This window comes from Streptomyces sp. NPDC058375, from assembly GCF_042723425.1.
Lineage (GTDB): Bacteria > Actinomycetota > Actinomycetes > Streptomycetales > Streptomycetaceae > Streptomyces > Streptomyces durocortorensis.
In genome coordinates this window covers 1-53,114 of the sequence record NZ_JBHXJG010000003.1, presented here as the reverse complement: position 1 = coordinate 53,114, position 53,114 = coordinate 1, and the positions used below count along the sequence as shown (strand labels likewise).

Annotated in this window: 55 protein-coding genes and 5 tRNA genes (1 of these 60 running past the window's edge); 10 read left to right on the top strand and 50 right to left on the bottom strand. The window is 68.8% G+C overall.

The window, feature by feature from the left end; translation table 11 throughout:
• From ACFWM7_RS01335 to ACFWM7_RS01175, 33 genes are all read right to left on the bottom strand, one after another.
• A protein-coding gene (locus ACFWM7_RS01335; RefSeq protein WP_383253653.1) for a hypothetical protein crosses the window boundary here: on the bottom strand, positions 1-231 show its 5' portion. It extends 207 nt beyond the left edge of the window; only the first 231 of its 438 coding nucleotides appear in the window; it begins with the start codon at positions 229-231; the stop codon falls past the left edge of the window.
• 35 nt (positions 232-266) lie between these two features.
• Positions 267-1,070: a PD-(D/E)XK nuclease family protein gene (locus tag ACFWM7_RS01330; protein ID WP_383253651.1), complete on the bottom strand. Its 804-nt coding sequence runs from the start codon at positions 1,068-1,070 to the stop codon at positions 267-269.
• Positions 1,071-1,325: 255 nt separating this feature from the next.
• The gene (locus tag ACFWM7_RS01325) at positions 1,326-2,033 is read right to left on the bottom strand and encodes a hypothetical protein (protein WP_383253648.1); all 708 of its coding nucleotides are present in this window, start codon (positions 2,031-2,033) and stop codon (positions 1,326-1,328) included.
• A gap of 95 nt (positions 2,034-2,128) precedes the next feature.
• The gene (locus tag ACFWM7_RS01320; protein WP_383253646.1) at positions 2,129-2,755 is read right to left on the bottom strand and encodes a hypothetical protein; all 627 of its coding nucleotides are present in this window, start codon (positions 2,753-2,755) and stop codon (positions 2,129-2,131) included.
• A 177-nt stretch (positions 2,756-2,932) separates the two neighbouring features.
• Positions 2,933-3,193 (bottom strand): HNH endonuclease, encoded by a 261-nt coding sequence (locus ACFWM7_RS01315; protein ID WP_383253644.1) that lies wholly within the window; start codon positions 3,191-3,193, stop codon positions 2,933-2,935.
• Positions 3,194-3,575: 382 nt separating this feature from the next.
• The gene (locus ACFWM7_RS01310) at positions 3,576-3,830 is read right to left on the bottom strand and encodes a hypothetical protein (RefSeq protein WP_383253642.1); all 255 of its coding nucleotides are present in this window, start codon (positions 3,828-3,830) and stop codon (positions 3,576-3,578) included.
• Between the two features lie 13 nt (positions 3,831-3,843).
• Positions 3,844-4,449 carry a hypothetical protein gene (locus ACFWM7_RS01305; RefSeq protein ID WP_383253640.1) on the bottom strand — a complete coding sequence of 202 codons (606 nt, stop codon included), beginning with the start codon at positions 4,447-4,449 and terminating at the stop codon, positions 3,844-3,846.
• A gap of 83 nt (positions 4,450-4,532) precedes the next feature.
• The gene (locus ACFWM7_RS01300) at positions 4,533-6,491 is read right to left on the bottom strand and encodes a glycerophosphodiester phosphodiesterase (RefSeq protein ID WP_383253638.1); all 1,959 of its coding nucleotides are present in this window, start codon (positions 6,489-6,491) and stop codon (positions 4,533-4,535) included.
• Entirely contained in the window at positions 6,488-6,835 is a 348-nt protein-coding gene (locus ACFWM7_RS01295) for a hypothetical protein (RefSeq protein WP_383253636.1), read from the bottom strand. The genes ACFWM7_RS01300 and ACFWM7_RS01295 overlap by 4 nt, the downstream gene beginning before the upstream one ends.
• 6 nt (positions 6,836-6,841) lie before the next feature.
• Positions 6,842-7,801, bottom strand: coding sequence for an N-acetylmuramoyl-L-alanine amidase (locus tag ACFWM7_RS01290; RefSeq protein ID WP_383253635.1), 960 nt, complete (start codon positions 7,799-7,801; stop codon positions 6,842-6,844).
• A gap of 78 nt (positions 7,802-7,879) precedes the next feature.
• Positions 7,880-8,482 (bottom strand): hypothetical protein, encoded by a 603-nt coding sequence (locus ACFWM7_RS01285; RefSeq protein ID WP_383253633.1) that lies wholly within the window; start codon positions 8,480-8,482, stop codon positions 7,880-7,882.
• Between the two features lie 11 nt (positions 8,483-8,493).
• Positions 8,494-8,751 (bottom strand): hypothetical protein, encoded by a 258-nt coding sequence (locus ACFWM7_RS01280; protein WP_383253631.1) that lies wholly within the window; start codon positions 8,749-8,751, stop codon positions 8,494-8,496.
• Positions 8,748-9,857, bottom strand: coding sequence for a DUF5047 domain-containing protein (locus ACFWM7_RS01275; protein ID WP_383253629.1), 1,110 nt, complete (start codon positions 9,855-9,857; stop codon positions 8,748-8,750). The genes ACFWM7_RS01280 and ACFWM7_RS01275 overlap by 4 nt, the downstream gene beginning before the upstream one ends.
• Entirely contained in the window at positions 9,858-12,101 is a 2,244-nt protein-coding gene (locus ACFWM7_RS01270; RefSeq protein ID WP_383253627.1) for a hypothetical protein, read from the bottom strand. It abuts the gene before it with no gap.
• Positions 12,098-12,295 (bottom strand): hypothetical protein, encoded by a 198-nt coding sequence (locus ACFWM7_RS01265; RefSeq protein ID WP_383253625.1) that lies wholly within the window; start codon positions 12,293-12,295, stop codon positions 12,098-12,100. The genes ACFWM7_RS01270 and ACFWM7_RS01265 overlap by 4 nt, the downstream gene beginning before the upstream one ends.
• The gene (locus tag ACFWM7_RS01260; RefSeq protein WP_383253623.1) at positions 12,295-17,391 is read right to left on the bottom strand and encodes a peptidoglycan DD-metalloendopeptidase family protein; all 5,097 of its coding nucleotides are present in this window, start codon (positions 17,389-17,391) and stop codon (positions 12,295-12,297) included. Before ACFWM7_RS01260 ends, ACFWM7_RS01265 begins: the two co-directional genes overlap by 1 nt.
• Positions 17,391-17,723: a hypothetical protein gene (locus ACFWM7_RS01255; RefSeq protein ID WP_383253621.1), complete on the bottom strand. Its 333-nt coding sequence runs from the start codon at positions 17,721-17,723 to the stop codon at positions 17,391-17,393. The genes ACFWM7_RS01260 and ACFWM7_RS01255 overlap by 1 nt, the downstream gene beginning before the upstream one ends.
• Before the next feature lie 74 nt (positions 17,724-17,797).
• The gene (locus ACFWM7_RS01250; RefSeq protein WP_383253619.1) at positions 17,798-18,118 is read right to left on the bottom strand and encodes a hypothetical protein; all 321 of its coding nucleotides are present in this window, start codon (positions 18,116-18,118) and stop codon (positions 17,798-17,800) included.
• 109 nt (positions 18,119-18,227) lie between these two features.
• Positions 18,228-18,821, bottom strand: coding sequence for a phage tail protein (locus ACFWM7_RS01245; RefSeq protein ID WP_383253617.1), 594 nt, complete (start codon positions 18,819-18,821; stop codon positions 18,228-18,230).
• Positions 18,822-18,886: 65 nt separating this feature from the next.
• Positions 18,887-19,252 (bottom strand): hypothetical protein, encoded by a 366-nt coding sequence (locus tag ACFWM7_RS01240; RefSeq protein ID WP_383253615.1) that lies wholly within the window; start codon positions 19,250-19,252, stop codon positions 18,887-18,889.
• On the bottom strand, positions 19,245-19,604 hold the full coding sequence (locus ACFWM7_RS01235) for a hypothetical protein (RefSeq protein ID WP_383253612.1): 360 nt from the start codon (positions 19,602-19,604) through the stop codon (positions 19,245-19,247). Before ACFWM7_RS01235 ends, ACFWM7_RS01240 begins: the two co-directional genes overlap by 8 nt.
• Positions 19,604-19,819 carry a hypothetical protein gene (locus ACFWM7_RS01230; protein ID WP_383253610.1) on the bottom strand — a complete coding sequence of 72 codons (216 nt, stop codon included), beginning with the start codon at positions 19,817-19,819 and terminating at the stop codon, positions 19,604-19,606. Before ACFWM7_RS01230 ends, ACFWM7_RS01235 begins: the two co-directional genes overlap by 1 nt.
• A gap of 140 nt (positions 19,820-19,959) precedes the next feature.
• The gene (locus ACFWM7_RS01225) at positions 19,960-20,340 is read right to left on the bottom strand and encodes a hypothetical protein (protein ID WP_383253609.1); all 381 of its coding nucleotides are present in this window, start codon (positions 20,338-20,340) and stop codon (positions 19,960-19,962) included.
• A complete protein-coding gene (locus ACFWM7_RS01220; protein ID WP_383253607.1) occupies positions 20,318-20,563 on the bottom strand; it encodes a hypothetical protein in 246 nt (81 codons plus the stop codon). Before ACFWM7_RS01220 ends, ACFWM7_RS01225 begins: the two co-directional genes overlap by 23 nt.
• Before the next feature lie 23 nt (positions 20,564-20,586).
• On the bottom strand, positions 20,587-21,606 hold the full coding sequence (locus tag ACFWM7_RS01215; RefSeq protein WP_383253606.1) for a major capsid protein: 1,020 nt from the start codon (positions 21,604-21,606) through the stop codon (positions 20,587-20,589).
• Positions 21,607-21,619: 13 nt separating this feature from the next.
• The gene (locus tag ACFWM7_RS01210) at positions 21,620-22,015 is read right to left on the bottom strand and encodes a head decoration protein (protein WP_383253603.1); all 396 of its coding nucleotides are present in this window, start codon (positions 22,013-22,015) and stop codon (positions 21,620-21,622) included.
• A gap of 21 nt (positions 22,016-22,036) precedes the next feature.
• On the bottom strand, positions 22,037-22,660 hold the full coding sequence (locus ACFWM7_RS01205) for a hypothetical protein (protein ID WP_383253599.1): 624 nt from the start codon (positions 22,658-22,660) through the stop codon (positions 22,037-22,039).
• Between the two features lie 41 nt (positions 22,661-22,701).
• Positions 22,702-23,511, bottom strand: coding sequence for a hypothetical protein (locus tag ACFWM7_RS01200; protein WP_383253597.1), 810 nt, complete (start codon positions 23,509-23,511; stop codon positions 22,702-22,704).
• Complete coding sequence (locus tag ACFWM7_RS01195; protein ID WP_383253595.1) at positions 23,492-25,006, bottom strand: phage portal protein; 1,515 nt, start codon at positions 25,004-25,006, stop codon at positions 23,492-23,494. Before ACFWM7_RS01195 ends, ACFWM7_RS01200 begins: the two co-directional genes overlap by 20 nt.
• A 12-nt stretch (positions 25,007-25,018) precedes the next feature.
• Positions 25,019-26,743, bottom strand: a complete 1,725-nt coding sequence (locus ACFWM7_RS01190; protein WP_383253593.1) for a terminase — start codon at positions 26,741-26,743, stop codon at positions 25,019-25,021.
• Between the two features lie 18 nt (positions 26,744-26,761).
• Entirely contained in the window at positions 26,762-27,229 is a 468-nt protein-coding gene (locus tag ACFWM7_RS01185; protein ID WP_383253591.1) for a hypothetical protein, read from the bottom strand.
• A 191-nt stretch (positions 27,230-27,420) separates the two neighbouring features.
• Entirely contained in the window at positions 27,421-27,996 is a 576-nt protein-coding gene (locus tag ACFWM7_RS01180) for a DNA primase (protein ID WP_383253770.1), read from the bottom strand.
• A 321-nt stretch (positions 27,997-28,317) separates the two neighbouring features.
• Positions 28,318-28,575 (bottom strand): hypothetical protein, encoded by a 258-nt coding sequence (locus ACFWM7_RS01175; RefSeq protein WP_364966386.1) that lies wholly within the window; start codon positions 28,573-28,575, stop codon positions 28,318-28,320.
• A 491-nt stretch (positions 28,576-29,066) separates the two neighbouring features.
• On the opposite strand from ACFWM7_RS01175, the gene ACFWM7_RS01170 reads away from it, so the two are divergent.
• Entirely contained in the window at positions 29,067-29,312 is a 246-nt protein-coding gene (locus ACFWM7_RS01170; RefSeq protein ID WP_383253589.1) for a hypothetical protein, read from the top strand.
• A 67-nt stretch (positions 29,313-29,379) separates the two neighbouring features.
• Here the strand turns inward: ACFWM7_RS01170 and ACFWM7_RS01165 are convergent.
• The 6 genes from ACFWM7_RS01165 to ACFWM7_RS01140 form a co-directional block, all read right to left on the bottom strand.
• Positions 29,380-29,454 (bottom strand) — tRNA-Pro (locus tag ACFWM7_RS01165).
• Positions 29,455-29,530: transfer RNA gene (locus ACFWM7_RS01160), tRNA-Thr, on the bottom strand.
• A gap of 201 nt (positions 29,531-29,731) precedes the next feature.
• Positions 29,732-29,814 (bottom strand) — tRNA-Ser (locus ACFWM7_RS01155).
• Positions 29,815-29,945: 131 nt separating this feature from the next.
• Positions 29,946-30,017, bottom strand: a tRNA-Met gene (locus ACFWM7_RS01150).
• 117 nt (positions 30,018-30,134) lie between these two features.
• Positions 30,135-30,213: transfer RNA gene (locus ACFWM7_RS01145), tRNA-OTHER, on the bottom strand.
• A 438-nt stretch (positions 30,214-30,651) separates the two neighbouring features.
• Positions 30,652-32,274 (bottom strand): recombinase family protein, encoded by a 1,623-nt coding sequence (locus ACFWM7_RS01140; protein WP_383253587.1) that lies wholly within the window; start codon positions 32,272-32,274, stop codon positions 30,652-30,654.
• Between the two features lie 151 nt (positions 32,275-32,425).
• Here ACFWM7_RS01140 and ACFWM7_RS01135 point away from each other — a divergent pair, with 151 nt between their 5' ends.
• Entirely contained in the window at positions 32,426-33,241 is an 816-nt protein-coding gene (locus ACFWM7_RS01135) for an aminoglycoside N(3)-acetyltransferase (RefSeq protein WP_383253583.1), read from the top strand.
• Between the two features lie 21 nt (positions 33,242-33,262).
• Here the strand turns inward: ACFWM7_RS01135 and ACFWM7_RS01130 are convergent, their stop codons facing one another.
• From ACFWM7_RS01130 to ACFWM7_RS01120, 3 genes are all read right to left on the bottom strand, one after another.
• Entirely contained in the window at positions 33,263-33,817 is a 555-nt protein-coding gene (locus tag ACFWM7_RS01130; RefSeq protein WP_032778545.1) for a YbaK/EbsC family protein, read from the bottom strand.
• Between the two features lie 44 nt (positions 33,818-33,861).
• Positions 33,862-34,434, bottom strand: a complete 573-nt coding sequence (locus ACFWM7_RS01125) for a helix-turn-helix domain-containing protein (protein ID WP_383253581.1) — start codon at positions 34,432-34,434, stop codon at positions 33,862-33,864.
• Positions 34,435-34,589: 155 nt separating this feature from the next.
• On the bottom strand, positions 34,590-35,339 hold the full coding sequence (locus tag ACFWM7_RS01120; RefSeq protein WP_383253579.1) for an acyltransferase: 750 nt from the start codon (positions 35,337-35,339) through the stop codon (positions 34,590-34,592).
• A gap of 160 nt (positions 35,340-35,499) precedes the next feature.
• Between ACFWM7_RS01120 and ACFWM7_RS01115 the strand changes: the two genes are divergently transcribed.
• Complete coding sequence (locus ACFWM7_RS01115; protein WP_383253768.1) at positions 35,500-36,030, top strand: gamma carbonic anhydrase family protein; 531 nt, start codon at positions 35,500-35,502, stop codon at positions 36,028-36,030.
• 143 nt (positions 36,031-36,173) lie between these two features.
• Here the strand turns inward: ACFWM7_RS01115 and ACFWM7_RS01110 are convergent, their stop codons facing one another.
• Positions 36,174-36,611: a DUF4442 domain-containing protein gene (locus ACFWM7_RS01110; RefSeq protein WP_006122944.1), complete on the bottom strand. Its 438-nt coding sequence runs from the start codon at positions 36,609-36,611 to the stop codon at positions 36,174-36,176.
• A 121-nt stretch (positions 36,612-36,732) separates the two neighbouring features.
• Here ACFWM7_RS01110 and ACFWM7_RS01105 point away from each other — a divergent pair, with 121 nt between their 5' ends.
• Complete coding sequence (locus ACFWM7_RS01105) at positions 36,733-37,821, top strand: hypothetical protein (protein ID WP_383253577.1); 1,089 nt, start codon at positions 36,733-36,735, stop codon at positions 37,819-37,821.
• Positions 37,822-37,890: 69 nt separating this feature from the next.
• Here the strand turns inward: ACFWM7_RS01105 and ACFWM7_RS01100 are convergent, their stop codons facing one another.
• The 4 genes from ACFWM7_RS01100 to ACFWM7_RS01085 form a co-directional block, all read right to left on the bottom strand.
• A complete protein-coding gene (locus ACFWM7_RS01100; RefSeq protein ID WP_383253575.1) occupies positions 37,891-38,736 on the bottom strand; it encodes a spermidine synthase in 846 nt (281 codons plus the stop codon).
• 63 nt (positions 38,737-38,799) lie between these two features.
• Positions 38,800-39,975: an elongation factor Tu gene (gene tuf / locus ACFWM7_RS01095; RefSeq protein ID WP_383253573.1), complete on the bottom strand. Its 1,176-nt coding sequence runs from the start codon at positions 39,973-39,975 to the stop codon at positions 38,800-38,802.
• Positions 39,976-40,075: 100 nt separating this feature from the next.
• Positions 40,076-40,249: a hypothetical protein gene (locus tag ACFWM7_RS01090; protein WP_382937652.1), complete on the bottom strand. Its 174-nt coding sequence runs from the start codon at positions 40,247-40,249 to the stop codon at positions 40,076-40,078.
• Between the two features lie 66 nt (positions 40,250-40,315).
• The gene (locus ACFWM7_RS01085) at positions 40,316-41,041 is read right to left on the bottom strand and encodes a DNA alkylation repair protein (RefSeq protein ID WP_383253571.1); all 726 of its coding nucleotides are present in this window, start codon (positions 41,039-41,041) and stop codon (positions 40,316-40,318) included.
• A gap of 49 nt (positions 41,042-41,090) precedes the next feature.
• Here ACFWM7_RS01085 and ACFWM7_RS01080 point away from each other — a divergent pair, with 49 nt between their 5' ends.
• Positions 41,091-41,813 carry a TVP38/TMEM64 family protein gene (locus tag ACFWM7_RS01080; RefSeq protein ID WP_383253570.1) on the top strand — a complete coding sequence of 241 codons (723 nt, stop codon included), beginning with the start codon at positions 41,091-41,093 and terminating at the stop codon, positions 41,811-41,813.
• Positions 41,814-41,982: 169 nt separating this feature from the next.
• Positions 41,983-42,855, top strand: coding sequence for an undecaprenyl-diphosphate phosphatase (locus ACFWM7_RS01075; RefSeq protein ID WP_383253568.1), 873 nt, complete (start codon positions 41,983-41,985; stop codon positions 42,853-42,855).
• A gap of 197 nt (positions 42,856-43,052) precedes the next feature.
• Here the strand turns inward: ACFWM7_RS01075 and ACFWM7_RS01070 are convergent, their stop codons facing one another.
• The 3 genes from ACFWM7_RS01070 to ACFWM7_RS01060 all read right to left on the bottom strand — a co-directional run bounded on the left by ACFWM7_RS01070 (position 43,053) and on the right by ACFWM7_RS01060 (position 48,291).
• Positions 43,053-43,220 carry a hypothetical protein gene (locus ACFWM7_RS01070; RefSeq protein WP_383253566.1) on the bottom strand — a complete coding sequence of 56 codons (168 nt, stop codon included), beginning with the start codon at positions 43,218-43,220 and terminating at the stop codon, positions 43,053-43,055.
• 121 nt (positions 43,221-43,341) lie between these two features.
• Entirely contained in the window at positions 43,342-43,908 is a 567-nt protein-coding gene (locus ACFWM7_RS01065) for an AAA family ATPase (RefSeq protein ID WP_383253564.1), read from the bottom strand.
• A gap of 24 nt (positions 43,909-43,932) precedes the next feature.
• Positions 43,933-48,291: a molybdopterin-dependent oxidoreductase gene (locus ACFWM7_RS01060; RefSeq protein WP_383253562.1), complete on the bottom strand. Its 4,359-nt coding sequence runs from the start codon at positions 48,289-48,291 to the stop codon at positions 43,933-43,935.
• Between the two features lie 382 nt (positions 48,292-48,673).
• Here ACFWM7_RS01060 and ACFWM7_RS01055 point away from each other — a divergent pair, with 382 nt between their 5' ends.
• The 4 genes from ACFWM7_RS01055 to ACFWM7_RS01040 all read left to right on the top strand — a co-directional run.
• Entirely contained in the window at positions 48,674-49,414 is a 741-nt protein-coding gene (locus tag ACFWM7_RS01055; RefSeq protein WP_383253560.1) for a class I SAM-dependent methyltransferase, read from the top strand.
• Positions 49,411-50,547 (top strand): pyridoxal-phosphate dependent enzyme, encoded by a 1,137-nt coding sequence (locus ACFWM7_RS01050; protein ID WP_383253558.1) that lies wholly within the window; start codon positions 49,411-49,413, stop codon positions 50,545-50,547. Before ACFWM7_RS01055 ends, ACFWM7_RS01050 begins: the two co-directional genes overlap by 4 nt.
• Positions 50,544-51,770, top strand: coding sequence for an ATP-grasp domain-containing protein (locus ACFWM7_RS01045; RefSeq protein WP_383253556.1), 1,227 nt, complete (start codon positions 50,544-50,546; stop codon positions 51,768-51,770). The genes ACFWM7_RS01050 and ACFWM7_RS01045 overlap by 4 nt, the downstream gene beginning before the upstream one ends.
• Positions 51,771-51,919: 149 nt before the next feature.
• A partial coding sequence (locus tag ACFWM7_RS01040) for an MFS transporter (RefSeq protein WP_383253554.1) occupies positions 51,920-53,114 on the top strand: 1,195 nt, incomplete at its 3' end.

Below are 53,114 nucleotides of genomic sequence, written 5' to 3'. Positions count from 1 at the left end.
GTTCGCCGGATCCCAGACCGACATGCGCGGCCCGGTGTCGCCTAGAACGACGCCCATAGCCACGGCGACATCGCCAACGACCCGGCGAGCCTCGCCCCCAATCTCGTTCTCCTTGTTGAGACGCTTGATGTGCTCCTCGTCGGCGGCGTTCAACATGTCCGCCACTGCGGCAGCGGGAAAGCTGTGCACGATGCTCGCACGGCGCACACTTTCAGGCGTGTAGCCGCCCACAGTCCGCCAGTTCAGCGGCCCTGCACCTCTCGTACTCACGCCGCCCGCCTCTCGGTCCCGGTGAGGCGCACCCCGCCCTGGACGATCGGCTTGCCGACGACGCCCCGCTTCCCTTCGCGGTCCCACTCGAACACCGCCCGCAGCGCCTTGAAGACCTCGTGTACGTCCGGGCCGCACTTGATCGGGTGGAACGCCCACGCGTCAGGGCGGACGTGCAGGACGGCCCCGCCGGCGATCTCAGGCATCGGGATGGACTCGCCCGTGTCCGCCAGGATGATGCGCGTGGCGTAGCGGTAGGCGGCGAGCTGGAGGGCCACCGACTCGTAGACCGCCTTGGAAGTCTTCCAGTCAATGATCACCACCTCCCCGTCGATCTTGGCGATGGCGTCGAACGAGCCAGCCACCTGGAGGTCGTCGTCCCAGACGGTCTCCTCCAGGTGCAGGAACTCCGGCTGGACCTCGTCCAGGAACTCACGGAAGTGCTTCACGTGGGGCTGCACGTCAGCGTGCACGTGCCGCAGGTTGATGCTCTCCCCACGAGCCAGCTTCTCGAAGTAGGTGTGTGCGGAGGAACCGAGGTCCGACGCAGCCTTGGAGGTCCGTCGGTGCGCGCTCTTCAGGTAGTCAGTGGCGCCCGCGGGATCCCGCTCCACGAGCTTGCTCACGACGTCCCAGTTCTTGACGGCCGCCTCCGCCGACTCCTTCGCCGCCCAATACACCAGGAACGGCTTGGGCTCCATCCCCACCACGCTCGTCACGCCCGGGACCTTGATCGCTCCGTCACTCGGGTCCACATAGAAGCGGCTTCCGCCGCGCTTGATCGTGCTGACTCCGGCCATGTGGCCTCCTCGTCGTCGCTGCCGTTCTCCCTTACGCCTTATATATGGAGGGGTGAGCGGCGGATGTGACGCGGAGGGGGCAAGATCTTTCGGGTTCTTCGTCCCTGGGTCAGTCTGGCCAAAAAGACAGACTAGACCCCTATTTTCCTTTCTCTCTAACGCGCGTTAGTAGAGATAGAAAATAGGGGTTAGTTTGACCAGTCTGGCCAGATTGGCCACGGGGCGGAGGAGGCGTCGGCTGACGAGGTGCGACGATCAGCCCTTTGACCTGGGCTTTTTCGTGACCGTCCGCAGGGAGGCAATCCGCCGCTCCATCTTCGCCAGGTCGGCGTCGAGCGCGGCTCGCTGTCCGGCGGTCATGTGCTTCGTGATCACTCCCTTGTCGAGCTGCCCCAGGATGTCGACCACGACGGACGCCAGCCGTAGGTTGTCGGCCGTGGCCTTGATCTCCGGCCCGGTCGACAGCTCATCGTCTGCGGCCTTGCGGCGGGTGGTTTTGGGCTTGGACTCTGCGACGTCCTTCGAGACCTTGGCGGCCTTAACGATCGCAGAGTTCGTCTTCCGGCTGTCCTGGAGGCGCTCCAGCGGTGATGTCAGTTGGAGGTTGTTCGCCTCCAACTGTCGCGGGGTCAGCGTGGTGCGAAGCAGGTTACCGACGTGCCACCGGACAGTGTTCTGTAGCGCGCCCTGGCTGTCGGCCGGAAGGCCGGCTTGGCGGTACATGTCCGCCACGGTCTGGCGGTACTCGTGGCTGGAGCCCCTCATGTCGTCGTGCTGTACTCGCAGAGCGACGACGACGACCGCCAGGTTCTTAGCCAGCGTGGTGGAGACGCCCTGGATCCGTCCGTACTCCTTGGCGTATGCCGCTCCGCGGGCGACGAGAGCCGCCTCCCCCTCCTGCGCCAGGTCGTCCAGCTCAAGGACAGGGAGGGTGTCCACGTGGACGGCGACTTCTCGGCTCATCGGGACCTCTCATGCAGCAGCGTGGGGGCGGGCATACCGTACCGCAAGTCACTGCGGTTAGGTAGACCGTACCCCCGTGCCGTCCGATCAGTCGGTCAGGGCGTCGTGAAGTCCTTCTTGCAGACGCCGCAGGTGATGGGCCCCAGCTCCGACGTGGTGCGGGCTACCTGGATCTTCCGCGGCGTGGGGCATCCGCATTCGAGTGTCAGCCGGTTGGGGGTGCGAGCTCTCGTGGACGATGTGGGGACCGTCAGGTGGGGCAATACGTGCGGGATGGCCGACGTCAGGGCGTCCAGGTGGGCGGCGTAGGCGGCGCGGGCGGTGTCGCCTAGGGGCGGCTCGTAGCCTCGCCCGTTGGGGTTCGCGACGCGATCGATGGGCCACGTCAGCCCCACTTCCTCCGCAGCTGCTAGGTAGTCCCGGTTGTGGTACGTCCCCCGCCGGCTCGTGTCCGGCGTTCCACGAATCCAGTTCAGTACGTGCGCCGCCTCGTGGAGGATGGCCTCCAGCACGGCGTCGGCGCCGTCGCGCATGGTGTCTGCGCTGACGACGAGGCCCGTCACGACCTCACCGTCCCTATGCCAGCGGTCCGACAGATGCTTGTTCGGTGGTGGCGTCGGTACGACGGCCATCCGCACCAGGGGTAGATCTGGATGCTCTGACCGTAGCTGCTCCCACAGGCCATCCAGTGCCTGAAGGAGCGGTCCGGGTGAGGTCGACATACCGTGAACGGTAGCGGCATGTGTCGGCCGACACAACGTCGGGATCCCTCTCCGCGAGTCGACTCGCGGAGAGGGATGTACAGACCAATGAAACGCAAAAAGCCCCGCACCCTGGGAGTTACCCAAAGTACGGGGCTGGTCGCCGTTAAGAAAGCTTTGCCTAGAGCTAAGGCGCGCTTAAGGTGCGGGGTCGACGTCGAAGACTGCCAGACAGGCGTCAAGATCGATCCCCCGGGCGGCCAGGTGCTCCGCCAGGATGCCCCACTCCTCCTTCGTCCCCTTGCTCAGATTGCACTCAGCGCAGGAGGGGACGAGGTTGTGGAGCGCGTGGGGTCCACCGTTCTCCAGCGCCTCGAAGTGCTCGATGTGGAGGTTGTCCAGCGGGCCGCAGCAGTAGAAGCACTGGTATAGGTCGTGATCTTCCCAGTCGGCGTACATGTCGCGAGCGGTGAAGGACTCGATGGTTGCAGCGGCTTTGATGGCGCGCCGTTTAGCACCCTGCGTACGATGGATCTCGGGATGTTGCTTCCGATGTTCCCGCCTCCGCGCCTCGACAGCTTGCCGGTTCACCTTCGAGTAGTTACACGAACTTGCAATAGCAGCCTCGCGATTTTTGTAGTAGTAGTTCTTCCGGTATTGCTTGGCGCAACTCTTGCACCTTGACTGCCGCCCCGCCCTGTTGGTGCTTTGGCGGTAAAAGTCCCCCAACAGCTTCAGCTCGTTGCACGACGTGCACGTCTTGTGCGTGATCACAAGACCTCCTCTCCATACGCCGAAAGCCCCCTGGCTCCGGAGAACCAGGGGGCGGGTACAGCGGGCCTTACTCCTCGTCCGCCGGGTCGGCCGGCGTGACCTTGCTTCGTGCGCTCTCCCCTACCAGGATCGGCAGGGCGACGGCACCGACGTAGCCGATGCGCTCTGCGACGGTCGCCGTGATCGACGGGAACGCGAAGGCGGCGACCATGACAATCGACGTGAGTGACGCGCGGAGTCGGACGGGCTCGGTGGCTGCGAAGATCTGGAGCTTCACGTAAGCGCGGAGGGTGAGGTCGTGGAGGTAGTCGAAGATCGGCATGGTGTCCTCTCGGTCAGTGGGATCGGGCGTAGTGACGGCGGGACTCGATGTGCGCAACGTTGTCGGCGACGAACTCCACGTCCTCCAGGAAGCCGGAGAGGTCGCCGCTCTTGTTCCGGATGTAGTACGTGGCGTCGGCGGACGTCAGCGCCCCTTCGCTCTCGTGGACGAGCTGCTCCACGTCGGGTCGCTCGATGTAGACCAGGTGGAAACCCGCGCGCTTGAGGGAGGCCGCCTCGTTCGGGTAGCGGACGTCGGTGACGACGGCCGGGACGCTCGCTTCGTTCGCCGCCATCACGCGCGCCATGGCGGCTCGGAGCCAGAAGTCCTCGTCGATGGCGCGGACGGCGGCGCCGAGTTCCTGGAGGATGCGGCGGGTGTCGCCTGTTTCCTTCGCCCGCTCCCAACCGATCTTCTTCACAACCTCCGACAGGCGGAAGTCGTCAACCCCCTGCCCGCTGGGCCACGCGATGGGGTGCACGATCGGGTCCAGCTTCAGCGCCGCTTCCTTCAGCGGATCCGCGAAGCCGATCCGTCGGTACCCCCGATGGTCGACGAGCCACTGGCCGGCGGTGTCCTTACCGACGCGCGCCCGCCCGATGATGCCGATGTTCCCCATGTGCGTCCTCTCCTCGCTACCTGTCCCTACGCCTTAGATATGGACGGGCAACGAGGAGATGTGACGCTAGTGCTTCATGATTTTTACGCCGTGATGGAGAACGACTTCCAGTGCGGCTTGTTCGCCAGTGACGAGACGGAGCCGGTGGACAGGTGGGTGTACCCACCCCGGTACGCGGTGTTCGCCACGGTGATGGACGCCGGAGTGCCGTCCGTCCTCGTCAAGACGATCTGCGTCGGGGAGATCTGGACCGTGAAGGTCATCCACCCGCCGGCCGTCGGCGGTGCCGTGGCGACCGTACTCCCGATTTGCGTACCAGCGGCGACGGCCGGGGCGTGCGTGTAGAGCTGCATGTCCCCGTTGCCGCGGATCGCCATGTGGTAGCCGCCGCTGGCGTTGGCGATGCTGAACCGATACGGGTCGTCGCTGTCCTTGCAGAACGCGATGCCCGCGTGTTCCGTCGAACCGGGGGCGCCCTCGAACATCATGGAGAACGCGATCGTGTACGTCCCCGGAGGCGTGGGGTTGCTCAGGGAGCCGAGCAGGACGGAGCGGGAGGGCGTCGCGTTGATGAAGCAACTGCCGCCCTCGTCGTCGAACTTCAGCGCCACCGACTGGTCGTAGTTGATCGTCCCCATGTCGCCCGGGGCTCGTACCTGCGTCGCCCAGTCGTCGGACGTGCGCGAGGCTCCCGTGCGGCGGACGTAGACGATCTGAGAGCACATCATGCCCCTGACACCCAGGGCCGCTAGCCTGTTGCGCTCCGACCGCCGGTGCACCTCCCAGCAGATGACGGGCTTCCCGCGGGCGACAACGTCGGCAATCCGCGCGTCGCTCATGGCGATCGGAACGCCCCACATGTCGACGTGGGCAGCGACGGCGTTCATCTGCTCGTCCGTGGTGTTGGCGTCGACGTAACCCCAGGTGGTGAAGCCGTTCGTCTTGGCCCACGGGAAGGAGTTGGCCGTGTAGTAGTTCTTCCACACGACGGAGTCCTTGGCGTGCGGGTAGAAGTCGGTGAGGAGCTGCTGAACGGCGGGGACCGAGGGGTTGCTCTTCGGCTCCAGGAAGATCACGACCTTGCCCAGGAACCTGTCGAGCACCTCCCTCAACGTCGGTACCGGGACGTCGACGGTGCCCTGGCCGAAGTGGAGCCGGCCGTTCGTGAGCACCTTGTGCTTCAGCGCGTTGTAGTTCCAGTCAGAGAAGTTGCCCGTGCTGTAGGTCGTCCGCTCCAGGCTTTCGTCGTGGCCGCAGACCAGTACGCCGTCGGCCGTCATCCTGACGGACACCTCGATCGCCTGAGCGCCAGCAGCTACCGCCGCTTCGTAGGCTTCGAGGGTGTGCTCCCCCGCCAGCTCCGCCCCGCTTCCGCGGTGGGCGATGTAGAAGAGGCTCTGCGACGTCAGGGCGGAGACGGTCTGGATGGCGCGAGGCAGAGCGCCGACGTCAGTGGCGGTCAGTGCAACCGTTCCGGTCTGCCCGTTGACGGAGGAGATCAGGCCGCCCCCGCCCAGTGCCACGCCTTCCGCAGGCCAGGCGCCGGACGCCTTCGGGCCGTAGAGCGTGACGCTGCCCTCCGTCTGGTCGACGAAGAGGTCTCCGTTCGCACCGAGGAGAGGGCTCGGTGTGCCGGTGCCCGTCAGGATGCTCGTCCCCGACGGCCCGGTGGGTCCGGGGACGAGGACGTACTGACCGGTCGACGGGTCGGACGGCGCGATGTCGGCAATGGAGACGACCGGGACCGAGGCCGGGAGCTGTATGGCATAGCTCCGGGTGGCGATGTCCTGGAACTTCTCGGTGATCTGGTACGCCCAGCCCGTGGGCTGCATGTCCATCTGGTCCGTGGAGATCAGTAAGACGCTGAAAGCACCCGTCGTGTCCAGCGTCACCGTCGCAGCGCCGGCGCTGATGGTGTCGGCACCGGGCAGGGTGACGAGGCTTGGGGCTGCGATCGTCACCGTCCCCTTGAGTGGCGTTCCGTCGGGACGGAGGTAGCGGCCGGTGAGCGTGACGGTAGCGATGCCTGCGGGCATACTCATGCGGCGTCTCCTCCGGTTCGGGGGCGGGCGATAATGTGCTCTGCGTCGTGGCCTGCCTGCCATTCGCGGACGCGAGTGATGTCCTCGCGGACGTCGTCGATGTCGTCGCGCAGGTCGTCGATACGGGCGTTGAAGCGCGCCTCCAGGCGGCTCCCTACAGCGTCCAGAGCGTCGATGGTGGCCGCGCGGGTCTCGGCACCTTGAGCCTGGACGGTCTCCTCCACGGTGCCGACGGCGTTACGGGTCCGTCGGAGGGAGTTGAGGAGCGCGGGAAGGGCGGCCACCACCGCCGCACCCAGAACGGATGCAGCGGTGATGACGGCGATGACGATCTCAGGTGCCATCAGCCATCACGCCTTGACCTTGAAACCGCGCTTGGTACCCAGCTTCTCCAGCGATGCCTTGCCCGGGATGCCGTCGGCCGCGGATCCGGTGTAGCCACAGCGGCGCTGCCAGGCGGCGTACGCAGTGCGGGTCAGGGTGCCGAAGCTGCCGTCCTTGGCGTACGCCGCGGAGAGCAGGCCCTCCTTCTGGAGTGCCGCCTCGACGAGCTTGACGTCAGCAGGGTGCGTGGTGCCGCCCTGCTTGAGACCCGGGTCGCGACGAGCGGCGGCGATGAGGTTCGACAGGTCGACGGTGGGCTTCGCGGGAGCTGCGGGCTTCGGCTTCGGCTTCGGCGCGGGGGTCGGCTTCGACGGTGCCTCGTCCTTCTTCAGCCGAGCGGCCACGTCCTTGCGGAACTGGTTCATGTCGAACTGCGGGCCGCCTGCGTTGCCAATCGGACCCTTGGGGTCGATCTTCCGGGTCGTCCCCTCCTTGTGGCCGATCACGGAGTGTTCCGTCCAGCCATGGAACCGGCAGATAGCGGCTGCCCAGCGGACAGCAGCGTCGTACTGCTTCTGCGGGTAGAAGTCACGCCCGTTGCCCAGGTTCTCGATCTCAATGCCGTAGGTGCGGGCATTGGCGTCGACGGTCTCCGCACCCGAAGGCCGAGGGTGCGTGGACGACTCGTTCAGCATGGCGTTGAATGCGTTCGCCGGGAACGTGCCAGCGTGGTTCGCGCGCCCGTGACCGACCATCGTCGCCAGGCCGCTCTTCGCCAGATGCGTGTGACAGAGCGGACCAGGGAGTCCGGCCATACCGTCGTAGCAGAGGGCGAGGCTGTTAACGCCGGCGGTGTGGTGGATGACGACGCCGTTGACGTTGCCCCACGCCCCCTTGTGGTTCCGGTTGTGCGTCCGCCAGCTCCTGTACTCCTTGACGTCGACGCCTTCGTCCTCCAGCGCCTTGACGAACTGACTGGCAGTCATCGGTGTTGCCATGAGATCCCCCTCCAGGGCATAGAAAAGCCCCGACTGGCGGGGCGTGAATGGCTTGTGGTGCGCAGGTCAGTCGAGCGGAATACGGATTCCGTCCAGGTAGACGAAGGACGACGTCATTCCCTCGGGGAGGCGGAAAGAACACACGCCCCCACTGCTGATCGTGATACGAGCCGAGAACCGGCTTACGCCCCCGCTGGTGGAAAAGTTCGCGCTGACGACAAACGACCGAGTCGACGTCGGGCGCGCCTCCGATGGCAGCGTCAGGAACGTCGTTTCGACGTTGGCAACGAGGTCCGCACCGTTTGTCCGCTGGAATGCTCCGCGGAGTTGGGATTCTCCGTTGATGATGCGGTATCCGGGGCTTCCGCCACCTGCGGTGTACCCCGATGCGAACGTGATCGGCTTCCACGGACCTGGAGACATCGGCCGCCACACCTTGTCGCCGTCGTATCGATCCCAGCGGTCTTCGGCGATTAGGTACGAGATCATGCCGGGAACGGGCTTAAACGCTCCGGTCATCGTCGCGGAACGCTCGTTGGCGTTGGCGAACTTCATGACACCGATTGCTGCCAGGGCGTTTACCGCCCCCTGGAAGGCAAGTTCGATGTTCGGGGCGTCGCTCAGTACCGGATAGGGGACCTTCTGGCCCCATCCGTCAGTGGTAGGCATTCAGTTGCTCCTCACGACGCCAGGGCGTCTACTACGATCCAGTTGCCGTCGGGCTTGAAATCCACCTTCACCCGGTCCCCGACGGCCGGAGCGGAGTAGGATTTGAGCCGGCGTACTGCTGCGACGGGTCCACGGGCGGTGGTGATATCGACGGTGCCACCGCTGTTGACAGCCGTCACCGTGGCGATCAGCCACCCGCCGACCTGTTGCTGGAGCGCCCGGCCTACGGCCCGCTGTACGGCCTCTGAGAGGCGCCCATCAGGCGTCATGGGGTTTCCTCCTTCCCGCCCCGCAGCGTCAGCGAGGACGAGCCCTCTGCCGTCAGGGGGATGGTGAAGGACTGCGCGATGGCTAGCTCCTTGCGCCCCGTGTGCGAGATGCGGAGGCAGTCGCCGGCTTCCAGTGCGGGGTTCGGGATTGCCGAAATGGAGAGCTGCACATTCCTAGCCACGGCGTCGAATAGGGCGTAGTCCGCAGCCGCCTGACATGCTCCCGTGGTCGTTAGCAGGGCGGACGAAATGTACTTCGGAACTCGCCCGAAGGGGCCGCCCCATCGCGTCGGGCTCGACGGATTCGTGTCGTACGCAACGGCGCTCACCGGAGTTCCTCCGGCGGCCACATTTTCACCGCTTGCCACAACGGCGTTGAAAACGGCGGTACGGGACATTGACCGGGCGGCAGACATGAGTGTTCCGCCCTCACCCTCCGCGATGCTCCAGACAACGGATGATGTCGCGACGTTGGGGATGTCGGCGATAACGAATCGGTCCAGAGCGTCGACGTAGACTTCCGCCTGCATGGAAAGGGCGATCTGTTGCACGGCGTCCCACCGGTCAGAACCGCTGTCCCACGTCGCAACGGCGCAGGACGGGTCTCGTGATCCTGCCGTTGTGTTGACGATTACGGCATCCGGGAGTGTTTGGCGGATGAGGTATTCCATCGCTGGCACGCACGTCGTGTATCCGCGTGTCGATGTGGGGACAATGAACTTGTCGTCGATGATGTAGCACTCCGACGACTGACCCGTCAGCGTGACCGGGCCGTATAGGGTGTCGCCCTGCGGTTCGTTGATCCGGAACGTGCCGAGCGGAACGGATTCACTCTGCCCGCCGGCGTAGCGGATTCCGCGGGACACGACGAGCTTCTGGCCGTAGACGGCGAGCGGATCCAGCTCTCCCCAGGGGAGGTATTTCGGGTCCGCCACCGTCAACGAGAGCGTCCGCCGGACCTTGCTTCCGCGGTCCACCGTCACCGCCCCATCCGTCACAGGAACGTCCGGGATGGTGACGAGGGAGCCGAGCATGGCACTCACGCTGACCGTCATGGAGTGGCTGGTCGTCAGGGCTGTGAGGAACTTCGCGCCTACAGGCTGCACTTACGTCCCCTCCAGTCCGGTGTAGACCCCGAGCCAGGAGGCGTACGAGGTGAGCAGATCCATAGCGTCGGTGTGGTCGGAGAGGACCGTCGCCCAGGTGCGGCCGGCGGATCCGGTGACGCCCCCGATGGGGCGGTCCACCTCTGTCAGAGGGATCGTCCACGTGCGGTCGGTGTACTCCGCGTACTCGATGACCGGGGCCTCCACGACGTCGCCGATGGAGACGTATACGTCACGCTCGCCCCACAGAGAGGGCCACTGGATCAGCAGGACGTTGCCGGTTTCCAGGAGCCACCACATCGAGGCGAGATCCTCCGCCGTCTCCGTGACGAGCGTCATCGTGCCCTCGCGGGACGTGCGGACGTCGGAGATGACGATGGGCCGGGACCGCCCGCGAACCGGATTGACGCCCTGCCGGGCTCGCCTTGTCCACTGGGGTTGCCCGCCCTTGGACACGACGGCCGTCGTCTGGCGTGCCGGGAGGCCCGGATCTTTAATGACGATCTCGGTCGATGGCGGCTCGGGGATGGTGACCGGATCGGAGAGCACCGAGCGGTAGCTACTGCCGGTCCAGATCTTCAGGTAGTAGCGAACCTGCATACCGAGCGGCGCCTCGTAGTCCTCCACCACGACGGTGTCGCCGACGATGGAGACCTGAGTTAGGTCTGACTGCGGTCCGCGTATCGGAACGAGTGCTCCGTCTGCTCCCTGCCTCCACAGACCCCAGTACGTGTACCCGCCGCTGGTCAGGCCCTGGAGGGCGACGGACGCGCTGAAGCTCGTCGGTACCGGGTCCGCGATGGCGGCTAGGCCGCCTGGGATGATCTGTACGTCGTCCAGGTAAGCAGGCTGTCCTACCAGCGGTGACACGATGCGGAAACTGACGATCAGCGTCGCAGCCTCCGACGGGGCCACGGCACTGGTCGTGGTGGCGTACCACCCCGTACCGGCCGACGGTCCGAGTGACCACGTCACTGACGCTGACCGGATCAGCTCGTCTACAGCGTTGAACCAGCTGTACGTCGTTGTGAACAGCCGACCATCGTCTCCAGCGCCCAGCTTGAGCAGCGGAGCAACCTGATACGCCTGGCGGGGACTTACCGGCACGGCTGTGCTCAGGGCGACCGTCGCGTCCATTCCGGTCGTTCCAACCTCGTCGACCCGGAGTGACGCCGTACCATCCCACGCCGTTTCGGTGGTGCGGCTGATAGTGCATCCGGAGACGGCGGTCCAGCCGGAGACGTCAAGCTCCATCGACTGCGTGTTGTAGTCGATAACCGACCCTGCGGGAGTCGGCGCCGGCATCAGGTTCACCTGGTCCAGGAGAACCGTTTGCCCCACCGTGGTGGATACAGCCCACACATAGGTGCGGGCGTGGGTAGCTCCTTCCGGAACCCGCCCGGTTACTGCCATTCGTTTCCACGTTGCTGGCGCATCGGCGTACCACGTGCGTGAGCTGCGAGCCCCGACCTGCCCGTCTGCGTCGAAGTAGAGCATCTGGAGCCGGACTTCGGTGCCCACGGTGGGCGTCTGGAACCACGCCGTGGAGAGGAATTCAGCCCCAGCCGTCACAGGCGTCAGGGGGCCGGTGCGGATGATCGCGTCCCCCACCACTGTCGTGGTGAGCTGAAGGGAGTGCCACCCCTCGTAGCTGGCCGACGACGTGCGGGCCAGGGTGCATCCCGCGCTCGCCACCCAGCCCGAGGCGTCTACCTCGAAGCCTTGCGTGTTGTACGGCAGGAGGTTGCCTGCGATGAGCGCCGGAGGCCCGAACTGCACCTGGTCTGTCACGACCGTCGCCCCGGCGCTCAGGCCGGTGCACGTTACCGTCACGGAGGCATACTGCGCGCCGACCGGAGCGGTTCCGATGAGGATAGGCGGGGGCGTGGCCCAGCTCGTCGCGTTGGGCAGCGAGCTGGCGGCAGACGTGACGGAGCTGATGGCGCTCCCGCCGGATACGGCCGCGTACCAGTCGACGCGGACAGTCGCCGAACGGCCGGCCGCAGCAACGGCGTTTGCCCAGTAGCTGTACGCCGTGTATTCCTGCCCCGCTACCACCGCCACGCGGGCGGAGGTGGTAGCCGTGACCGTGCCGCCTGCCGTGGCGGTGAGGCCCAAAGAGGCGGTTCCGTTGTAGAAGCGGGTGGACTTCGAAAGCGAGGTGTTCGCCCCCGCCGTCCACCCGCTGGTGTCCGTCTCGATGCCCGATGTATTCGCTGGCAAGAGGTTGGACGCTACGCTCATCCGCCGTCACCGCCCCCGTCTCCCCCGCCGTCGCCGATGCCGCCGTTGGCACCGTCGTTGCTGCCGGGGCTGTATCCGTCACCAGGCGGCCGGGGAGGAGCCTCCACCGGATCCGGTGCGGAGTAGACCGGGGACGGGCCCGGATCCGGGTCGGGCTCCGGGTACGGTCCGATCTCGGGAGGGGCCTCACTCATCAGTAGTACCGTCCTGTTCCTAGTGCGGTGGCTACCGCGTCCTGACGGGCGTCGACCTCCACCCGCACGATGTCCGTGATTTCCCGGTCGCCGATCCAGACGTGGACGTCCGCGTTGACGACTGGCGCTGCTCCGCCCTGCGCCGGGATGCTCTGCGTTGCGCGGGCGATGGCCATGGAATCCGCGTTGGAGTGGACCCTCGTCGGGGTGAGAAACTCCAGCAGCTCCGGGCCTTGCTCGCCGACCCACGCCATCTCGCCGATCTGCGGGAAGCCGCCCTTGGCGTAGCCGCCTGGGCGGTTGTAGGCCGTCGGGAGAGATCCGTAGCGCGACTTGGCGTAGCGCATGGAGGAGAACACATTCGCCATCGGGTCCACAGAGACGCCGTGCTTGAACGGCCCCTGCTTGCGGAACATGCCGGCGAACGCCTCGAAGGTCGGCTTGATGACCTGCATCAGGCCTACCGACGGGGTGCCGTTCTTGGCATTTACGTCCCAGTTGTTGACTGCGTTGGGGTTGCCGCCCGACTCCTGGTTCATCCGGCGCAGCGTCAGGTCCGCGTAGCTCGCAGGGTTGCCGGTTGCTGCCAAGGCCGCCTTGACGACGGGCCTCCAACGCTCGACACCCTTGCCGCCCGCTCCCCCGCCTCCGGAGAGGTAGGTCATCGGGTCGACAGCCTTGCCGTTGACCCGCGCCTCCAGGTGGAGGTGAGGGCCGGAGGAGTTGCCGGTCGACCCCACGGTGCCGATCTTCTGGCCCCGCTTCACGTTGTCGCCCACCGTCGCCAGGATGCTGTTCAGGTGCGCGTACAACGACGTCAGACCGCCACCATGGTTGAGGAGGATGTGGTTGCCGTACGGGCCGCCCGACTTGGCCATGGCGACTCGGCCGTCAGCGACGGCCTTGACGGCTGTGCCGACTGCTGCCGGGAAGTCCAGACCGGTGTGCCGGCCGGACGACCACATGGACCCGGCCTTGCCGAACGGTGTGCCATAGCCAGCGTTGACCGGCTTGGCCCACGGGCCGCTCCCTCCGCCTCCAAAGCCGAAGACACCAAGGGCGGTGTCCTTCAGGCTGGAAAGCATCTTGAGCGGCATCTTCGCCACCTGGCGGGCCCAGGGGTTCTCACGGATCGAGTCCATCTTGCCGGACAGGTAGTTCTTGGCCTTGTCGAAGAGCTTCGACGGGTTCACGAAGTCCGCGGCCCCCGAGAGGAAGTCGCCGACGTCACCGGCCTTGTCCTTGAACCATCCGACGATTCCGCCGTCCTTGAAGGCAGGCAAACCGTTCGAGATCGCTCGCTGAACGCCGCCAACGCCGCCGGACCGGGCTGCCGCATTCCACGAGTTGATCGTGTCTGCACCGACTGCGCGCGTCCACTCGGGGCGCATGATCGCCTCACCACCGCCAACGGCGATGACACGGTCGTCACGGCCCGGGGAGTAGCCGGACATGATGCCGCCGGTGTGGAATCCCTTGAACTTCTTCAGGGGGTCGGCGCCGGTGATTCCGGCAACGCGGTTCCACAGGGGGACGATGCCGTCGTTGTAGACCTTGTCGATCACGAACTCTACGGGCTTTTTCGCGATGCCCGCTATCTGATCCCACGCCTTCTTGATGTCGCCCTTCGCCTTACCGAAGGAATCCGCGACGAGGCGCATGGCGGATTTGATGTTGTCGAAGTGCGGCTTGATGCCCTTCTCGTAGAGCCAAGTCGCTTTGTCGCCGATCCAGTTGAAGATCGGCCGGATTGCCTCGTCCCACAACCATTTCGCTCCGTCGCCGACCAGCTTGAGGCGATCCCAAATCCACTTGAAGGCGGGCTTGATACACTTCTCGTAAAGCCAAACCGCCTTGTCCCCGATCCACTGGAAGACCGGTCCGAGCACCTCCCGCCAGAGCCACTTGCCGACAGCTCCGAGCACCTTGAAAGCAACCACCGCAGGCGCAAGAAAAACCACGACCAGCGCCGTGAACAGGATCTTCCCCCATTTATAGAGGAATCCGAACACGGGCTTCAGGATGACGTCCCACACCCACGTAGCAGCAGTGCCAATCGCCTGGAGACCGATCCAAATCCCGTCGAAGGCGGGCTTCAGTCCGTTATCCCAGATCCACAGGGCTGCTTTCTTGATGGCGCCCGCCACGGTGTCGACGGTGACTCGGAACCAGTCCCAGTTCTTGTACGCGTAGATGACGGCTGCGATCAAGAGGCCGACCACTAGCACGATGGCCCGGATGATCGGGACAATTCCCGTCGCGTTCAGTGCCACAGCCCAGCCGGCCGTCGCGATGGTCGCGATGATCATCACGGACTGATACAGGATCATGGCACCGGCAAAGGCGGCCATTCCGAGCGTTATCAGCTTCTGAGCTGCGTACATCGCGAAGAGGGCGATGACGAGTTCAGGGATGTTCGTCAGCAGCCAGCGGACGACCGTGAAAACCGGGTCAGCGGCCTCGAACAGGGCTGCGCTAAGGGGCTGGAGGGCCTTCGTTACGTCGACGATAGTTCCGAAGACGTCGCCTATGAATTCAGCCAGCTTGGGGGCGGTGTCCTTGACGTACTTCAGGAAGTTCTCAAACTCGGGACTTCCCTTCAGGCTCGTCCCCCACTTGGCGAACTTGCCGGTGATGCTTTCCGACTTATCGGCTATGCCGTCCATCTTCGGGAGGAAGGCGTCGACGACTCCGGCAACGCCCTTCAGGATGTTTCCGAAGCTGACGCCGAATCCCTCGACTGCGGGCGTGACGTTTTCGTCCAGGTCTTTCTTGAAGGACTGCCAGAACGGCTCCTTCAGATCGGCCGATGCGCGGTCCATGATTTTTTCGATACCGGCTGCGGCACCCTCGGCCAGAGGCGTAAGGCCCGGAAGCGACCGCTTCATTCCTTCGACTGCACGAGTGAAAAGAGGTAGTACCTCCGGCTGAAGCTCTCGGCTCCACTCCTTGAACGCCCCGACGAGCCCCTTCGGCCCCGCGATGGCGTCGAAAAGGGCTCGCCCCTCCGGTGTCAATTTCGCGAGTGCCTTGCGGTACTCGTCCGACTTCGTGACGGCCTTCGTCGTGGTATCGATTCCCGACAGGCGAGCCGACTCAACACCCCGCTCAGCCGCAGCGATCGAATCTGCTGCGGACACCTGAGCGTCGGCCGCAGCTTGAACGGCGTCCGCAACGCCACGCTGAGCGTCGGCAACAGCCTGCGCAGAGTCACGCTGGGACCGCGCAGCGTCCGACTGCGCGTCGGCCACGGCGATAGCGGCTTCACGGACCGAGCGCTGAGCGTCGGCGACGGCCTCTGTCTGGTCTCGGACTCGTCGCTGAGCGTCGGCCAGGCGGTCGGCAGCGTCCTTGACGGCATCGTTGCCGTCGACTCCGGCCTTGGCCTGCTCACGGGCCTGCCGCTGGAGTTCCTTGTAACCCTGCTCCTGCTTCTTCTGACCTTGGATGGCCTTGTCGTAAGCGAGCTGGGCGCGCTCGTAGTCGATCTGACTGACGGTGCCGACGTTGTAGCCGGCGGTTGCTCGCTCCAGCTCTTCGCGAGCCTCGCGGACTCGAAGAGCAGCCTCGCGCTGGTCCAGAGAGCCTTCAGCAAGACGATCCTGGAGGTCCTTCAGCGCCCTCTCTGCATCCTGCCGGGCCCGGGTGAGATCCTGCTCCGCTTCCAGGGCCGTGCGCTGGGAGTCGGCGAGACCTTCCTGAGCGTTGCGTACCCGGCGGTGCGAGTCGGCAAGAGCTGTCTGCGCCCGCTGGATTTGTTCCGCGGAGCGCTGACGCTGATCGGCGGCCCGCTGGACAGCGTCACGAACGGCTCGCTCGGAGTCCTCCACGGCTCGGTTGGCCGACGCGATGGACCGCGCGGCGTTGCGGTGGGCGGAGGCAAGGGACGCCTGTGCACCAGCCATCTGAAGGGCACGCTGCGCGGCTTGGACGGAGCGCTTCGCGCTGTCGTCGGTGGCCTGGGACGCCTCCTTCTCGGCTGCTGTCTTGGCCTTGATCGCCTCCATGACGCCCTTGACGGCGGGGATGGCGACGAGGCCTACGGCTCCGAGACCAGCACCCGCAGCAGCAGCCATCGACACCACGGCTCCGAGACCGGCCGCTAGAACGGGGCCGATCGGGATCGCCACGAGTGCGGCAGCCTGAAGGGTCAGGGCAAGCAACGCTCGGGTAGCCCCCGACGTGTCAGACACAGCGTCAATGCGAAACGTCTTGGTGTCGTCCGCCATCGCCTGGATAGTCGCGAGCTGCGCGGCAGCGGCTCCGGCGTCCACCCGTACGTCGACGTCGGCCGTCGTCAGGGAGAGGACGAGTAGCCGCTCCTGCACAGCGCTGATTTGCGCCATGGCTTCCGCGGCGTCGATGTCGATACCTATACGCGCGTCGGACAGGGCCGCCAGTCGCTCACGGAGCTGCTGAATTTCGGCGCGGGCCGGGCTCGTGTCGGCGTCGACGTTGATCTCAGGAAGGGACGCCTGCGCCTCCGCGACGGCTGCCCGCAGCTTCGCACCGAAGGCACCGTCAACTTCCAGGGCGATCGTGCGTCGACCGCCGATGGAGGCGATCTCTGCCCGGATCTCCGCGAGCGCCGCTCGGGCGGTAGCGGTGTCGGCGCGCACGGCGACGTTGGGGTGGGATGCCCCTAGCTCCCGGAGCTGCGCCTCCAGGCGCGTGATCTGCGCTTCGGCCGCCTCCGCGCTGACGTCGATCCCGATGCGCTTGTTGGAGAGCTGCTCCAGCTTGGCCCGGATGCGCGCCAGTTCGGCGTCGACACCGGAATCACCCAGCTTGACGTCAAGCTTCGGCATGGCCTTGAACGCTGCTTCGAGCTTGCGCCGGATCGAGCGCGAGAACGCCCCACCTGCGTCATCACCCTGCTTGCCCGCAGCCCGGACACCAGCCTTACCACCCTGGTTGATGGCGTTGGGGATGGCGATGACGATGTTCTTGCTGATCGCCTCGCCCATCTTCCGGCCCGCCTCTTCGCCGACCTTGTCAGCGATGGGGAGAACCAGAGCCTTCAGCTTGGCGTGGAACTGCGGGATCACGGGAACGACGTCGACCGCCGCACCACCCACAATATCGAGATCAGGCATCACGCCTCCTTCGGCTGGTTTCTCAGCCGCGGGTCAAGTGCGCGGCGCTGCTCGTCAGACATGCGCGGAGCGGATGCCGACTTCGGGGGAATCCCGGGTCGTGAGGTGGGGATGAACTCGGGAGGAGTAGCCCCCGCTGCTGCGAGCGTCGCGTTCCGGAGCCGAATGACCTCGTCCTTCAGCTCTACGAGGAGAATCTCCTCGCGGCTCCACGCCGCCTTGTCCGGGCGGTAGTCGGCGCTGGCCTGCGCCATGACATCGTCAGGGACGTCGTTCCGCATTGCGGTCTTCGTCGCCGACTCGGGCGGGAGATGCTCGATCCAGATCCGCATCGTGCGGAGGGAGGCCCTCCCGCAGTACACGTCCAGGAGCCGGGCTCCGGGGTAGTACCGCGGGATGTCGGCCTCTAGCGCTTCCGCGTGCTCCGAGAGGACCGCGCACGTCCAGAGGACTTTCCCGCCGTGTCGCCCGTGGTCTCCATGGCGGCCGACGTGAACTCGTTGATCTCGTCGAAGGTCGGATCCAGGTCGATGAAGGTCTGGACGTCGTCCGCGTGCAGGACGCCGGCCGCCCACGCGTCGTAGTCGCCTTCGCGGAGAGCGCGAATGTACGAGGGCCGCCACTGGTTGGCGGGCTTGACGCGGAGTTCGACATCGCACACGGTGGCGGTGCCGTACGTTCCGGTCGCCTCGTTCTCCTGGGCGTCGGTGATGTTGGAGTCAGTCATGGGCGCGGGTCTCCTATGTCAGGGGGTTGTAGCTCTGCGCGGGTCGTTGTATGTCTGCGTGTAGATGAAGCGGGGCCCCGGACCCGCTCGGTACAGGGCCCCGCTGGTCTCACGGGGTCTCGTCAGGGAAGAAGCCCGAGACGTCAACGCCGCCGTAGTCGATCGAGCGCTTGACCGCCGCTGACGTCGCGCCCTTGTAGAACTTGAAGGTCATCTGGAGCGCCATCTCGCCCGTGGTCTGGGGCTGCTCGTCGCCTCGCTCGGTGACCTTGCCGTTCGGCATGTAGAGCCGCATGCGCTTGTCGCCGTCGAGCGTGTCGAACACGAACGCGTAGCGCAGGTCGTTGGGCTTGTCGGGGAGGTCGTACGACGCGACATCGGTCGTCGGCTCCAGAGAAGACACCGGCACGTTGTCGTACAGCGACCGGACGTACGGGTTGAGCGCCTCCAGGAAGGTGACCTGGAGAGACTTGACACTCTTGGTCATCAGGGTCCGGATCGGCTCCAGAGCGCCGGCCGCTTCGACGTCCTTGCTCTCTTCCTCGATCTTGAAGAGGCCACCCTCGGTGGTGACCCAACCGAGGTTGATCCACGCGTCGGCGGGGTCCTCGAAGGAACCGGGAGCCACGGTGTTGAGCGGCGCGGCGTAGACAAGATAGTCACTCGCGCCGAAGGTCAGATCCGCATTGCGGGTGTCCGCCATGAATGCCTCCAGGGCATACGTAGGGGCCCCGCGAGTCGACTCACGGAGCTAAGGGAGTTCGGGGGTTACGCGGCCCGGAGGCTCACGGTGTACGTCGCGCCACGTCGGTGGATTGCCTCGCTGGCCCAAGGCTGTCGCGATGGGCCGGAGTCACAGCGGACGCCGCGGATGACGGCGCCGGGGACAGATCCGCTGAGCAGTACAAGGGCGTCGCGCACCCGGCCCGCCAAGTCACGCGCCTCGTCGGCCGTGGCCGCGAAGACGTCGACGTACACCCTGGGGTTCATCGAGAAGCGCCCGTCGGAGCCGCCTCCGCGCTCCACTCGGATCATGGGGAGTGAGTCCTCCAGATCGGCGGGCGTTCCCGCAGCGCTGAAGACGTCGAAGCGGGACTCCAGCCATGGGGCCAAGATCTCTTCGATGTCAGCCACCGTGCGCCGCCTTGACGGCATCCACGGCCTTTTGGAGAACGGCGTATCGCGGGACTCTTCCGTCGCCCTTCTCCACGCGCCAGGCGTGCGGAGCGGTGTTGACCACGGCGGCGCCAAAGCGCTGTCGGGGCTTACCACGGAACGGCACGTTCTTGAGGACTGGCACGACGTCGAAGGACGCCTTGTAGAGCCCCGGGTGCTTGTCTTCCGCCGGATTGCCGACAGGGGCAGACGCCTGCGCTACCTGCATGATCTTCACGGCAGCGTCCCGGCAGGGCTTCGCCAGCCACGGGCGACTGACCATGCGGCCAAGGCCGTTGTACTTGCCGGTGTACGTGGAGCGGTACGCCATCAGCCGGTCACCTCCTTAAGTGCGGCTTCGACGCGAGCCAGGGACGTCAGCGGGAAGACCAGCGGGCGGCCGATGACTTCCCATTTCTCGGAGCCGTCCAGGCTGACGATGCGATCCGAGGGCCGGACGTCGGTGCCGAGCGGGGCCGCGAAAACCCTGCGGGTTGTGACGGTCTCGCTGGCGTCGTGGTCCTCGGAGGAGGATCCGACGGTCACGCCGTACGGGCTCATGACCGCGCAGTGGTCGACCCGGATCTGTATCGGCGGGCCAGCGACCCAGGTCCCCGCGGAGTCCCGAACGCGGGGTCCAGGGCGCTCGATGACCCAGGACTGCGACATGACGGAGGAGATCAGGCTCATACCGGCCGCCAGACCGACGTCGGGTACGCCGCCTCTTCCGGGGCGATGTTGAGCATCCCGGCGCCCGCGCTCATGCCGACGGCTCGTCGCAGCCGACGCAGCTCGTCGTCAGAGAGGACCACGCCGGTCTGTGCGTCGGTGTAGCTGACCAGCATGCCGCCCGCCTGCTCCGACCGGACCCCTTGGGGGTTCGTCAGGATGCGAGCGGCGACGGACAGCGCCACCGTCTTGATGCCACGTTGTGGAGGGGTGGTGATCCGCTCCCCCACTTCGCCCATGATGGCGTCCTCCGCCAGGTCGTGGGCGAGCTGGGCTCGCTCATCGCTGATCGGAGTGCCAAGGAGGGCGCGCAGCTCAGCCGTCTGAAACAGCAGCATCGTTGCCGCCTGCCTTCCGGCGTGGAGCCGCGCGCTTGGCGGGGGCCGCCTTCTTCGCCGGGGGCGCCGCAGGAGTCGACTCACGCGGAGTCGGCGGAACCTGCCACGCCTTCGGGTTGGTGATGAGCGCCTGTGCCCACTCCGGGACCTCGTCCGCGGGGCCGAACACGTGGCTCACTCCCGCGGAGTCCGTCACGTGGACGTTCGTCTTCAGGGTTGCCATGCGTAAATGCCTCGCGTTTCGGGTCAGAGAACGTCGGCCTGGAAGGTCAGGTCCGGAGCCGCCACGACGGGCAGCGCAATGGCGGTAGCGCGGGTCCACACGGTCTGCGGGTCCTCGCTCTTGTACCCACCGACGGCCACGCCGGCAGAGTCACCCGCCAGCCCGTAACGCGGGTCGTTCGCCTCCACCGGAACACCCCAGAGGGTCTTGCCGGCTGCGTCACCCTGCTCGGGCAGGAAGAGAAGCTTGTCTTCCGGAGTCACCCGGGTGGCGACACCAGCGACGGACACCTTGGCGTCGTAGATCTCGATCGGCGGGATGTCGTACTCACCCAGCACGGCGTTCAGGCCCTCGCGAGTCAAAATGCCCGGAGCACCGCTCTGCCCCGCAAAGGCAAGGGCGATGATCTGCGTGTTCTTCCGCATGGCGTTGTAGATCTTGCGCGACATCAGCATGGACGCCGGAAGCACGCCGTTGGTGTCGTTGTAGACCTCCAGCCACGCCATGAGGTGGTCGTACGCGGGGGCCGCGATGTTCGACCACAGGGTACCCGCCGTGACGGAGTGGGAAGCCGATCGGCCGAAGTCGACAGACGCCTGAACACCATTCTCGTTCAGGTTGACGGCACCGGAGAAGAGGGCCTCGCCGCGTGCCAGCTCCAGACGAGCCGCGATGGCGTTCACGAGCTTCACGGAGTCGGACTCCATGGCGTCGCGGATCTCCGCGGCCTGGGTGTCGACGTTCCGCATCCGGATCTGCTCGTACTCGCCGACAGGGATCTTCCGGGAGATGGGCGGCAGTTCGCCGCTCACCCGGGCCCCACCGGACCGAGTCCCGATGTCCGACTCAGCGTCGTACGCCCGGAAGACGGCGGCCTCGGTCAGCCCGCCTCCGCCCCGGTTGAACCGGAACGTCAGGTCGTTGATGGTCTCGTTCGGGAGCCACCGGTTCAGGTTTAGCGTGTTCTCCTCGCGGAACCGGAGTGCCTCACGGGCGTAGCCGGTGAGTTCCGCGGGAGTCGCGTACTCAGTGATGAGCTGCATGTATCAGGGCCTCTCAGACGAAGATGACGCGGCCGGCGACATCGGTCTTGCCGTTGGCGTCGACGGCGATGGGGAGCTTCGCCTCACGGATGAAGCAGTGGATGAGCATCGAGCCCACGACCGAGGTGGACGCAACCTTGCGGGCGTCGACGTCGACGGCGGTGAAGAGGAAACCAACGAGGGTCTCCCGGCCGTCCTCCGCGGCACCGTCGTACGGGCCGTACTTGCCGCCGGTCGTCACCTTGCCGAGCGGCAGGCCGCTCTTCAGGTAGCCGTCCGGGTAGTGGGTGTTCTTCGTGAACTTCGAGACGTCCAGGGTGATCGAGACAGGGGCGTCAGTGCCGTGGGCGCTGCCGAGCCAGTCACGGCGGTCCTGGGTGAAGCTCTCAACCTTGAGGTTGAGGTCCATGGGTCCTCCAAGAGGTGGTAGTTACTTGCCGTGCTTCTGCCGGAAGCGCTCAGCTCCGGTTGCGACCGACGAGCCTCCGCCGACGTCGGGTCCGCGGTTTCCGCCGACCCGGTGCGCCCCGCCGTTGCCAGCCGGAGCGAAGTCCTTCAGCAGTGCTTCCGCGTCCGCCTCCAGCTCCTCCTTCGTGGAGCCCTGGAGACGAGCGGCCTGCGCGGGGGTGAGGCTCTTCGACATGGCGACTTCGAGCAGCAGTGCCTTGCGCACGGCTGCATTGGCTTCCGCGCGGGCGGTAGCCGCTGCGGCCTCCGCGGTCGCCTTCTCCGCGGTGATGCGCTCGGTCTCCGTCAGCTCTGCGGCCTGGCGCTTCTTCAGCTCCTCGTCGGCCTGACGGAGACGTTCCAGCTCCGCAGCGTCGGGGCCAGCCTTCGAGGCGGCCTCGTGCTTGCGGGCGTGGTGCTTCCAGTAGGCCACCTGGTGCTCCGTGGACATGTCCGCGGTCGGCGTGTTGTCCGGGTAGCCGTGCTCGTTGACAACCGGAGCACCGCCTCCACCGCCCCCGCCGGTACCCGGCTCTCCCTCCATGAGGGTCCAGGGCTCTGCGGAGAAGGTCAGGAGGTTACGGCGTGCGAGAGTGCGACGAGGCATAGGTGTTTCCCCTGTCGGGAGTCGTCAGCCCGTGTCGGGCATCAGGTCGGAAGGTTGATGTCGTCAGGGCCGGTAAAGCGCTGACCGGCGAAGCCCAGGACAGGGCCGATTTCGCCGTGGTCGTTGGCGACGATGATCTTGCGATAGTCGACCGCTCGTCCTCCGCGGTCGCTCTTCCCCAGCGCCTCTTCGACGAGGTCGTGGATGCGCTCCAGCTTCTCTTCGTCGATGACCTGACCTGGGTCCTCGTCAGCCGTGACGAGCTTTACGAGGCAGTCACAGCCCGGATGGATCGGCGCCAAGTTCCGTTTGTGGTAGCGCTGGGTGGACGCGATCATGCAGAGAGCACAGTCGTACTCGCCTTGCAACTCACGGACGGTGTACGTGAAGCGCGGCATGTCGTCGCCGACCTCGCGCACCGTATGCGTCCGGGCTAGCTGAAGGTCCGTCTTCGCGATCGTGTCCAGTCGGTGCGTGCCGCGAGCGTAGGCGTCCTCGAAGGACACGCCATCAGACAGCGCGCCCCAGATCTCCTTGAACGGCCTGCGGTACACCTCTTCGGGGTCGACGTCGCGAAGCGCACGTCCGGTCACCTGGTCGAAGTCGATGTTCACGCGGTTGGAAGGGCCGTCCAGCTCGCGGTAGAGCTGTTCGAGGTACGAGGTCGTCAGGGCGGCTACCTGGCGTTGTCCACCGAGGAGCACCGGGAGTGCAGTCCGTTCGAAGCGGCGGACGTCGGCGTCTCGCCACGTGCCGAGACCAGCCCACGCTCGGTGGGTCCGGCCCAGGGTCGTACGCCAGACGCTTTGGACCGCCGACCCGTACTGCCGATCAAGCCGCGTCAGGGACATCGTCCGCCTCGCGGGTGATCAGCGTTCGGGAGTCGCGCTTCGCCTGAAGCGAGGCGGGCTCGGGGTCCTCCGCGGGAGCAGCGTTTAGGGCGTCGGCCGCACGGTCGATCTCCATGCGGGCGATCTGCGCGGGCGTGTAGCCCATGTCCTCCATACGCTGACGCCACGGAACGCCGGCGGACGCCTTTTTCACGGCTGCGTCGGCAAGTTCGGAGATCGTGCGGGACTCGGGGTCACGCCAGATGGTCTCCGCTCCCCACGCCGTGGCTCGGGCCTCGTCACCGATGACCCGGAAGGCCAGTCGCATGACGTTTTCCCAGCTCTCGCCGAAGCCTCGCTGGCGGTCGCGGACCTTGCTGATGAGGCCGGTCTCTGCTGCCTTCAGAGCGTCGCCGGAGACATTCACGACGGCGCCAATGAGGTAGTGAGGAGGCGTCCGGCTGATCGCCGCCAGGTCCTGAACGGCTGCTTCGACAGCTCGGACGTATGGCATGAGGTCGGTGGCCGCGAACTCGCCGAACTTCACGTCGGGGTTGTCCGTTGTCCAGAGCTTCCGAATGTCGAGCTGGAAGGGTTGGAGCGGTTTCCCCGTAACGGGGTCCTCGTCGACCTCCAGGCCGGCGGCCCATCGCTGCCTGAACGCGCCGTACTTCATGGCGGCGATCAGGTTGATCAGCGAGAGGTTGATCCGGTTCTGAATCGAGAGCACGTCCTCGTGCTCCGCGAAGCCCTCCGGCCGACGATTGCGCCGGTTGACGAAGGGGACGAGCGGGACCATGCCGAGATCGTTCGCGCGGAAGCCGTCAGGGTGCGTCGGGAGCGCCAGGGCGTCCCACCCTCGAAGCTCCGCGGCACGGCCGGAGAACGTCGGGGTGGACGTCTTCGTCGTGAACTCGTGGACCTCCGCCGGCGTCCAGAGCGTGGCCCGGGTGTCGCCGGTCCAGTCGTCGCGCCACAGCTTGAGGCCGGCAGCGAGCTTCCGACGGTTACCCTGCTCGTGCTCCACGGACACCTGCGTCGGAGTCTCGTGGGTCAGCACCGGGCGGCCGTCGTCGCCACGTTCGACAAGGACGAAGGCCCGGCGCTGGGACATTGCGCCGTAGTGGACGAGGGCGGAGTCAGCATCCATGCTGTTCTCCTGCCAGATGCGGTTCGCCTCCGTGTCGGAGACGCGAGCCTCGTCAGCGGAGTCGCGATCCTCTCCGGCGTCGTCGAACCGGAAGCCCTCTACTCCGAGCCGCTCGCCCGGGGAGTCGATGACGAGGGATAGCCAGTTCGTACGGGCGTCCTGCATCCACTCCTTGATCTCCCGCGGGTCAACACCGGGAACGTGGGGCAGCTTGGGCTTCCCCTCCGCGGCGTGGCGAAGGGACGTCAGCCCGGGAGTCACCTCGTTGTCGTCGCCGGTCCGGTCGTCCCGCTCGTCCAGGAGCTTCTTCCCGAGCCGCTGAAGCCACCACCCGGGCGACTCCACTACGGAGGCATCGATAGGCACTAGCGGACCTCCTTAGAAGGCTACGAGACGGCCAGAGCGCTTCTTGCGCTTGGTAATTCCTGCGGCCACAGCGTCGGCACGTGCCTCGTAGGCGAGGGTCGCGGACATCGCGGCGTCAATCTTCTTCGGGCTCTTCGGGTGCTCCTTGCCGATGCCGATATGGCGGTTGCCGCCCATCGGCCGGCGCTTGGCATTCAGGACGTGCCGGGCAAGCGCCAGGCCCTTGCGGGCGAAGGGCGTGTCCACGTCGTCCGCCTCGTCGACGCCGGCCCACGAGAGTCCCCTGTCGTCGACGGCTTCTGTGAAGCGGTTGAGCGCTTGCTCCATAGCGGTCGGCCGGTTCGTCCACCACTCCAGCGGGCGGGACTGAACGGCCCGGACCTGGAGGCCCTCGCCGTAGTCCCTAGTCCAGGCGTCTACGTAGTCCTGCCAGTGCGGCGGGTCGCAGTAGAAGCCGCAGACCTCGAAGCGGTCGAAGGCGGAAGCCACGGCGGCGTTGACGGCCTCGCGGTCAACCTGCCAGCCGTCGCCCTCCGGGCCCTCGGGCTTCTCCCAGACTCCGAGGAGCTGAAGATGGCCGTCGGACACGCGGGCGGCGCACAACGCTGTCGCGTCGTCGCGGATCGATCCGTCGAAACCCAAAGTGATCAGTTCGCCCCGGGCGATCTCCTCCTCGCGCCGGCATAGCTTCCAAGCGTCCGGATCCATCCACGCGTCGGAGGAGGACGTCCGCGAGTTGAGGAAGTAGCGCTTACCGTCGGCGGAGTCGTTGCGGAGGTCGTAGAAGTCGTCGATGAGGGTGTCTTCGTCGATCCACTCCATGGCGTCGCCGTAGGCGTCACGGAGGGCGGCGCGGAGTTCGTCCTCGTTCTTGAGATCCTTGACGATGCCGTACCGGTGGTCGTAGAGGAGTCGGGCACGGCCGCGCTTCTTCCGGGCCTCCCGGATCGCTTCGGCTTCCTCGTACGTCCGCTCAGCGACGCTGTCCTGTCCCGGGGCGAACATCGTCGTGGTTTCGAGGTACCACGTCTGTGCGATCTTCTTCCGCTTGCGGAGGTTACGCGTCACCGTGGCGTACATGCGCCGGAGTTCGGGGGTGTTGTAGAGGTGGGTCTCGTCGAAGCAGACCCAGGTCTCCTTCCCGCCGTCCTTCGAGGAGGAGGAGGCGGTCGACGGCGTGATCTCTCCGCCGTCGGGAAGGTTGATCTTCGTCAGCCCCGGGTCGACGTTCGGGACGTGGCTCAGGAGCGACGCCTCGTCGGTCAGGTTGAAGTAAATCGTGTCGTAGACGTTGCCGGTCTGACCTTCCTCGGTGGCCATGATTCGGAGGTACGGCACGGTGACCGGGCGGCCCATCGGCTCGCCGGCCTCGTAGACGTACTCGAAGCCGAGCCCCCAGGGATCGCGGTAGACCTCCCCGCCCTCCGCCCATCCGGCGAAGCGGCACGGCCCGAGAGCCTCGAAGAGGCCGATGCGTGCGCCCAGGCCCGACTTGTCGCAGCCCTTGGGGCGAGAGAAGAAGGCGGAGTCGTAGAGGAGTCGGCCGTCGTCCTTGCCGCCCTCACCGAGTGCGTAGCAGTCAACGACGAAGCCGGTGTACTCGTCTCCGTGGGATACGGGCATCCCCTGGACGTCGCCAGGGCCGTGTACGACGAAATACTCCATCCACGCCACGGCCAGCCAGCCCAGAGAGCGGGAGCGATCGTGGTTCGGGGCGCGTACCGTGACGTGCGGCATTGGCGCCCCTCTCTGTAGTTAGCCGGTCAGCCTCGCTCGTCGTGAGTTGATGTCTGAGACGTTCCCGGCGGGGGCCTGAGCGGGCCGCTGCGGGGCGTTAGTGGGGTCGTCGACCTTGAGCTTCAACCTCGCGCGGTCCTCCGGCGTCGCGCCGAACTTGGCGGCCCTGAGCCGCACTTCAGCGGCAAGCGTCCACTGGCCCTTCTCCCACATCGCGTGGTGCATGAGAGCCGTGTCGACGAGGAACGCCCAGTCGGTGTCGGTGAAGGTCTGCGCCTGCGCACTCTTGCGCCAGGTGTCCCACCACGCCAGCGTCATGGGGTGCCACTCGGTGAGTTCACCGGTCTTCGTGTTGACGCCAAGGACGCCTTCGGGCAGCTCGGGGCCGCGGAGTTCGTCGTCAGGGACGATCACGGTCTCGGGGTCCGCGGCGTTGCGCCGGCGGCGCTTGGTGGGGTCCTTGGGTGCTGGTCCGCGGCCGGCCATCAGCCACGCTCCGCGTCAGCCCACCGACGGCAGTACACGTCAGACGCGTGCTGTGTCTTGTGCTCCTCGTGCGGGTACGACAGGCGTACGCACTGCTGATTCGTCTCCGGGTGCCTCGCGGGGCACTGAGTGAGAACGCCGTCCATCGGGCCTCCCATGTAGGAACGACGAACGCCGTCCCATGTCGGGAGCTACGCCGTCAGCTTGGTCACCACCGCGGAGAGGTCCGCGAGGATCGACGGGCAGGAGCCATGTCGGCGGCCCGTCATTGCGATGTACCGGCCGGTCCCGTAGACCTCTACGGCCGTACCGTCGGGGCGTCGGATGCGGCGTCCCTGCCGGACTGTGGCGTATCCGAAAATGTGCAGTCCGTCGCCGGACGGGGACACCTCTACGTAGGTGGCGCCCGCGTCGCGGATGATGGCTGCTGCCCACGGGGCCAGACGACCGGTGAGCGGGTTCAAGCAGTGGTCCAGGTCAAGACAGACGATGTCGTCGACGTCAGAGAGGACGAAGCCCAGGCCGACGCCGGCCGACGATGCGGTGGCATCCTTGTAGCTGCTCCACGTCCGCGGGTCCGTCGAAGAGGCAGCCATGCCGGCGACCGTCAGCGGGACCTTCGAGGACGAGCGTCGGATCCACCTGTCGCGGGTCGTCAGCTCGATGGGGAGCGAAGTCTTGTTGGCGCGCGAGAGCGCCTTGCGGCACCGGGGCGAGCAGGTGCGCGCGTGGGACCGTGCCGTGATCGGCATCGGCTCGGGGCACATCTCGCAGGTACGCTTCACGTCTTCATGGTACGGGCGGCCGGTCACACTTTCAAGCCTCCCACCTGCATAGATTCGTCGGAGAATATCATGGCGGCGAGTCACACTTTGACCGTCCCGCCCTCCTAGGATCCCCCTGCGAGGCCCTGTGTGGGCGCCTGGCGGCCTCTTAGCCGGCTCGGTTCAGCGGGCCGACTCCGAAGCCCCAGACCCGTACAGGCGGGGAGAACCAGCACTCTTACGGTCTTCATGTTCGGCCGGCGGGGGTCACCCCCCTGGGGTCGGGGCTCTCCAGAGTGTCGACGATCTTGACGAGCCTCGGGCTCAGTCGATCTTGGCCGTGAAGCCAGCGCGTGGCTCCCGACGATCACCGTCAGCGTGCTCGCCCCTGATCTCCAGGCGAGCCGGCACAAGCGTGATCGTCACGGTCGTCAGCGAGCGATCGTCCTTCATCCCAACGTTGATCTTCGGTGCTCTCGCGAGGCGACCAACGTCGACGCCGTTGACCATCACGCGGGTGACACTCAGGCCGTCCTCGCCCGTGTCGTCCGCCTCCTCCAGTACCACATGGGCGCCGCTCATGGGCGGTCCTGTGTGCCACGCTCCACGACACTGCCGTCACGCAGCACGTACGCAGGTGCGTAGCCACCACCGATGGGCTGACGTATGCGAGCCTTCACGTACGCACGCTCACGTCGTACCAGCAGCCGTCGCAGTAGCGCTCTCATCAGTCCTCCAGGGCGGGGTGTGTAGAAGGGAGTCTGTGCACAGAGGGCCGTCTGAGTGCGGCTGCTGTGCCACCTTCCGTGGATGACTTACGCTGGTGGTGCCACGGGCACAGGAGCTGTAGGTTCTCGTCCCTGTGGTCGTCTCCGGGCTCTATATGGTCCACGTCAGTGCCTGGCAGTTCGCACCGCCGGCCGTCGCTGTAGCGGGCCACACAGACGCCTCCGTCGCGCCGGATAATGCGGCGTCGGATAGCGGGCCAGTTGCGCGGGAGGCGTTGCCGGCGAGTGCTTCCTTCCCACGCCATATCGCCTCCACGGCCCGGTCGTTGGCCGTAGGATCACGGCATGTTGAAGTCATTTCTGGCGAAGCGGGGTTACGGATCGATCGAGGATCTGGCCCGGCTCGCGTACAAGCGGGGCGACGCGATCTTCGTCAACAAGTTCCATCCGCGGCCGACGAAGAACGACACCGACCTGGCGTTGGCCATCGGAGCCGTGGAGGACATCGGTTGGGTCCTCATCGACCGTCAGTCGGAGGGCGAGGGGCTGACCAGGTTCGTCAGCCTGACGTTCCGCCGGCGCGGAGTCTGACGACGCCCGGAAATAGCTCAGCCCCGCTCACGGGTGAAGTCGTCACCGTGGCGGGGCTGCGTCTGTGTCGGGACAGCCAGATTCGAACTGGCGGCCCTCCGCTCCCAAAGCGGATGCGCTGACCAAGCTGCGCCATGTCCCGTGGAGCCCCTGGCAGGAGTCGAACCCGCGACATCCTCTTTACGAGAGAGGCGCTCTTCCGGCTGAGCTACAGGGGCTAATCGACGAGGGCCGGGCGCGTACGCCGGCGCAGCCTAGGCGCTGTCTCTGCTTCCTCGTCGAAGTGCGCGGCCGTGGAATCGAACCACGCTAGCCGCTCTCGCAGCGCAGGCTTTACAGGCCCGCTTGCCTCCCAGGGCTCAGCGCTCGGGGCTCCGACCACGCCAGGATTGGGACCTGAGAGGGATGCCGGAGCCTTGCGGAAGGCGGAGGAGTCGAACCTCCAACGGGTTGCCCCGTGACGCTTTTCGAGAGCGCTTGGCATGCCAGTGCCCAACCTTCCTCGGCGTCGGCCGGCGTATCCCGGACTGTTCCCCGGGTGCGATGGTTTCCCCTCGCCGACGACCGTCCGCCTACCTGTGTTTGCTCCGACCCCGGGCTGTGGCGCCAGTCGAGGTAACAGGTCCGGATGCGTGCCAAGCGATGGACTCGAACCACCGACCTCCGGCTTATGAGGCCGGCGCTCTGCCACTGAGCTAGCTAGGCATGACGGTACCTGCCGCCGATGCGCGAGTGGTGTTGCGCTCGTCGCGGGCTTACGGCTTACGGACGATTTCAGTGGGCCACTCCCGCACTGCGTCCTGCGCCTCCGTCAGGCGCTAGTTCCTCCGGCGGGACTTGCACCCGCGACAACCGTTAAACGCTAGGCCGGCTCGGTGCTCTGCTGCTGAGCTACGGAGGAAGTCTTCGGCCGGGGCGCTCTACCGCGCTCTACCCGGAGGAGAGTACGGGGAGCACAGGAGCGCCACCGGCCGTCAGGAGGGCGGGACGCCGCGCCATTCGCCGGCGTCGCGCTTTCCCTCCTACCTTATATATGGATGCCATGTGACGCTCAGATGAGCGGGCCCTCCTCCGCCTCTCCGGCTCCGCGGACGGTTTGGCCAAAAGGGCAAACTAGACCCCTATTTTCCTTTCTCTCTAACGCGCGTTAGTAAAGATGGAAAATAGGGGTTAGTTTGACCAGTCTGGCCAATCTGGCACGCCCTCCGCTGCACTCAGTGACGAAAGGCCCGATTCAGCTACGCTACGCAGTTATCCACAGGGTCCTGTGGACAGCGAAGGCGGTGGGCGACGAGGAGGCGGAGGCTCGGCAGCGGCGCCGGGCCCTGGATTCCTTTACCTACTCGTTACTTGGGTCGTCGGTGGAGACCCACGTGACGGACAACCGATCTTCGATCGGCCGACGGTCTCCTTGTCCGGTTGACGGCAGGAGCGTCAGATCGTCGATGGCGCACCGGAGCAGCATCCGCTTGTCGACCAGCTCCGCAGCCTCCCATGCCTCCCCCAGAAGGACACCATCGAGCAGCGGCGTTAGATCGCCCTGACGGTGAAGCTCCCGCAGCTCCGCCTTCTGACTCTCAATCTGACTCGCTAGCCCCGACGACATCGTCTCGAACCGGTCACGCTTCAGACGGCCTTGGACGTAGTAGGAGTCCTCCAGTTCCGCCATGCGCCGCTCTGCGTCGTCGAGCGCAGCCGACACGTGCCGTTGACGTTCCGCCCGTTCCGGGTCCTGGTACGCCAGCCAGCGGCGCGCGATCTCGTGGAGGACCGGGTCGTCAGGCTCCAGGGCGGACACGTGGGTTACCCACATCTCTCCCACCGCCCAGTCGGCTCTTGCGGCCGACGTCCGGGCTCCCTGACAAGCTGCCGCGCCCCCCTCCATCCGGGTCCGGCAGCGGTAGGAGTCGCCGCCGGACACGAGCCCCACACGGCAGAACGGGCACCTCATGATTCCTGTGAGGATCTTGCTTGCCGACCGTACGCCGTGACGTCCGAGTGTGCCGACGACCGTGCGCGAGTTGAAGTACGTACGGATCGCGTACCACTCGGTGACGGACACGACGCCAGTCCCGCAGCTCACTGGGTGCCCGTCGCCGTCAAGCAGCGGCTCCGCTTTCCAGCCCCACTTGTCGATGGGGTTGCCGTATTCGTCTGTCTGCCTTTCCCTGTACGGCACAAGGCCGGCCCATAGCGGCGACTGTGCCATCCGGGAAATGGCATTGGCGGACCAGTGACGGCCCGTTCGCGTAGTGGCTCCCTCAGCCGTCAGCCGGTGGGAGATCGTTGTTCCGGCGTCGCCCTTGAGAAGCGCCTCCGCGATGATGCGGGCGGTCGGGTATTCCTTCGGATGCGGGCCGACCTTTCCGTCTCCCAGGTGCTGGACGCCGTACGGCGGCTTTCCTCCCGGGGCCCTTCCGAGGATGCGGTGTGAGTCCAGGCCGATTTGGACGCGAAGGGAGATGTCTTTCGCCTCGTCGCGTGCTCGTTCGGAGAGGATGGCGAACACCATGCGACCGCCCTTGGAGCTGTCCAGCCCTTCAGAAATGGACACAAGACGGGCCCGGCGCTTGTCCAGTTCGTCAAGGAGGCTTCCCACCTCGCCCATCCCCCGACGGTCCAGGCGGTCCGTCTTCCAGACGCCGAGCGTCAGTGAGCGACGCGCGAGGACAGCAGCCTTGGCAGCCTCGAACTCGTCCCGACGAACGTGCACCTTGCTGGCGCTCCGCTGCTCCAGCCACACGTGCCGGATCTTTAGGTCGTTAGCCTGAGCCCACCGCACGACGTCCCGCAGATGCCCGCGGAGCGTGGCCACGTCCTCCTGCTTCTTGCTGCGACGGAGGTACACGTCCATTAGGTCGGACGGATCCCCGGTGACGGGCTCCCACAGCCCCATACTCTTGAGTTCGTCCTCGGTGAAGCCGAGACTCAACAGCTCGTCAGCGTCTTCTCTGCGTTCCATCGTTACCCCCATGGGGTCGTGTCTTCCCCGACCACCAGACTACATAGGGAGTTACCCCTCCGGTGCCCCGCGATCGAGATCCCGCAGCTGGACGGGCGCGCCTGAGCTGACCGCGTGTGCGGGGCGCCCCGAGGTGGGCAGAATCCCCGCCGTGAAGGACGTACCCGACGTGACCGACAGGGCCGTGGCGACAGCCGCGCTGAGCGCCCTCGGCGTACGGCCCGGCGATGTCCTCCTGGTGCACGCCTCGCTGCGGTCGCTGGGACCGGTGGCGGACGGTGCGCGGGGGGTGCTGGGCGCGCTGCGCAGGGCCGTGGGGCCGGCGGGGACCGTGGTGGTCCCCGCCTTCACCCCGGAGAACTCCGACACCTCCCCGCACTACCGCGAGCGGGTCCGGGGCCTGGACACCGGGGCCGTCGACGCCGTGCGCGCCTCGATGGAGGCGTACGACCCGGCGCTGACCCCCGCGCCGTCGATGGGCGCGCTGGCCGAGACCGTACGGACGGCGGCGGGGGCCGGGCGAAGCGCGCATCCGCAGACCTCGTTCGCCGCGCTCGGCCCCGGGGCGGCGCGCCTGCTCGCCGGGCACCGCCCCGACTGCCACCTCGGGGAGGACTCGCCGCTGGCCCGGCTGTACGAGGCGGATGCCCGGATCCTGCTGCTCGGCACCGGCTACGCCACGTGTACGGCGTTCCACCTGGGCGAGTACCGGATGCCGGATCCGCCGCGCCGCGGCTACCGCTGTGTGGTGGCGTCGCGGGGGGTGCGCCGGTGGTGGGAGTACGAGGATGTCGCCCTGGACGACGGGGACTTCACAGCCCTGGGCGCGGCGTTCGAGGAGGCCGCCGCCGAGGGTGACGTACGGACGGGGCGTGTGGGCGCGGCCGTGTGCCGGCTCGTCCGGCTGCGCCCCGCCGTCGACTTCGCCACGACCTGGCTCACCGAGCACCGGACGGCCTGGCGTTGACGCGGCCTCCCGGTGGGAGCGTCAGACGCCGAGGCCCTCGACGACCACCGCGCCCGGGAGGGCGGCCAGCGCCTTGCCGGGGACGATGAGTTTGCCGCGCCGGCTGCCGCTGCCGATCAGGACCCACTCCTCGTCCACGACGGCGGGGTCCAGCAGGAGGGGCCAGGCGGCGGGCAGGCCGATCGGGGTGATGCCGCCGTACTCCATGCCGCTCTCGCCGACCGCCGTGTCCATGGGGGCGAAGGAGGCCTTGCGGGCGCCGAGGTGCTTGCGGACCGCGCCGTTGACGTCGACCCGGGTGCGGGAGAGCACCACGCAGGCGGCGAGGGTGACGTCCTGGCCGCGCTTGCCGGCGACGACGACGCAGTTGGCCGAGGTGTCGAGCAGTTCGACGCCGTGGTGCTCGGCGAAGACGGCGGTGTCGGCGACGGCCGGGTCGCTGTCGACGTGGACGAGCTGCTCGGCGGTGAACTCGCCCCAGCCCGCGGTGAGCGCCGCGACGACGGGGGCGGGGAGCAGATCGAGCCGTTCCGCAGCGGGAGCGGCGTCCTCGAAGGTGCCGATGGGTGCGCGCATGGCGCTCACGCTAACAGCGGTGGAGGCGAGGGTGTCCGGGCGTCTCAGCGGACGGGCGGGATGGCGACGGCCATGGTGAAGACGGTCGGTTCGCCACCCTCGTTGCGGTAGCCGTGCGGCACGTGCGCCTCGAAGGTGGCTGAGGCCCCGGCGGGGACGGGATGGGTGAGGCCGTCGACGAGGAGGGTCAGCTTGCCCTCGGTGACGTGGAGGAGTTCGACGGTGCCCTCGGGGTGCGGGTCGGAGGTGGTGCCCTCGCCGGGCATCAGCCGGCAGGTCCAGAGTTCGAGCGGGCCGCGGGCCTCGGCGCCGACGAGCAGCGTGGTGGAGCTGCCCGCCTCGGTGGACCACATGCGGACGGCCCGGCTCTCCGGGACCAGCCGGACCTGGGTGCCCTGCTCGTGGTCGAGGAGGGTGGTGATGGCGACGCCGAGCGCGTCGGCCAGCTTCACCGTGGTTCCGACGCTCGGGTTCGTCCGCGCCTGCTCGATCTGGATGATCATCCCGCGGCTGACTCCGGAGCGGGCCGCGAGCGCGTCGAGGGTGAAGCCGCGCTCCCCCCGCCAGCGCTTGAGGTTGCGGGCCAGCGACTGGGTGAGCTGGTCGAGGTCGGACACGGACCTTCCCTGCGGTGGATGGCTGAGTGCGGCGGCGGAGCGCGGTGGCTGAATCGCGTACGGCTGAGTCGCATACGGCGGATGCCGTGGTCAAGGATATTGCACTGCCGTACGGTGCACCGCCGCGTCCAGCCGGTTGTACCGCCACTACCGCGCTACGAGGTCTCGTGCGCCTCGTCCAGCTCCGCGAGGGCCAGCAGCTGCTCGGGCGTGACGCCCTTGGGGATCGGCACGGGGGCGGGCGTGCGCAGGGGTGGCTGCCAGCCCTTTTCCGGATCCCAGCTGCGCACGACGCGGGCGGGAGCCCCGGCGACCACCGCGTGGTCCGGGACCTCGCCCCGGACGACGGCGCCCGCCGCGACCACCACGTTCCGGCCGAGCCGGGCCCCGGGCAGGACCACCGCGCCGGTGCCGATCCAGCAGCCGGGGCCGATCTCCACCGGCTCCATCCGGGGCCACTGCTTGCCCACGGGCTCGTGCGGGTCGTCGTAGCTGTGGTTGGTCGAGGTGATGTAGACGTACGGGCCGCAGTACGTGTCCGAGCCGATGGTCACCGTCGTGTCCGCGATCACATGGCTGCCACGCCCCAGCACCACGCCGTCGCCCAGGGTGAGGATCGGGTCGGGCCCCAGGTCCAGGTCCGGCATCATCCCGGCGGTGAGCGTGACCTGCTCGCCGATGATGCAGTGCGCGCCCAGCTCGATCCACGGCTCCCCGAACACGGTCCCCTGCGGAAAGGCGAGCCGGGTGCCCGCGCCGATCGTGCCGAACCGCAGCCGCCCGGGGTGCTCGGCGGTGACCGCACCCGCCCGCTGCGCCCAGGCCCAGCCGAGGTGGACCGCGCGGGAGGCGGCGCGGCGCGGCCAGCGGGCGAGGAAGGAGAACGTGTTTCGGTTCTTCGGCACGCGCTCACGGTAGTCGGCGGCGCGATGGGCGATCCGCGCGGTGACCTGTGATGTTCGCCCCACTGCCCGGCACTCGCCGGGGGCCGTCGCCTACCGTGAGAGTCGGCCTGATCCGGTGGAGAGGGCCCAGGAGCACCACACCGGCGCGAAGGAGCAGGCGATGGCGGAGCAGGCGTTGATCACGGGCATGGGCGGCAAGGAGCCGGACATCGACGTGGACGCTTATCTGGCCCCGACCTCCGTGGTGATCGGCGAGGTGACGCTCGCCCCGGGCTCCAGCGTCTGGTACCAGGCGGTGCTGCGCGCCGACTGCGGTCCCATCACGCTCGGCCCCGACAGCAACATCCAGGACAACTGCAGCGTGCACACCGACCCCGGCTTCCCGCTCACCGTGGGCGCGCGGGTCTCGGTCGGCCACAACGCGGTGCTGCACGGCTGTGTGATCGAGGACGACGTGCTGGTGGGCATGGGCGCCACGGTGCTCAACGGCGCGCACATCGGCGCGGGTTCGCTGGTCGCGGCGCAGGCTCTCGTACCGCAGGGGATGCAGGTGCCGCCGGGCTCGCTCGTCGCGGGGGTGCCCGCGAAGGTGAAGCGGCCGCTGACCGCCGAGGAGTTGGAGAGCATCCGCTTCAACGCGGCCGGGTACGTGGAGCTGGCGAAGGCCCACCGCGAGGCGCACCAGGGCTGACGTCCGCCTCCCGCGAAACGTTCCGGGCCGCCGCCCTTCCCGTTCGAGAAGGGGCGCGGCCCGGTCTCGCTTGCGTACGGCGGTGGTCAACGTCTCGCTTGCGTACGGCAGCGGTCAGCGTCTTGCCTTGCGTACGGCAGTGGTCAGCCGTTGGGGCGCAGGGTCCACACGACGGTCATCTCGCCGGTGACCGCGCCGTCGGCGCGCGTGATCTCGATGGCGACGGGGAATTCCGGCCGCTGTCCGGCGTCCAGTTCGGCGACGACGTCGGCGATCGGGCGGCCGAGGGTCGCGGTCGCCGTGACCTCGCCCATGGCGAGCTTCTTGTAGCCGATCTCGGCCTTCACGGCGAGGGGCACGGCGCGCGACATCTGGTCGCCGAAGGCGGCGATGACGATCGCGCCACTGGCGGATTCGGCGAGCGTGAACATCGCTCCCGCGTGGGGGCCGCCGACGTGATTGTGGTAATCCGCCTGGTCGGGCAGCCGGACGACGGCGCGCTCCGGGGTGGTCTCCAGGAATTCGAGGTTGAGGGTCCGGGCCATCGGAACCGTCGCGACGAGCATCTCGCCCACGGTCATCTGTTCAGCGCTCATGCCCGAAGGTTACTCACCAGTAGAACCGTTTGGCCATCCCCTTGTGACGGCTCTGGGACAGGGCGGCCGTAGAAGTGGGCGCACGGCCCATCTATGGTTACTGGCCATGTGGCCAGGAACGCAGCCGCCCGGGGGCGAGCAGAACCCGCAGGACCAGAACCAGAACCCGTACCAGCAGCCGGGGTACCAGCAGCCGAATCCCTATCAGCAGCCGGGATATCCGCCGCAGGGCCAGCCGGGGCAGCCCGGTGAGCCGGGATACGGATACCCGCAGGGCCAGCCCGGCGCGCAGCCGGGGTACCCGCAGCCCAATCCGTACCAACAGCCGACGGTGCCGCAGTACGCGGTCCCGGGGCCGCCCGGCGGGCCGAAGCCCGGCGACGACAAGAAGAAGACGACGATCGTGGCGATCGTCGCGGCGCTGGCCGTCGTGGTGGCCGCGGGCGTGACCGGCTTCCTCGTGCTCGGCAAGGACGACGACGGCAAGACCGTCGCCGACGACAAGAAGTCCGCGTCACCGAGCGCCAAGCCCAGTGAATCGGCCACCGGCTCCGCGCCGGTGGAGAACCCGCGGGGTTCCGAGGGCGACCCGAAGCCGGTCATTCCGGGCTGGAAGGTCGTCACCAACCCCAAGTGGGGCACGCAGTTCGACGTTCCCGGTGACTGGGAGGTCGCGGGTTCGGGCATGTTCTCCGGCTTCGAGGACGCCAAGAAGCCCGAGGGCCCGCCGGTCGCCGGCTTCTCCGCGCCCGCGTACTACAAGAGCAAGTGGTGCGTCGACGACTCCGACGGGGACGGCAGCGAGGAGGACACCGGGCTCGCCGGCGTCGGGACGAAGGGCGCCCAGGGCGCCAAGAACACCGACGAGGCCGCGACGAACGAGGCCGCCAACTGGGTGTGGGCCGCCTACGCGCAGCTCGACCCGAAGTCCAAGGTCAAGATCGGCAAGGCCAAGCCCTTCACCACGAAGTCGGGTCTCTCCGGCAGCGTCGTGCAGGCCACCGCTCTGGAGCTCGCGAACAAGGAGAAGTGCGACAGCGACGGGAAGTCGATCGCGTTCTCCTTCAAGAACTCCAAGGGCGACTTCTCCACCTGGGTCCTCTACGCCGCCGCCGGCGTCAAGGACGAGCTTCCGGACACGACGATCCAGCAGATCCTGAGCACGGTCCGCCTCGCGGGTGACCCCACCGGCTGACACCCGACCGCGACGTCCCGCACCACAACGTCCCGCCCCGCTCCGCCCCGACCGCCGGGAGCCTCGGCCTCAGCCGACGCTGAAGGCCCCGTCGGGCGGTTCGGGCGAGGCGACCGCGTCCGCGTCGGCCACCGGGTGGGCCCCGCCGAGGAGCCGGGTCAGCGCGGGCCCGTGGGTGACCCGGGCGGGGAACACGTCCGCGGCACAGCGGCGGACGAGCGGGGCCACGTCGATGGGCGTGTACGAGGCGAGCAGGACGACGTTTCCGAAGCGCCGCCCGCGCAGCACCGCCGGCTCCCCGATCAGCGCCAGCTCCGGGAAGACCGCGGCGAAGTTCGCCAACTGGGAGCGGAGGAAGGCGAACGGGGCGCTGTCGGCCAGGTTGGCCGCGTAGATCCCGTCCGCGCGCAGGGCCCGGCCGGCGGCTCGCGCGTACTCGACGGACGTGAGGTGCGCCGGAACCCGGGAGCCGCCGAAGACGTCCGCGATCAGGAGGTCGACGGAGGCGGGGGCCGTCCCCTCCAGCCGCGCCCGGGCGTCGGCCGCGTGTAGACAGACGCCGCTCCCGTCGGGCAGCGGCAGATGCTCCCGGACGAGCCGCAGCAGCTCCCGGTCCGCCTCGGCGACGTCCTGGCGCGAGCCGGGGCGGGTCGCGGCCACGTAGCGGGGCAGGGTCAGCGCGCCGCCGCCCAGGTGCAGGACGTCCAGGGGCGCGCCCGGCCCGGCCGCGCCGTCCACGACGTGGGCGAGCCGCCTCACGTACTCGAACTCCAGGTGGGACGGGTCGTCGAGGTCGACGTAGGACTGGGGCGCGCCGTCCACCGTGAGCAGCCAGGCCCGGTCGCGGTCCACGTCGGGCAGCAGCCGGGCGGTGCCGCAGTCGACCTCGCGGATGACGGGTATCGGCTCGTTCACCTCTCCATTGTCGCCGCCGTTGCCCGCCACCCCGAACCGAGGGGTGGCGGGCAACGGGCGGTCTCAGAGCAGCTCGGTGACCGTTCCCGCGCCGACCGTGCGGCCGCCCTCGCGGATCGCGAAGCCGAGACCGGACTCCAGCGGCACGTCACGGCCCAGCTCCACGGTCATGGTGACCGTGTCGCCGGGACGCGCGACCGCCGCCTCGCCGAGGTCGACGTCGCCGACGACGTCCGCCGTACGGATGTAGAACTGCGGCCGGTAGCCGGTGGCGACCGGAGTGGTCCGGCCGCCCTCCTTGGTCGACAGCACGTACACCTGCGCGGTGAACCGGCGGCTGGGCGTGACGCTGCCGGGCGCGGCCACGACGTGGCCGCGGCGGACCCGGTCGCGCTCCACCCCGCGCAGCAGCAGCGCCACGTTGTCCCCGGCCTCGGCGGACTCCATCGGCTTGCCGAAGGTCTCCAGGCCGGTGACGACCGTCTCGATGTCCGCGCCGAGCACCTGGACCTTGTCGCCGACGCGGACGGTGCCGCGCTCGACGGCACCGGTGACGACGGTGCCCCGGCCGGTGATGGTCAGGACGTTCTCGACGGACAGCAGGAACGGCGCGTCGGTGTAGCGCACCGGCATCGGTACGTACGTGTCGACGGCGTCCAGCAGCCCTTCGACCGCCGCCGTCCACCGCGGGTCGCCCTCCAGCGCCTTGAGCCCGGAGACCCGTACCACGGGGACGGTGTCGCCGCCGTACCCGTGCGCGGAGAGCAGCTCGCGGACCTCCAGCTCGACCAGGTCGGTCAGCTCGGGGTCGCCCGCGTCGGCCTTGTTGAGGGCGACGACGATGTGGTCGACGCCGACTTGACGGGCCAGCAGGACGTGCTCGGCGGTCTGCGGCATGATCCCGTCGAGCGCGGAGACGACGAGGATCGCCCCGTCGAGCTGCGCCGCTCCGGTGACCATGTTCTTGATGTAGTCCGCGTGGCCGGGCATGTCGACGTGCGCGTAGTGGCGGGTGTCGGTCTCGTACTCGACGTGCGCGATGTTGATGGTGATGCCGCGCTGGGCCTCCTCGGGGGCCCGGTCGATCCGGTCGAAGGACACGTAGGAGGTGGAGCTGCCACCGCGCTCGCTGAGGACCTTGGTGATGGCGGCGGTGAGGGTGGTCTTGCCGTGGTCGACGTGGCCCATGGTGCCGATGTTGAGGTGCGGCTTGGTGCGCACGTAAGCCGTCTTGGACATGGCTCGTTCCTTCTGAAGCACTCGAAGCTGAGAAAAGATGAAGACCCCAGGGCCCCGCCGACCCTCCCCTTGCGGGGTCCGCCGGACTGTCGGGGGAGGGTCAGCTTCGGGCGCCGCCGAAGGGCGCTGCGGCACCGGCGAACGCCGATGCGACTGCTGCTGCGGCAACTGCTGCTGCGGCCGGGGCGAGTGCCTCGGCGACCGCGTCGTTCACGGCAGCCTTCGGCGCGTCCGCGACTGCGGACGGCGCTGCGAGGAAGGCGTACCGGAACATGCCCCTGATCATGGCCGGGCGCGGCGGCCGCGTCGAATGGTTTTTCCCCGCCCAGTCCGCTGCGGCTCAGAGGTTCTTGAGGGCCTCGCGCACGGAGAGCGGCGACAGCCGGGTCCGCGCGCCGTCGACGAAGTCGCGTACGGCGGTGGGGTCGGTCTTGGCGTACTCGCGCAGGGCCCAGCCGATCGCCTTGCGGATGAAGAAGTCGGGGTGGTCCGCGCGGCGCAGGCAGTAGCCGAACAGCCGGTCCGCGTCGGTGGCTTCCTTGTAGCGCAGCTGGTGCAGCAGGGCGGTCCTGGCGGCCCAGAGGCTGGGGTCGTCGATCCACCGGTCCATCTCCCGGGCGAGCGCCGGGTCGGCGGCGACCAGCGGGCCCGCGACATGCGCGGCGAGCAGGTCGACCGTGTCCCACCAGGGGACCGTGGTGACGAGGTGGTGCAGGACGGGCAGGAAGCCGGAGGTGCAGCGGCCCGCGTGGCGGCGCAGATGGTCGACGGCGAAGTAGTGGTACTCGCGCTCGGGCAGTCGCCAGCAGCGCAGCGCGATGGCCGTGCAGTCCCGTTCGTCCGGCCGCCCGGTGCCCGCCAGCACGGTCCGGGACAGGGCCCGGCGCTCGGGGGTGGGGATCCCGAGGAAGGGTGCGACGTGCTTCATGTACGCGGCGGCGCCCTCGGCCCGTACGGGGTCGGCGGCGGGGGCGTAGGCGGCGACGAGCCGCTCCAGGACGGTGTCGGCGAGGGTGCTGTCCGGCGGGGCGGGGGCGTCGGCTGCGGGGTCGGCGTCGGGGGTCACGCGACGCACATTACGGCGATCACACAACCTTTTCGGTTACTCTCCCCGAATGTTCGACCCCGTCCCCGCCGCCCGGCCCGCCTCCGGTCCGGCCCTGCGCCTCACCCGGGCGCTGATGTCACCGTGGTCCCGGTTCTCGCTGCTCGTGGTGGTCCTGCTCGGGGCCGCGTCGACGATGCTGCTGTTCGAACCACAGCGGCTGCTGGCGTCGGGCTGGCCGGCCCAGCTGACCGGGGGCACGGCCGCGATGCTCTTCGGGCTTGCGTACGGGGCGCTGACGGTGGCGTTCGTGCCGCGCCCGCTGCTGAACATCGCCGCGGGCGCGTTGTTCGGCGCGCAGACGGGTCTGGCCGCGGCGCTGGCGGGCACGGTGCTGGGCGCGGGCGTGTCGTTCATGCTGGGCCGGGTGCTGGGTCAGGACGCGTTGCGGACCCTGCTGCGCGGGAGGCTGCTCACCGCGGCGGACGGGGTGCTGAGCCGGCACGGCTTCCGGTCGGTCCTGGCGCTGCGGCTCTTCCCCGGGGTTCCGTTCGCCGCCGCCAACTACTGCGCGGCGACCTCCCGGATGGGCGCGCCCCCGTTCCTCCTGGCCACCGGGCTCGGGTCGATCCCGAACACGGCGGCGTACGTGATAGCCGGCAGCGAGGCCGCGTCGCCGACCTCGCCCGTGTTCCTGGCCGCGATGGGCTTCATCGTGCTGTCGGGTCTCGGCGGGGCGCTGGTCGCCTGGCGCAGGCGCCACCGCCTGGGCCGGGACACGCCGAACAACTGAGCGTACGGCGGCACGTGGATGACCGGTGCAGTCAGCCTGACGTTTACTTTCAGGCGATACGCTGCCCGCGACCTCGATGTCCTTGACCGCACTCCGCACTTTGCACGCAGCCGACGGGCCCAGTCGTCCGTGGCCGATGCACGATCACCTCCGGGATGGCCTAAGCCCCATGAGCTGGTTCGAATCATTCGTCCTGGGACTTGTTCAGGGACTGACCGAGTTCCTGCCGATCTCCTCCAGCGCGCATCTGCGGCTGACGGCCGCGTTCGCCGGCTGGCACGACCCGGGGGCGGCGTTCACCGCGATCACCCAGATCGGCACCGAGGCGGCGGTGCTCATCTACTTCCGTCAGGACATCGCGCGCATCCTGTCGGCCTGGTTCCGATCCCTGACGGACCGTGAGATGCGCAGCGACCACGACGCCCAGATGGGCTGGCTGGTCATCGTCGGCTCGATCCCCATCGGTGTGCTGGGCCTCACGCTCAAGGACCAGATCGAGGGCCCGTTCCGCGACCTGCGGCTGATCGCGACGACCCTGATCGTCATGGGCATCGTCCTGGGCATCGCCGACCGGCTGGCCGCGCGCGACGAGTCGGGCGGCAGGCACCGGGTGGTGAAGGAGCGCAAGACGCTCAAGGACCTGGGCGTCAGGGACGGCCTGATCTACGGATTCTGCCAGGCGATGGCGCTGATCCCCGGAGTCTCCCGGTCGGGCGCGACGATCAGCGGCGGCCTGCTGATGGGCTACACCCGCGAGTCGGCCGCCCGCTACTCGTTCCTGCTGGCGATCCCCGCGGTGCTGGCCTCGGGCGCGTACGAACTCAAGGACGTGGGCGAGGGGCATGTCTCCTGGGGCCCGACGGTCTTCGCGACGCTGGTGGCCTTCTTCGTCGGATACGCCGTCATCGCCTGGTTCATGAAGTTCATCACCACCAAGAGCTTCATGCCGTTCGTCATCTACCGCATCCTGCTCGGCATCGTCATCTTCGCGCTGGTCTGGTCCGGCGCGCTGAGCCCGCACGCGGGTGAGTCGGCGGGGTAGCAGCGGTCCTCGATATCGGTTCCCCCTCCTCTCGATCTGGACTCGGCTGCCTTGCTCAACGGCGGGTTCGAGGTGTTCCCGGAGTTCACCGGCAGATCAAGTAGGCCGGGTGGCGGGGCATCGCCGCAGCTGGGTGAACGATGCCACGTCAGAAGGGGAGAAGGGGCGGGAGGCGGTGTCAGTGACAGTGCCCTTGCTCAGTTGCTCAGTCCGGAGTAGCCGCCGCGGTATGAGGCATACGCGATCGGGACGGTGGTCCAGTTCGGGTTGCCGAGCCGGCAGACATCGATCGTCGTCGAGGTCACGTCGAGCTGATCGTCATGGACTGCCGGCGACGAGCGCGGCGATACCTGGAGCCGCCCCACCGCGGAAGAGGAAGTGCGCCCCGCCCGGGAGCAGCCGGGCGGGGCGATCCAGCAGCGCAGCAGCCAGCAGCGCGGATAGATGCCTTCACCGTACGGCGGGGGTCTGACAACGCCCGTGGCGTCAGGGCCCCACGGGCGTCAGGCCGGTGGCGGACAGGACCGCGTCGACCGTTTCCTCCACGGTCATGTCCGCACTGTCGATCCAGATCTTCTCGTCGGCCAGTTCCTCGCGCATCGCCGTCTCCAGGAACGACCAGTCCGTCGTGAGCGTCTTGTCCCGGGCGAGGTTGCGCTCCATGGCCTTCGCCGCGCCCGGGGCCAGGATGACGCAGTGCAACGGTCCGCCGGTGAGCGTGGCGCGGTAGAAGTCGAGGTGGGCGCGGCGTACGACGACGTCGTCGATGACCGGAAGGAAGCCCGCGGCGACGAAACTGTCCGCCAGCAGGCATGCGTTGCGGGCCCGGAGGAGGATCTGGCGGTCCGCCTCCTCGTCCCGTTCGGGCGAGGGCCAGCGGCCGCCGGAGACGATGAGTTCCTGGAGGGCGTCCACCTCGATGTGGGCGGAGGCGGCGAACCGGGAGGCGAGCGCCGCGGCCACCGTGCTCTTGCCGCTGCCGGGGATGCCGATCAGCAGGACCGCCCCCGCCGCCGGCCCGTCGGCGTCCACCGGTACTTCCGCCCAGGCCATCCCCGTACTCCCTCGGTCAGTCCGTCAGTACACGTCCCGTACGTATCTGCGGTCCGAGGCTAGCTGTTTGACCTGGGCGGCCGCCGCGTCGGGTTCGAGCCCGCCGTGGGCGACGGCGATGTCGCGCAGGGCTCGGTCGACGTCCTTGGCCATGCGGGAGGCGTCGCCGCAGACGTACAGGTGGGCGCCGTCGCGGATCCAGGACCAGAGCTGGGCTCCGTGTTCGCGCATCCGGTCCTGGACGTAGACCTTGGCCCGCTGGTCGCGGGAGAAGGCGGTGTCCAGCCGGGTAAGGGTGCCCGAGCGGCTCAGGGCGTCGAGTTCGTCGCGGTAGTAGAAGTCCGTGGCGTGGTGTTGCTCGCCGAAGAACAGCCAGTTGGCACCGGAGTGGCCGAGCGCCCGGCGCTCCTCCAGGAAGCCCAGGAAGGGGGCGACTCCCGTGCCGGGCCCGACCATGATCGTCGGGGTGGCCGGGTCGGCGGGCGGCCGGAAGCGATCGTTGCGCTGCACGAACACCGGTACGGGGCTGTCCGGTTCGGCGTCGGCGAGGAACGTGGAGGCGACGCCCTTGCGCGTCCGGCCGAGGTGGCTCTCGTAACGGATCACGGAGACGGTCAGCCGCATCCGGTGCGGGTCGGCGAGCGGGCTGGAGGCGATGGAGTACAGCCGGGGGCGGAGCGGTCCCAGGACCTCGGCCCATTCCGCAGCCGTGGCCCGTACGGGGTGCTCGGCCAGGACGTCGACGGCCTGCCGCCCCCACGTCCACCGGTCCCGCTCGCCCTTGTTGTCGGGACGCAGCAGCTTCTTCAGGGACCGGTCCCCCGTCTGGTCCGCGACCAGGCGCAACAGGTTCGGGGTGATGCGGGTGATGTCGAGGTGGCGGTGGAGTGCCTCGTCGAGGGGGACCGTTCCGTGGTCGGGTACGTCGATCGTGCCGGCGGGGTCCAGTCCGGTGACGGCGAGCCATTCAGCCACCAGCTCCGGGGAGTTGAGGGGCTGTATGCCGAGGGCGTCTCCGGCCGTGTACGTCAGCGGGGTGTTGGCGTGCCGTGTGTCGAGCGTGAAGGCACGGACCTCCTTCGTCGCGCCGGGTAGGCTCAGGAGGCGGTTGCCGGTGAGGAGGGCGGTGACGGGCGCGGCCCTGGAGGGGCGGGCGGGCGGCTCCTCGCGCGGTGGCGCCGACGCCGCTGCTGCCCTCGTTGTGGGCGCGGCTTCCGGCCCCGTGGCTGTGGGCGTGGCTTCCGGCCCCGTGGTTCCTTCCGGTGTCGTCGTCTCCAGTGCCGCCCGGACCTCCTTGAGCCACTGGCCGAAGGGCTGCTCGTACTCCGGTTCGCAGTCGGTGCGCGGGACCAGCCGCTCCGCGCCCAGTTCGCCGAACCGCTCGTCCAGGCGGCGGCCGTGGCCGCAGAAGTCGTCGTACGTGGAGTCGCCTAGCGCGAGTACGGCGTAGCGGACGCCCTCCAGGCGCGGGGTGCCGGGGGCGTTCAGCGACTCCCAGAAGCCGGAGCCGTTGTCGGGGGCGTCGCCGTCGCCGAAGGTGCTGGTGACGACGAGGAGGTCGGCCGGGCTGGGCAGGGCCTCGGGCATCCCGTCGTCCATGCCGAGGAGCGTGGTGCGGTACCCCTCGGCGGCCAGCGTCCGGGCGGCCGTCGCGGCGACCTCCTCGGCGTTGCCGGTCTGCGAGGCCCAGAGCACGACGACCGGGCGGCCGCCCTGTTTCTCCGGGGCACTCTCCGGTGGTGCGGGCGCGATCCCGGGGCCCGGGGGCTCCGGGAGCCGGGAGTAGGCGCCGGCCAGCACTCCGTCGACCCACAGGGCGTGGTCCGGGGCGAAGGGGGCTCCCGCCGGGAGGACCGGGGTGCCCTCCGGGCGGGCGCCGAGGCCCGCGAGGAATCCGGCCAGATAGCGGCGTTCCGCTTCGGTGAGGACGGGTGCGGCGGTGTTCTCCAGCCCCAAGGCACCCGCCAGCCCCGCCGGGTCCGCTGCACCCGCCAGCCCCGCCGGGTCCGCTGCACCCGCCAACCCTGCCGGGTCCGCTGCACCCGCCGACCTCACCGGGTCTGCCGGCCCTATCCGGCCGCCCCGGCCCACCCAATCCGCCACGCCCTCGTGGTCCGCGAGGCCGAGGGCGCCGGTGGGCTCGGGTCGGTCCGCCGTGGAGGCAGCCAGGCGCACCGCCGGGGCCGCGACCTTCGCCAGCCGGACCGCGCACACCTTGAACTCCGGCTGGAACGAGACCGGGTCGACGGCGTCGTTCGTCACCGCGTTCACTCCGAGGTACTCGCCGAACAGATCGTTCCAGTGGAACGGAGCGAAGCACTCCCCCGCTGCGACCCGGTCCGTGATCCGGGCCGGGAGCACCGCGCGGCCGCGCCGTGAGGCGACCTCGACGCCGTCGCCCTCCGCCAGGGTCAAGGCGGCCGCGTCGTCGGGGTGGATCTCCACGAAGGGGGCAGGGTCCAGCCGGTTGAGTTTGCCGATCTTCGCGGTCTTGGTCAGGGTGTGCCACTGGTGCTGGAGCCGCCCGGTGTTGAGCACGAAGGGGAAGTCCTCGTCCGGCATTTCGGCCGGAGGCAGGTGGGGCCGGGCGTGGAAGACGGCCCGGCCGCCGCGCAGCGGGAAGGCAAGCCTCGGGACCGTTCCGTCGGGTCGTACGGTCAGCTCCTGGCTGACGCCGTCGTTGAGGTAGCGCACGGGGTTGCGGGCCGGGCCCTCGGCGTCGGCGCTCGGCCACTGGACCGGCGTTTCGCGCAGCCGCTCGTACGTCACGCCGCGCAGGTCGTAGCCGGTGCTCGGGTTCCAGGCCCGGGTGATCTCCGCGAAGATCTCCTCCGCGCTCGTGTAGCCGAAGGCGTCCTCGTACCCCAGGGCGCAGGCCACCTCCGCGATGATCCGCCAGTCCGGCCAGGCCTCCCCCGGCGGGTCGGTGGCGCGGCGGGAGAGGGTGAGGGTGCGCTCCGAGTTGATCATCACGCCCTCGGACTCGGCCCAGAGCGCGGCGGGCAGGACGATATCGGCGTACGCGTTGGTCTCGGTGTCGGCGAACACGTCCTGGGTGACGACGAATTCGGTGGCCTCCAGGCCTTCGATGACGGTGCGGCGGTTGGCGACCGAGGCGACCGGGTTGGTGCAGATGATCCAGCAGGCCTTGATCTCCCCCTCGGCCATCCGCCGGAACATGTCGACGGTGCCGCTGCCCGAGCCGTCCGCGCGCAGGGTGCCGGGTGGGACGCCCCACAGCTCCTCGGTGAAGGCGCGGTCCTCGTCGGACAGGACCGACCGCTGGCCGGGCAGGCCAGGGCCCATGTAGCCCATCTCGCGGCCGCCCATGGCGTTGGGCTGGCCGGTGAGCGAGAACGGTCCGCTGCCGGGGCGGCAGATCGCGCCGGTCGCCAGGTGCAGGTTGATCAGCGCATTGGTGTTCCAGGTGCCGTGGGTGGACTGGTTGAGACCCATCGTCCAGCAGCTCATCCACTCGCCCGCCTCGCCGATCCAGCGGGCCGCCTGGCGGATGTCGTCCTCCGGGATGCCGGTGATCTCCGCGACCACGGCGGGCGGGTAGTCGCGGAGGAAGGCGGGCATCTGCTCCCAGCCCTCGGTGTGCTCGGCGATGAACTCCGGGTCGGTGTGCCCGTTCTCGACGAGGAGGTGCAGCAGGCCGTTGAGGAGGGCCAGGTCGGTACCGGGCCGGATCCGCAGGTACAGGTCCGCTTTGGCTGCGGTGGCGTTGCGCCGGGGGTCGACGACGATCAGTTTCGCGCCCGCCTTGAGGCGCTCCATCATCCGCAGGAAGAGGATCGGGTGGCAGTCGGCCATGTTGGCGCCGGTGACGAGGAAGACGTCGGCCTGGGCGAAGTCCTCGTACGAGCCGGGCGGCCCGTCCGCGCCCAGGGACAGCTTGTAGCCGCTGCCCGCGCTCGCCATGCAGAGCCGGGAGTTGGACTCGATGGTGTTGGTCCGCATGAAGCCCTTGGCCAGCTTGTTGGCGAGGTACTGCGCCTCCAGCGTCATCTGGCCGGAGACGTAGAGGGCCACCGCGTCCGGGCCGTGGGTGTCCAGCACGGACCGCAGCCGGCGCGCCGTCTGTGCGATGGCGGCGTCCCGGCCGAGCGGGGCGGGCTGCTCGCTGCGGTCGGCGCGGGCCAGGGCGGTGGTCAGCCGGCCGGGTGCGGCGAGGAGGTCCGCGCCGGTCGCGCCCTTGGTGCAGAGCCGACCGGCGTTCGACGGGTGCTCCTTGTCGCCGGACGCCTTCACGACGGTGCGGCGGCCGTCGGGTCCGGCGGCGATGTCGAGGACGATCCCGCAGCCGACACCGCAGTACGAGCAGACCGTACGCACCCGGTCGGTGGCGGGGGCGTCCGGCGGCGGGGGCGGCACGGTCATGTGCGGGGCCCTTCGGGGGCGGGCGTTCCTGGAGGGACGCGGGGCGGGCGGCGGTCGCTCCCGAATCTAGGAAAGGCCCGTTACCCAGGGATGACACCGGGCGAACAACACCGGTTACGTCGCCTGCACACCGGCCGGGAACCGCCGGTGAGGCCTCCGGCGGTTCCCGAAAGCCGCCGGTGAGGCCCCGGGCGGCGGCCCCCGGACATGGGCCGGTGATCACTCGGGAACTTCCCGGGCGGTGCGGCCGACTACTGGAGAGACACCGGGTGCGGACGGCCTCCCGGTGACGGAAGCGGCGGCCGGTGCACGGCACGGCCGCCGGGATGACCGCCGCAGTACACCCACGGGGCCCCCGGGGCCCGGGAGGAGACCGCGAGGCATGCACTGGTACGAGGACGACGCGCTCTGGTCGGATTTCGCCGCGACGATGTTCCCACCGGCCCGGGTCGAGTCCGCCGCCGCCCTGGTCGCGTCCTCCCCGCTGCTGGACTTCCCACCGGGCGCGAGAGTCCTGGACCTGTGCTGCGGGCCCGGCCTCTTCGTGGTGCCGCTGGCGGGCCGCGGGTACGAGGTGACGGGCGTCGACCTGTCCCCGTCGATGCTGGAGAGCGCCCGTACCGCCTGCGACGCGGCGCGCGCGAAGGCCCGGCTGGAGCGCGCCGACATGCTCACGTTCCGGGAGCCGGGCGCCTTCGACGTGATCCTGAACGTGTTCACGTCGTTCGGCTACTTCGACGAGGCCGAGGACAACCTTCGGGTGCTGCGCAACGCGTACGCGAGCCTCGCGCCGGGCGGGCAGTTGCTGGTGGACGTGATGGGCAAGGAGGTGCTGGCGGGCTGGATCGGGCGGCCGAAGGCGGTCGACCTGCCGGACGGGAGTTACGTCGTCCAGCGCGACACCGTCCTCGACAGCTGGCGGCGGCTGCGCACGGACTGGACGCTGGTGCGCGGCACGACGGCGCGCACCGCCTCCATCACCTCCTGGCTCTACTCGGCGGCCGAGCTGCACGCCCTCTTCGAGCTCGCGGGCTTCACCGACGTGGAGTGCTTCGGCGGGTTCGACGCGTCCGGCTACGACCAGCGCTCGGACCGGCTCATCGTGCGCGGGCGGCGCGCATGAGGGCGGGGGCGGACGCCCGTCCGCGCACCGCCACCACGCCCGCCGCGGCGGTCCACGACCACATCACCGACGCGGTGAAGACCCCGGACCTGATCCGGCTGACCGACGACACCGTCCTCGCCCGCTTCGAGACGATGAAGGTGTACGCGGCACTCGGCGCGGTCCGCTCGCTGCTGCGCCGGGGCCGGGTGGTGCCCGGGCAGACCCTGGTCGACAGCTCCAGCGGCATCTACGCGCTGGCCCTCGCCATGGCCTGCCACCGCTACGGGCTGCGCTGCCACATCGTCGCCTCCACCACCGTGGACGCCACCATGCGGGCGCAGTTGGAGATCCTCGGCGCGACGGTCGACGCGATGCCGCCCTCGCAGAGCCTGCGTCTGGACCAGGAGCTGCGCGTACGCCATGTGCGCCGGCTGCTGGCCGAGCGGCCCGACTTCCACTGGATGCGGCAGTACCACGACGGGGTCCACCACGAGGGCTACCGGGAGTTCGCGGAGCTGCTGACCGGGGCGCTGCCGGACGGTCCGCTGACGGTGGTCGGCGCGGTGGGCACGGGTGCGTCGACCGGTGGGCTGGCGCGTGCGCTGCGGGAGTCGGGGCGGTCGGTGCGGCTGGTGGGTATCCAGCCGTTCGGCAGTGTGACTTTCGGGAGCGAGCGGTTCGAGGACCCGGAGGCGATCATCGCGGGCATCGGCAGCTCGATCCCGTTCGGGAACGTCCGCCACGAGCTGTACGACACCGTCCACTGGCTGGACTTCCGCCATGCGATGGCCGGGGCTGTCGGACTGCTTCGGGAGCACGCGGTGTTCGCGGGTCTTTCCACCGGGGCGGCCCATCTGACGGCGTCCTGGGAAGCGGCCCGCGAGCCCGGACGGCTGCATCTGGTGCTGGGTGCCGACACCGGACATCGGTACGCGGAGCGGGTGTTCGCCCGGCATGCCGAGGCCCTGGACCCGGCCGGGCTGCGGCCCCGGACCATCACGTCGGTGGACGCCCTGCGGCCGCCGTGGTCGGTGATGGAGTGGGCCGGGCGCGCCGCTCCGGAGGCCGCCCGGACCGCCGAGGGCGATGTTCCCTCCCCGGCCGCGTCCCCCTCCCCTTCCTCCGTACCGACCGTGGAGCTGCTGCCATGACGATCGTCGCACTGGAGTCCCTGTCCTTCGGCCTGGGACGGATGGCGGAGGCGGCCGCGGAGGCGGGGCACCGGCTGTGCCTGTTGACCGGTGACCGTTCGGTCTACCGGCACGAGTTGGCGGTGCTGCCGCCGGACGCGCTGGACGTCGTGGACGTCGACACGGGGGACCAGGAGGCCGTCCGCCGGGCGCTGGACGCCGTGCCGGAGCTGGCCGGGCTGATCAACACGACGGACACCTGGAGCCTGCCCGCCGCCGAACTGGCCCGCGAACGCGGCCTCCCCGGACCGGACCCGGCGGCCGTAGGGCTGCTGCGGGACAAGCGCCGGGTCCGGGAGACGCTCCACGCGAACGGGCTGAGCCGGAGTCCGGCCACAGCCGTCTCGCCGGGCCCCGAAGGCGCCGGGGAGGTGCTGCGGGCAGTGGGGCTGCCCGCGGTCCTGAAGGACTCGGCGGGCACTTCCTCACGGCACGTGTGGATCGTGCACGACGAGGAAGCCCTGCACCGGGCGCTGGCGGAGGCGGGCGAACAGGCCCTGATGGGCGCGCTGTTCGCGGAGGCCTTCCTCGCCGGTCCGCTGTACAGCGCGGAGACCCTCAGCTGGGACGGGACCACCCGGCTGCTCGGGGTGCTGAGCCGCCAGACCTCCCGGGCCGCGGTGGTACGGGAGGAGGCGGCGTCGTTCCCGGTGGCGCTGCCGGAGGCCGAACGGGCCGGGATCGAGGCGTGGGTGGGCCGGGTCCTGGCGGCGGCCGGGCACGAACGGGGCTTCGCCCACGTGGAGTTCATCCTGACGGCCGACGGGCCCGAACTGGTCGAGATCAACCGGAGGATCGGCGGCGCGCTGGTCGGCGAGGTGCTGTGCCGCACGTTGCGGACCAACGTCTACACGGCGATGACGGACGAGGCGCTGGGCCGCCGCCCGGCGCTGCTGGATGCTCCGCTCGACGCCGAAGGCCCCGCGTACGGCTTCGTGTTGGTGTACGCGGATCGGCCCGGGGTGCTGAAGGGCTGGCTCGGGCTCGACGAACTCGCCGCGTTCCCGGGGGTGGTGGAGTGGTTCCCGGTGCGCGATCCCGGCGAGAGCGTGGTCCACGTCGGGGACCAGCGGGGCTGCACGGGCATGGTGCTGGCCGAGGGGCGGACGGCGGAACTGGCCCAGCACCGGGCGTGGAGCGCGGCGGTCCGGGTCCGCCCGGTCGTCGCGGCCGGCACGGCGTGAGCACCGGGTCCTCCGGAAGGCCGGGTGATGCCGGACCCGTCGACAGGGTGCCCTCCGGAGGGCCGGGTGATGCCGGACCATCGGCAGAAAGGCCTCCGGAGGGCCGGGGGCTGCCGGGCCGGTCGACAGGGAGCCCTCCGGAGGGCCGGGTGCGCGGTGAACGGGCGAGCGCAGGACTTCGGTTCACCGGCCCCCAACGATTCCTGCTGGCGGGCTCGTTCCTGATTACGCTCGGCAGCTTCGCCGTGCTTCCCTACCTGTCGGTGCTGCTGCATCAGCGGCTCGGCCTCGGGCTCGGCACGGTCGGCTTCGTGCTGGCCGTCGCCTCGCTGATCCAGTTCGCCGGGGGCGTGGTCGCGGGGCCGGTGGCCGGGCGGATCGGGCTGCGGCGCGCGATGCTGCTGGCGCTGACGCTGCGTACGGCGGGGTTCGCCGCGTTCGTCCCCGGGCTGACCAGTCCGGTCCTCGCGGTCGGGGCACTGCTGCTGGTGTCGGCGGGCGCGGCGCTGTATCTCCCGGCGAACAAGGCGTACTTGGTGGACGGCGCGCCCGGGGCCGACCGGCCCCGCCTGCTGTCGGCGAGCAGTTCGGCGTTCAACGCGGGGATGGCGCTGGGCCCGCCGGCCGCCGCACCCCTCGTCATGGGCTCGCCCGGGGTGCTGTTCTCCTGCGTCACGGTGCTGTTCGCGCTCGTCGGCGCCGGGCACGCGCTGCTGCCGCCGGGCGCGGCGGAGCGGAGAGAGGAGGCCCGGCCCGCCGCCCCGGACCGGGAGTCGGACGCACCGCGCCCGGGGCCTTCGCCGTTCGCGGCGACCGTCCTCAGCGTGTACGCGTTCATGTTCTTCCAGCACTACCTGGCGCTGTACGCGGTCCCCCGGACGTCCGCGGCCTTCTACGGGGCCGTCCTGGCGGGGTACGCGGCCCTCCTCGTCGTCGCCCAGCCGCTGCTGGCGGAACGGGTCGCCGCGCTGAGCTACCCGGCCGCGCTGCGGTGGGGCTTCGGTGCGATGGGGGCGGGCATGGCCGCGATCGGCGCCGGGGGGTACGCGGGGATCGCGGTGGGCGGGGCGTTGCTGTGCCTCGGGGAGATCGTGCTCTTCCTCAAGAACGACCTGGAGGCGCTGGCCCGTTCGCCGGCCGCCCCGGCGAGCGTGTTCGGGCGGCAGCGGCTGGCGGCGGGCATCGGCGCGTTCGCCAGCGGGGTGGTGGGCGGGCAGCTTTACGGGGCGGCGGAGGCGGCGGGCTCGGCGCGGGTGTTCTGGGCGGCGGTCTGCCTCCAGTGCCTGCTGCTGCCGGTGCTCCTGCTCCGTCGGCGTACCGCCCGGGAACCCGAGGGTTCCCGGG

Excerpts from the sequence above, each read along its gene's own strand:
- ACFWM7_RS01065 (WP_383253564.1), bottom strand. The coding sequence starts at position 43,908 with ATGGCCTGGGCGGAAGTACCGGTGGACGCCGACGGGCCGGCGGCGGGG.
- ACFWM7_RS01315 (WP_383253644.1), bottom strand. The coding sequence starts at position 3,193 with ATGTACGCCGACTGGGAAGATCACGACCTATACCAGTGCTTCTACTGC.
- ACFWM7_RS01105 (WP_383253577.1), top strand. The coding sequence starts at position 36,733 with ATGTGGCCAGGAACGCAGCCGCCCGGGGGCGAGCAGAACCCGCAGGAC.
- ACFWM7_RS01245 (WP_383253617.1), bottom strand. The coding sequence starts at position 18,821 with ATGGCGGACACCCGCAATGCGGATCTGACCTTCGGCGCGAGTGACTAT.
- ACFWM7_RS01260 (WP_383253623.1), bottom strand. The coding sequence starts at position 17,391 with ATGCCTGATCTCGATATTGTGGGTGGTGCGGCGGTCGACGTCGTTCCC.
- ACFWM7_RS01045 (WP_383253556.1), top strand. The coding sequence starts at position 50,544 with ATGACGATCGTCGCACTGGAGTCCCTGTCCTTCGGCCTGGGACGGATG.
- ACFWM7_RS01055 (WP_383253560.1), top strand. The coding sequence starts at position 48,674 with ATGCACTGGTACGAGGACGACGCGCTCTGGTCGGATTTCGCCGCGACG.
- ACFWM7_RS01170 (WP_383253589.1), top strand. The coding sequence starts at position 29,067 with ATGTTGAAGTCATTTCTGGCGAAGCGGGGTTACGGATCGATCGAGGAT.
- ACFWM7_RS01185 (WP_383253591.1), bottom strand. The coding sequence starts at position 27,229 with ATGGCCGGCCGCGGACCAGCACCCAAGGACCCCACCAAGCGCCGCCGG.
- ACFWM7_RS01285 (WP_383253633.1), bottom strand. The coding sequence starts at position 8,482 with ATGCCTACCACTGACGGATGGGGCCAGAAGGTCCCCTATCCGGTACTG.
- ACFWM7_RS01090 (WP_382937652.1), bottom strand. The coding sequence starts at position 40,249 with ATGTTCCGGTACGCCTTCCTCGCAGCGCCGTCCGCAGTCGCGGACGCG.
- ACFWM7_RS01250 (WP_383253619.1), bottom strand. The coding sequence starts at position 18,118 with ATGACTGACTCCAACATCACCGACGCCCAGGAGAACGAGGCGACCGGA.
- ACFWM7_RS01265 (WP_383253625.1), bottom strand. The coding sequence starts at position 12,295 with ATGAGTGAGGCCCCTCCCGAGATCGGACCGTACCCGGAGCCCGACCCG.
- ACFWM7_RS01050 (WP_383253558.1), top strand. The coding sequence starts at position 49,411 with ATGAGGGCGGGGGCGGACGCCCGTCCGCGCACCGCCACCACGCCCGCC.
- ACFWM7_RS01215 (WP_383253606.1), bottom strand. The coding sequence starts at position 21,606 with ATGCAGCTCATCACTGAGTACGCGACTCCCGCGGAACTCACCGGCTAC.
- ACFWM7_RS01255 (WP_383253621.1), bottom strand. The coding sequence starts at position 17,723 with ATGCGGATCTGGATCGAGCATCTCCCGCCCGAGTCGGCGACGAAGACC.
- ACFWM7_RS01320 (WP_383253646.1), bottom strand. The coding sequence starts at position 2,755 with ATGTCGACCTCACCCGGACCGCTCCTTCAGGCACTGGATGGCCTGTGG.
- ACFWM7_RS01190 (WP_383253593.1), bottom strand. The coding sequence starts at position 26,743 with ATGCCGCACGTCACGGTACGCGCCCCGAACCACGATCGCTCCCGCTCT.
- ACFWM7_RS01130 (WP_032778545.1), bottom strand. The coding sequence starts at position 33,817 with ATGCGCGCACCCATCGGCACCTTCGAGGACGCCGCTCCCGCTGCGGAA.
- ACFWM7_RS01205 (WP_383253599.1), bottom strand. The coding sequence starts at position 22,660 with ATGCCTCGTCGCACTCTCGCACGCCGTAACCTCCTGACCTTCTCCGCA.
- tuf (WP_383253573.1), bottom strand. The coding sequence starts at position 39,975 with ATGTCCAAGACGGCTTACGTGCGCACCAAGCCGCACCTCAACATCGGC.
- ACFWM7_RS01290 (WP_383253635.1), bottom strand. The coding sequence starts at position 7,801 with ATGACTGCCAGTCAGTTCGTCAAGGCGCTGGAGGACGAAGGCGTCGAC.
- ACFWM7_RS01140 (WP_383253587.1), bottom strand. The coding sequence starts at position 32,274 with ATGGAACGCAGAGAAGACGCTGACGAGCTGTTGAGTCTCGGCTTCACC.
- ACFWM7_RS01175 (WP_364966386.1), bottom strand. The coding sequence starts at position 28,575 with ATGAGCGGCGCCCATGTGGTACTGGAGGAGGCGGACGACACGGGCGAG.
- ACFWM7_RS01305 (WP_383253640.1), bottom strand. The coding sequence starts at position 4,449 with ATGGGGAACATCGGCATCATCGGGCGGGCGCGCGTCGGTAAGGACACC.
- ACFWM7_RS01115 (WP_383253768.1), top strand. The coding sequence starts at position 35,500 with ATGGCGGAGCAGGCGTTGATCACGGGCATGGGCGGCAAGGAGCCGGAC.
- ACFWM7_RS01180 (WP_383253770.1), bottom strand. The coding sequence starts at position 27,996 with ATGTGCCCCGAGCCGATGCCGATCACGGCACGGTCCCACGCGCGCACC.
- ACFWM7_RS01080 (WP_383253570.1), top strand. The coding sequence starts at position 41,091 with ATGTTCGACCCCGTCCCCGCCGCCCGGCCCGCCTCCGGTCCGGCCCTG.
- ACFWM7_RS01075 (WP_383253568.1), top strand. The coding sequence starts at position 41,983 with ATGAGCTGGTTCGAATCATTCGTCCTGGGACTTGTTCAGGGACTGACC.
- ACFWM7_RS01110 (WP_006122944.1), bottom strand. The coding sequence starts at position 36,611 with ATGACCGTGGGCGAGATGCTCGTCGCGACGGTTCCGATGGCCCGGACC.
- ACFWM7_RS01210 (WP_383253603.1), bottom strand. The coding sequence starts at position 22,015 with ATGGACCTCAACCTCAAGGTTGAGAGCTTCACCCAGGACCGCCGTGAC.
- ACFWM7_RS01300 (WP_383253638.1), bottom strand. The coding sequence starts at position 6,491 with ATGAGTATGCCCGCAGGCATCGCTACCGTCACGCTCACCGGCCGCTAC.
- ACFWM7_RS01330 (WP_383253651.1), bottom strand. The coding sequence starts at position 1,070 with ATGGCCGGAGTCAGCACGATCAAGCGCGGCGGAAGCCGCTTCTATGTG.
- ACFWM7_RS01220 (WP_383253607.1), bottom strand. The coding sequence starts at position 20,563 with ATGGCAACCCTGAAGACGAACGTCCACGTGACGGACTCCGCGGGAGTG.
- ACFWM7_RS01310 (WP_383253642.1), bottom strand. The coding sequence starts at position 3,830 with ATGCCGATCTTCGACTACCTCCACGACCTCACCCTCCGCGCTTACGTG.
- ACFWM7_RS01200 (WP_383253597.1), bottom strand. The coding sequence starts at position 23,511 with ATGTCCCTGACGCGGCTTGATCGGCAGTACGGGTCGGCGGTCCAAAGC.
- ACFWM7_RS01225 (WP_383253609.1), bottom strand. The coding sequence starts at position 20,340 with ATGCTGCTGTTTCAGACGGCTGAGCTGCGCGCCCTCCTTGGCACTCCG.
- ACFWM7_RS01295 (WP_383253636.1), bottom strand. The coding sequence starts at position 6,835 with ATGGCACCTGAGATCGTCATCGCCGTCATCACCGCTGCATCCGTTCTG.
- ACFWM7_RS01235 (WP_383253612.1), bottom strand. The coding sequence starts at position 19,604 with ATGGCGTACCGCTCCACGTACACCGGCAAGTACAACGGCCTTGGCCGC.
- ACFWM7_RS01280 (WP_383253631.1), bottom strand. The coding sequence starts at position 8,751 with ATGACGCCTGATGGGCGCCTCTCAGAGGCCGTACAGCGGGCCGTAGGC.
- ACFWM7_RS01060 (WP_383253562.1), bottom strand. The coding sequence starts at position 48,291 with ATGACCGTGCCGCCCCCGCCGCCGGACGCCCCCGCCACCGACCGGGTG.
- ACFWM7_RS01270 (WP_383253627.1), bottom strand. The coding sequence starts at position 12,101 with ATGAGCGTAGCGTCCAACCTCTTGCCAGCGAATACATCGGGCATCGAG.
- ACFWM7_RS01325 (WP_383253648.1), bottom strand. The coding sequence starts at position 2,033 with ATGAGCCGAGAAGTCGCCGTCCACGTGGACACCCTCCCTGTCCTTGAG.